The following is a 57671-nucleotide window of genomic DNA, read 5'->3' on the forward strand; positions in this document are numbered from 1 at the left end:
ATGCGATCGTACTTTTTACGGACTTTAATCATTATTTCAAAATTAAGATATTTTATTGTTCTTAACTTGATCTGCCGACTAAGTTAGCAACTCCAATTCTAGCACGTATAATTAAATCGTGGATTGCCAAGATAGCATCTCTTAACTTTTTCTCATCTAACATATTGCACTTTATTTAATTAAATTAGCTTTTTCGAGTGGGTATTTTTCGTTGTTGAGTTTCATCTTGTCCTCCACGATCTGCTTGACATCATGTCCATGCTTATCAGCAAGCAAAAGGGCACACATCGGTAAGTTCATTTTTCAATGGTTATCGGGATTGGCATCTTCCATTTTGATTTGTTAGCTTTTTATTTACACATTGCTTATTCATTAGTTTAAGCCCTTTTGTAAAGGCCTTAATTCATAAAATTCTACAATTTCCGATCCTTCATCTTGATTGGAAATAACTTCATCATTGAAGCTAACAAATTGATTTTCTGAAATTCTTATTGTAGTGGGATAATCTGCCAAATACATAGATAAAACAACATTACAGGTTGGACATAAAGTTGAACCAGCAATTTGTTTTACACTAAGATTTTCCGTTTCTGGATTTTCCCAATCAATTACGAACAACTCCCCACAATTTGTACAAGTAACCAAGCTATTATTACTCCAGCCGCTTTTTAATGGTAAAAAAACTTTATAATTGTAGACACCTAGCGCAACACTTTGATACTTTATTAAACATCTAATTTTTTTCTTTTGCATAGTGTCAGTTTCATAAGCGTTTGTTCCTCTTACTAATTTTCAAATTGTATAATGACTTTATATAAAATATCGGGCTCATCACCGTAACGAATTTTTATCTTCACCCAACTTTTGAGGTAAAGCTCATATACATCGAGTTCATTTGAAAAAATCTACATATTTTTTTCAAAAATTTGACCTCTTCTATTCATATTCTATCACAATTTTATTCGGAATACTTTAACGATTATAAAATATATAATTGACATTATAAAAAAACTAATAAAAAGTCGTGTTATAAGATCCAGCGAATGTGATAGAATTTCAGACTACTTAATTTTCCCACTAATAAGATCCATAAGTGTATAAAAAGAAACTATAAGCAAAGAAAACTTTGCAATAATCCATAGTGATGTGTTTTTTTTCATTCTAACTATTTATATACACTCATTTTCGTTGGCATATCTATCAACTCACAATAATACGAAAAAATAAAAGCCAAATCTCGCGACGTGGCCTTAAATAAACATATGATTCACTAGTGATCTGCCTTACACCGATCTTAGCAGATCACTAGTTAATTAGATACTATTTATACGAATTGATTGATTTGGAGACTTTCCAGTTGTTGCCTTCGCGCTCCAAGGTAACTAGGTCAGTCTTGGTGAAGCTCTCAAATTTCAAGGTCACTTTAGCCATCATATAGTCTGCGGTCTCTTCGATGATATCGGTGCTTACTGCACAATTCAAACGCTCACCTTTTTGTTTTTTCAGAGATTTAACCACTGCCTCACGGCTATGAGATTGTGCATTGGAAGTTTGGATCTTTTGGTTGAAATCAGCAGCGAACAACTGTTCCACACCTGCCGACTCGCCTTCGGTAGTTACCGCAACGTAATGTTCAAGAGCGAAGTCTGCTGTAGAAAGGTTAACGTTTACTTTTGCTGATTTGGAGCCTGGGCCTTCAGCGGCCATAACGAAAGTGGATACTGCAATTAACGCTGCTGCTGCGAATGTTTTTACTAATGAGTTCATAATGTCTTTATTTATTGTGTTAGTAGTATTGTTCTTATTTGTTGACTCAAAACTACGACACAATACGCCCTTGGCCTATGGACTTTAGACCAACAGACAGGAAAACTCGGTGAATGGCGGGAATGGGGAGGTGAATTTTATTTTAGCAATTTAAAAATAACCAAGTTCCTATTAAAAGAAAAAATAAACGCCAGTTTGCCTTTTCACAGCTTCTTCAAACAGGCAAATAATTTCTTCCATAAGCTCCTGAATACGATCATCTTTTAACCTTACATTTTTTAAATATTTTAACCCTTCCTCCAGCTGTTGCTTATTCGTAATAGCATCGTCTTCAAAATCATCTATTAAACAGCCTAGCATATTATTCAAATCTGAAAATACACCAAAAGCATCTAATTGATAAAATTGCGACTCTGAGAGAACTAACTGGATCAAATCATGATCTCCGGCTTCATTAAAATCCAATAACTCTTCTGCCCTTTTGTCTTTTGGCGTAACGATATAACGATTTTTAATATAAAAGTAATCCTACGGTTGAAATGCTATGTACTTTTAAAATACTTTATTGAGACAGCTGCCGTCATATCAAGTTATCAAAAAAATTACTCCAATAAAACTATTTCAAATTGACTGTTGTTCTTACAATACAAACCGGCTACAAGCTACCTTTCGAAAGAAAGGTTCAGCATAAAAATTGGCGTCGTACAGTGAAAATCCAATAGTCTTTAAAAGCATTGGATGACGAAACAAAAAAGAGGAAACGATAGGAAACATAAAAATTACTGTACAAATAAACGCTAACAGAAAGGGTCTGATGAGAATTAGGCCCTTTTGACGTAAAAAAGCCACATCTCTCCTATTCAGCTTGACTTTAAGGATATAGGACAGCTTCTAGATTTTTGTAAGCGGTCACGTGTTTATTCTCTGACATTTTATTTAAATTGATTAATCTCCATTTCACTGAAGGAAGTTCCGAGACTAAAGCTGCGTCCAATCCTAAGAGTGCCCAATCAGGTGTCTTATTTTTGACAGAGAGTAAAAATTTACGTTCACTATCAGTCATCTCCTTGTTGATATCTGCAATCAGTTTCTCCCGTACAGAAAGTAGCTCCTCTAAAGAAACTTCAATTTCTGCCATTTGCGCAAACTCCATTTCATATATACCTGAGATATCTTTTCGGTTTGGATTAAGCAGTTCTGCCATCGGTCGAAAATGACTTATTAAAAATACAAGAAATGTTTTTCGTAATTCTTCCGTTAATCCTTCATTTTCGTATAACTGTTTTACATCAAACAAATCACGGGGATGTTGACGATCTAGGGCAGCGCAAAGTTTACCAGCATACAGATCTGGGTGTGATGCAACTAGCATTTCAGCATAACCAAATTCTTTTTCAACCTGCGGTCGCACTTCCATTCTGACAGCTGGGAAAAGGCTTCCACGTATAACAGGAGATAGTTCTATTTTAACACGAACATCATTAAGTGAAACTATTATTCGTAATGAATTATCCTGTTGTAGTGTTGTATTTTGAACTTGGGCACCTGCAATCGATTTCTTTATGGAATCTGTTATTCTCGCTAATGCAGCTCTGATATTTTCAAGAGAGGCGTCGCGATCCTCCATTGGCAGATACAACAAATCGATGTCTACGGAAAGCCTTGGCAAATCTCTATAAAACAAATTAATAGCCGTACCGCCTTTAAGTGCAAAACAGTCTTCTTTATCGATTATAGGTAACAATCGGATCAATAAACGGACCTGCTCGGCATATTCTTCTTTCTTACTCATAAAAATCAGGAACAGTTATTTTATATTTCTTATTTAGTTTCCCACCTGTGACGATCACACGATTACCAGATCCAAAATCTATTTTCTCAGATTGAAGTTTTGTAAACCAGGTATGATTTTGACGCTCGGCAAGGTAAAAGAAAAGCCTGCGAACTTTGATATTTGTGCACAGTTCCAATAATCTTTGGAGTGTCCTAGGAGAAAGCGTATTTAATCCTTGCATTAATTCATCCGCATGTTCAAATGATATATTTTGGGGAACTTGATTCATCACTTCCAAAATAGCTCTTTCAGGAATGGATATACGTAAGCCTTCCTTTGTATTTTTCCAACTGAAAGCTCTAGTAAACTCAAGTAATGCTAGCGCCCTTTCATCTTCAAAACTATTACCAAATAAATAGCCAGAACTATGCTTAAGAAATTTGATCCCTGTTGTAAGGTTATTTATCCATATGGGAAGATTATCCCGGCCATATAAATGAATCAAGCGTTGATTAGACATCGGGAGATAATGGGTCAGTTTCTGAAGTTCTAAAGCCGATAGGCCTCCAATGGTTAGATCTGTATCTAGCTGTTTCTGCAGGAAATAGACAATATCCCCCCATTCCACTTCTGCCCCTTCACGTTTATATACTCCATTTTTCACAGTTTCCAATAGTCGACTCTTCAATAAATTATCGATCGCATGACCTGTGAGATCATTCTGCTGTAGCCAAGATCTGGTAACCAAAGCTCCCTCCGGCACTAATTTTAACACATCTTTCCTTCTCTGAGAATACATATTCATGTTTAAACTATTTAAATTTATCGGCGAAAAACGCCGATAAATCAAATATACATAAACTGATTTATTTAACAAAACTTATATTATCGGCGTTTTTCGCCGATAATAAAGAAATATATAAACAAGTAAGTCTTTTCGAAAAACAAGCATAATACCGTTATTCCTGATTTTAGAGAAATGGATGTAAAAAACTCATATTGATATCATGTTATCTGAATTGACTCGCCGAGATCCTCCGCTCTACAAAAAATACACCGATTGTTGCCAGTCACCTAAGACAACCGGAGCATCGCCAATGGCCAAAATCGATCTTTTGATGCCATCGATCTCTTGCTTATCCAATTTGTTTTTCAGCCTTTGCAAGCGGACCTGATTTCGCCCGCTGGGCTTAATCAGCACCAGATCGGACACATCAAACTGCAAAGTGCCTTTGATAGGATCGTAAAACTGCTCATTGGCAAAACTCAGTGTATTAAAAATACTGATCTTGGTTCGTAAAAGCCAGTCTCCAGAGGTCAGATAAAATGCAAAAGCATTCCTCATCTTGACATGTTCTTTAATACAGTAGCTAGCCACCTGGTGCACAGGCATAACTTTTACGGGAAGCCGTAATAATCTGTAATTTTTTATTCTTAAAATTGACAATATTGTAAAATGGATTGCAATAAAACTCAAAACACATTTTTCAATACTTTATTACATAGCTTTAATTAAATCATTAACCCAATCAAATACTGATATTATGGAATACAAAGTAGTACCTTTTGTAGCATCGATAAACCCAAGGACAGGCACATCGGATCAAGTAGCAGAACAATTAGAAACCTTGATTAATCAGGGTGCATCAGGAGGATGGAACTATGTGAGACTAGAAAGCGTGACAACTTATGTACATGCCGAAAATGGTTGCTTTAATAATAAACCTGGATATACGACGGCAAGACAGATGGTGGTATTTTCAAGGCCATGAAGTCTCTCCTATTGACCGCGATCCGGTTGTATTGGTTGATCATCCCACCGGAAAGAAGACGTAAGTGTATATTTAGGCATAGCTGCTCTAAATATGTATTTGACGTAACTAAACATGAAGGCTTTAGGGCAGGTAGGAAAGCATTGCTTTCACGCATGAGAACCTGTAATGGTCACTTTGACATAATCACGGATTATAAAAGTGGTGAGCGGATGATGTACCTGAAAGGCGGTGTAGTGGTTGGCGAGGCGGAGATCGCGGAGAGGTTGTTGTAAATAGTTTAGGGATGGAACTTAAAAAGCATACCTATCTGTATTTTTGCGAACTAAATCAATACAAAAAGCCGAAGATAACTGAGAAAGTCATATACACTGTAAACAATAATCTGTTAAACCTCTCCGAATGTAGGTAATTGGCTTTTTTTTAAAGGTTGTTCAATAAGGCTTTATTGAACAACCTTTATTCAGTCCTGAATCTTTATTTATGCTGCCAGCACCTTCCCCCACCTGACACTTTTCGCTGACACGGTCCTCCTTTTTGGGTTGGAGCACCACAGATGCTCGAAACAGGTTTAGTTGATCCCGAACTTTTTACGATGTGTCTAACAGTAACACTGGAATTGCCTGACTTCGAAACTAGCCGCTTACCGTCTTTTATAATATGAGCAGACACAGTATTCGAATTCGATTGTCGCGCAGTGACGGTCACTTTCATCTCTGTGAATACCGAGCGTGGAAAATCTTTCTTCCATGTTCCTTTATGACCATTCACATACACCGTAGCCCCTAGATCATCAACATAGTTAATGTCACATTCATCACATTCTGTTTCATAACCATATGTATCGTATTCCGATTCAGCTTTTTTACAGGCCATAGATAAAAATGAAATAAGAAATAACAATAGATACTTTTTCATAACACACCTGATTAATAGTTAATGACGGTTTCCACGATCTGCTCAGAGTATTTGTAGATATCATCCAGTGAGTCCAGATCATATTTAGCTTCCTTTTTATCTTTGTCAAACAAACCGATACGAAGTCTATTGGGCGTAAAATAAAAACGACAAATTGGTTTGCGATTGTTATCATCCAGCAGGATACCACAATAGGATTGATTATCACGCATAAATACACGTCCCACTTCGATCTCCTTGCGTAAAATAGATTTAATAATTAAGTAACCTTCAATCTCTTCTTCAGTTGTGACAATCAGTGCCTCAGGTTCTACTGGAGCTATAGTAGTATTCTTTTCTTCGGCTTCAGTTTCTTTTTTAAGTGCACTCTTAAGGCGCTCTGCAATTTGATCATTGACAATCTGTGTAAAAACGCGTTTGACCAAAGGTGTAAACTGTTCCAAAACCTTTGCTGTAACAACGCTTGGATAGGCTTGCTTCGCAAAAAAACGAACGAAATCGTCGCTTGGGTTTTGCATCTCGCCCATTGCTAAAATAGTCAACTCGTTAAAGTACTTTAATTCGCTCGCAACGCTGGAAATGCTTTCGAGATCAAATTCTGTTTTGTGGAATTTGCGTAATTCGGATACTTCATTGTCTTTGATATCCATAATCTTGAACTCGAAAAATGGTTTTTCATCCATCTTATTCGGTGTAACCAGATCGGTGTAAAAGCGGTATTCTACGCCGTTCGTCAGCAAACCAAATTTAGCTTCTGTGGTATGGAAATAACGGAACAATTGTGAATTGTGTGGATCAAGCCCGTCCGCATAATGTTTGCATTCGATTAAGATAACAGGTTTGTCTTCACGTAATATCGCATAGTCAACCTTCTCCCCTTTCTTGATACCGATATCGGCAATAAACTCTGGTTGCACCTCAAAGGGGTCAAACACATCGTATCCCAATATCTTCAAAAACGGCATCACTAAGGATGTCTTTGTGGCTTCCTCTGTTTTGATCTGTGGTAAAAGTCGGTCAACGCGCTTGGCAAATTGACGAATCTCATCTTTAAAATCCATAATAAAATAGTTTTGTTAGCAATAAGTGGTTTCTTTAATCTTCCCAACCGCAAAGGGTTTTACCTTCTTTTTGTGCTTGCTCCCGTGTTGTCTTGATGGTTTTGGCACTGCACGACTTTAATCCTCTACAGTTTTCATTGAGGTGATATCGCTTCCCTTTGCCACTACCACAAACGTATACTGTATTCTTATCTGAACTTTCTTTCACTAGCGAAGCTGTGGTACCATCAAACCGCAAGAGGATAATAAATAATAGGCTTATCAATTTCATAATACATCAAAAATAATCGGATCAGCGCATCTTATTTTACGGTTTCCCGTAGTGACACATTTTACTTTAATAAGCCCATACACCCTTCTTACTTTCTCTAGCCTCATGCTGAAGCTTCACAAAAAGGGCTGTATGTTTTACATTGGGAGGATAGGTATCTACAACTGCAAATCCGCCTTTCACTAAATCAGCATTCAGAAAAGTACCATCCAGCAAATAGATGTAGGCCAGCATCCGTCTATATCTGTCCTTTTTCTGAACATCAAGTTCGAGCTTCACCCACTTATTTTCGGTTAGTTTTTGCACATATTCTTTTGCTTCCTTCGCATAAGGTCCCTTTAATTTACCGCGGGAATTGCGCGTCTCTGGTGCATCAATTCCTATAAATCTGACCTTAAATTTTTCACTACCATTATTAACCCAAAAAGTGTCGCCATCAATGACCTTCGTAACATAAACTTCTTTTTGTTGCCACCGGTTGATCATTTCCTCCTGAAGTGGAGCAGTAGACTTCCCTTCCCTAGAGGCACTAATAAAATGTTGTTGAGTGACCTCAGTCGGCTGTTCACTTCCGCAATTAATAAATAAAGGTAATATGAAAAAGATGGCAACCAGTATTTGCCATCTTTTTCTGACTCTGGCTAGCTTTTTCATTATGCCGAGATCTTTTCATCTGCTTCCTTTTCAGGAAATAGTATGGATACCAAAACAGATAAAATAAGAATTCCCCCTACAATGCCCAAAGAAACTGGTGAAGGGATATGATACCAAGGCGAGATGATCATTTTGACACCAATGAACGTTAAGATTACCGAGAGCCCGTAAGGAAGTTTGCTGAACATATGGATAAAATTGGACAGTAGAAAATAGAGTGACCGAAGTCCAAGTATGGCAAAGATGTTGGATGTGTAAAGAATAAAAGGATCCTTCGAAATAGCAAAAATAGCAGGGATAGAGTCGACCGCAAATAACACGTCTGTAAATTCAATTACGGCAACAACAACCAAAAGCGGGGTTGCAAGTTTCGTCCCGTTCTGAACAGTAAAAAACTTTCCTTGATCATAATTATCAGATACCTTCCAGAATTTCTTCACCAATCGCGCACCTGCTGTTTCGCTAAAATCCTCATCTTCATCGTCATCTCCACTTCCCCAAGATTTGATCCCTGCAAAAATTAGAAACAAACCAAAGGCTGTCAACACAAGATTGATATTCCAAGGTAGAGCGGTCACACCAAAGAAATCCAGTATCGGATTAAGATATGTCAAATTAATTAGGCCTACGCCTGCAAAGATGAAGATCGCCCGAAAGAGTAACGCACCCAAAATACCCCAAAACAGTACTTTGTGATGTAATTCCCGTGGCACTTTGAAGTAAGAAAACACCAAGATAAACACAAATAAATTATCTACTGACAAAGCCTTTTCAATCCAGTAAGCTGCCTGAAACTGGGTAAACTTTTCTATTGCAGTGGCATGCCCTCCAGCATCCTGATTGAATACATAATAGACAACACCGGAGAAAATCATTGCCAACGAAATCCAAACCACTGTCCATATAGTCGCTTCTTTGGAAGAAACAATATGGCTCTTTTTGTTGAAAACACCCAAATCCAGTAACAACATAATAATGACTGTCAACCCAAATCCCCAGATTAGACCGGGATGTAATTGTAAAATACTTTGTTCCATTTTTATAAATTATTGATTAGTTAGCGTGATAAATAATGACCTTCCACACTCCTCATTGGACAGTAGAATCTTTTTGCCGTCAGTCAATTCAACCATTGAATTAATTGGTACATCTTTTTGCTCAGTCAGATCCTTCATCCCCTGCAGGTTTTGGTTGACTAGCATCCATTTATTTTGGTAATAGGTGAAATACCCAACTGGTTTCTTATCCTCAGCGGTAAGGCTTTCATTCCGTATTACTTTACGGGATACATGCCATTTGAAAAGATATTGATTGTGATAGACCATTAGCCGATGTCCTTCGGGTTTCCATACAGTATCTTTAAATTTAAAATAGAGATCGATGACGGGAAGGCTTCCTTTGTGCGCTGTACCGCAGAATGGACAGATAGGTTTGGTAGAATTGTCAAATACGTACCACTTCTCATCACATTGTGGATTATTGCACGGCTGAATAAGGTCTACTGTTTTCAATAATGCAGTCTCCCACTCGTTGGCAATGGGACGCAACATAGGGTTGTGCAGGCCATCGATAAAAGCCCGTTTAAACAGATCGGCCAGATAAGGTCCCGTTTTGGTGTAGGAAAGCTTATTAGGATTTCCCCAGAAGGATTCCCATTTTCTCAGCTGATCGGTCTTAACAGCATTCATTTGATCAGTAGGATGCTCAACAAACAGAGCTTTTTCTCCCATCGCCATTAGTTCATCTTTTTCGGCATCAAGATCCCAAATCTTACCACCCCGCAGTGGGTGCCGTCGCAACAGATACATATAAATCAGCACTGCCAGGGCATGGAGATCTGTCTTCTGATTAGGCAGTACCCGATCGGGATCATTAAGTTTAAGGTGTTTGGTCTTTAATACCTCTGGGGCAATAAAATCGGCTGTACCAATCACCTCAGGAGGGTACAATCCGGGGACAACCAAACCATCCAAATCAATGATATTGGCAGACTTACTAACAGGATCAATAAGCACATTATTATAGGATAGATCTGAATGAGCAAGACCCATTTGATGCATTTTCTTGACGCCCCGACAAATATTAATAGCAATTTGAAAATAACTTAGCCAATCGCCTAATTCGGACTTATCCAAGGCGAGCGGATATTGTTGATGACGAAAGGATGGTGCAGTAAACCACTTTCCAACTTTCTCCCCCCCTTTTATCATCGAATTGGCACCATAACCCTTTGCAAAGAAAAATTTGGTATCATAGATAGGTACAATGACGCCTGTCTTGCCATCCTGTTCTACCGCATCATAAGGCCAGCGGTAGATTTCCTGCAAGAAATAATCACCTGCACTACCATTCTTAATATTGTCTAAATATAAAGTGACAATACGCTTTATCCGATCCCGCTGATTGAAGTCAAGGGTGTTTCGAAAAAAAGCAACCACGTACTTTCTATTGGGTGCGAAATAGACATCCTTAACACCACCTTGTTTGGGACTGCCGTCATCTATATACTTGTAAGTCCGAGACGGATCAATAATGGATTTTATAGTTATCGTCTTCATCTGTTAATAGATTATGGCTAGTGTTCTATCGTCGTGGTTACCTTTACTCCAGAAGTCAAGCCAGGTCAATAACTGATCCTTAATATGTTCATCTGTCAGAAAATCTACTTTTGCACCGTCTTCATTTTGCCCACCAAGATCTTGTAGAAAGGTATTCCATCTTTCTTTATCTTCGAGTTTGTTTTCTGTAATAAATTTGGCATCATAGATCCCATCTGTCATCAACATCAATTTTGAAAAATCATCAAATCTATTGATCGCAAATCGTAATGGCATATCACTGTGACTGAAAATCTCTGGCATAGTAATAAAACGGGTTCCCCCACCAAACTCACCGATATCGAGCAGATTGAGTAAATGTACTTCCTGTAGATCGCCAATAACAACATTGATCGGGCAATCACCGACACCAAATGTCAGGACCACGTAGCCAAAATCAAATTTTTTGACAAGCGCAAAAATCAATGTGGTGTTGAGATCTTTCAATAGAATATCTTCCTGTTTAGCAAACTCCACTAGCTTTGCATGTACATCGCGAACAGATTTGTAAAGGATATTGATGATCGAAGATTTGACCTTGAGCAGGCATTCTTCAGCAGTTTCGGCTTTAACAACCTCTTCAATTGGCTCATTGACAATATTTGTTGTGGCCGCGGAAACAGGTTGATCATCTTTTGGTGCAGGCGGAACTGCTTCAGCGGGTGCGGTAGTATAGTAAGCCAAGCATAAATCGTTTAATTCGTGTAGAAGAACCTCGTTATCGAAAGTTTTAACAAGATATTCTGTAGCTATTTTAGATCCTTGCCGGGAAAATTTAGCCGAACCAGCTCCGTCCGCAACGGCCACGACGGCCCAAGCTTCAGGCAGTGCAGACACATAAAAATGATCATCACGAAAAGAACCTTCGTGTGCATGCGAGCGTCCTCTTTGTGAGGCAACAACTATCCGCTTGTCGAGAAAGGCTCCAGCATATTTATCACTGTCCACCTTGGCGTATAGATCATTTTGATTGCTCGGTTTATTCAGCCAAAGGTCCTTAGGATCAGCATTGACAATAAATGGGATGATCTTAATGTCTTCCGTTGGATTTTCTTCTAGAGTATTAATAAAAACCAAGTGCAAATCCATCGTAAGTGCCATGTTTGGCACTCCACAGATACTTGAAGTCTCCGGATCAAAGGTTAAACCAACTTTATCCAGATTTTTGATCTGTTGGATGCGAATATTGGGAAATTGAGCTAGGTCAAAACTATACGCATAGTGTTTTTTCGCATTAGCATTAGTAATGACCAGTTGCGCTTCTTTAAATTCTTCCTTCTCTCTATACATTTGAAATATCGCTATTATTTGCTGTTTTAATGAATTAATATCCCTTGCTAATGCATTGATCTTCGCATTGTGCATCAGTTTGGCCAGCGTATTATCAACGACCTTGTTCTGCTCTACGTTAAATTCGTCCAGCAGTTGTTTTAAAATTGTTTCCACGATTAACCTAAAGTTCTATTAATATCAAATCCGCCACCTGAGGCACCATAAAAGCCAATATTGCCACACCAAGGGCATGTATTTTCGCCATCACCTTTGATACAATGTATTCCACCACAGGAGCAGCTGGCGAGACCAAATTGGTTACCGCAACAAGGACAATTGGGATTACCATACAGCTCGTCGGTTGATACCTTCAAGTTAGAATTGTCAAGTCCAGAATAATCACGATAGGCGTTTTCATCTATTTTATAAGCTCCTTGTACACGATAAACTCGGGTAGATAAGTCCATGATACCTGAATCTTCTATATCACGCCTAAATTTGATCAGATATGACTTATCGGTATTTGAACATTTTGCATTAACCACGACAAAATTATCATCCACAATCTGACGCATTCTAACTGTATCAACTTTCTCAATCGCCTCAGGAGTGCTTTTCGCTAAATTTATTGTATCAGTATTACTATTGGTCACTTGCTCACTTGTCGCTTTGATGGAAGCTGTCACCCATTTAAAAAACTCTTTGTATGACTGCGCACCGCTATTATTAAAACGCAACACATGTGGGGTCAGTTGCTCCAGTAATCCATAGTTGGTATTATCTCCTATTGAGATCGCGATTAGATTTGCTTTGCGTTGGTATACTGTATTCCACTTTTTGATGGCTTCTTCTGTATCATCTGTCGGTACACCGTCCGTAAACAAAAATATAATGGGTTTCCAATCACCTTTTCGTTCATAGGTCGTCGGCATTAACTCGTTATCAATGGAGCGCATCAGTTCTGTCAATCCACTGGACAGCGAGGTTCCACTACCAATGGGCAATTTTGGCGGATAAAAAGTGATCACATCCTGTAAGGGTGTAATGACCTTGCTTTTACCGGCAAAGCCAATGATGGATATCCATACAGTTTCGAGTGCAAAAGGATCAGTTTTGAGTGTCTGAATGACGGTACCAATACCATCTTGTACTTGTTCTATAGGTTCGCCGACCATAGATTCAGATACATCTATCAAGAAATATACAGGTAACCTTCTCATGATTAATTCAAAGTTTTAAATGATAATATTCAATTCGTTCGGTGGAGGTGGAAGTGTCATAATTTCGCCAGTACCTTGAGATTTACTGCCCATTTCAATTGATGAACTCACCCATCGAAAGAAGGTTGTCAATGTATTACTATCGGTGGTATCCAATTTGACAACTTCATCCGTCAGCTCCTTTAAAAAAGAAACTTCGGCTTTAGGACCAGCTGCACAACCAACAATAATTCCAAAATCCATTGCTTTGATTTTGGGAATGCACATCCGATATTTCTGAATATCGGATGGCTTTCCATCGGTGAAAACAAAGAGCAAAGGCTTCCAGTCTCCCTTTCGTTCGGTCGATCCCTTGACCAGTTCATTGTCTATCATTTTAAGCAGCATTTCGAGTGCCTCTCCTGTATGAGTGGGGCCACTTTCGGGGCAATGTATTTCTACTGGCTGAAAGCTTGCCAAGTCGGTCAAAGGAACTAGATTATGAACTTCACGATCAAAGGTAATGACACTGATATGCAAGGAATCCATCGCCTGTGGATCCGTACGGAGCATATTAATGAGCCCATTAAAGCCATTATTCAATGCTTGTATGGGCTCACCACGCATAGATCCTGAGGTGTCGAGCAGAAAGTAGGCTAATAATCGTCTGTTCATAACTAAGCTACTATAACTAACTCCGATGGCGGTGGTGGTAGCTGATCCAATCCAGTTACCTCTTTGCCTGATTCCTCAACTTTGGTCGACGTAGTGGATATGGAAGCCGTTACCCATTGAAAGAATTTTGAGATGCTTTCTGAATCTGCACTGTCAAGACGTACTACAGAATTAGTAATTTGTCTTAAAATAGCATCATCAGCCCCCTGTCCTGCTGCACAACCGACAATCAACCCTTTATTAACAGCCTTTAGTTTGCTATACCCTTGCTGCCAATTATCCGTCGGGATACCGTCGGTCATAACGAAAATCAGTGGCTTCCAGTCACCTTTCTGTTCCAGTGTGGTCGTGGTTACCTCTGTTTCCAGTTTATCAGCAAGTAAGGCCAAGGCTGCTCCCAAGGAAGTCACACCAGAGGCTTTAATATCAACCATCTGGAAGGATGCCAAATCGGTCAAGGGTACAATCTGCCTAGCGTCAGAGTCAAAAGTGATAATACTGACAAAAGCGGTCTCGATCGCTTGAGGATTTTGACGTAGGGAATGCATCATCATCTGTACACCGTTTTTAACGGCTTCAATTGGTTCTCCGGTCATTGAGCCAGAAGTATCCAATAATAGATATACGGGAAGTCTTCTCATGGCTATAAAAATTTTTGCTGAACGGTTTTAATAGTCTCTTCCAACTTACGGTCTTTAGTTGGTTCTCCAATGGCATTAAATTTCCATTCACCATTGCGTTTATAAAATACGCCCAATACCATGGAGACGTGCCCAGAAAAGCCCTCACCTTTAGCAATATTGTAGGTCGCAAATACTTCATTGACCCGGGAAGGTGTACCCTCATAAATCCGGATAGAGGCAAAAGGAATAGTCCCGAAATCATGTCCACGATAACTGTTGAGCACAAACGCGACATGAGTTACTTGACTATTAAGCTTAGAAAAATCAACCGTAATGATTTCATTATCCAAGCCATCATCGCCATCCATGTCTCCCGTCAAATCGTCGCCACTGTGACTAATGGCTCCATCTCTAGATCGTAAACTCCCGAAGTACACAACATCAACATTATTTTTAGCTTCATCGAAAAGAATACAACTGGCGTCTAGATCTACCGCTTCTTTCTCTGTTCCGCCGAGCCAATTTTTCCTTTCAATAGCTCCCCAGTTCACACCTACACAAACATTTTGCAATACTGTACCATTACCCTTTTGAAGGTTGATACGTTGCCCTTTTTGAAGATTAATTCCCATTTCTTAATTGTATTTCTTTAAATAATCTTCCAACCCACCTTTCATGCCCATACCCACAGCTTCAAATTTCCACTCACCATTCCGTTTATAAATACGGCCAAACTCGACAGCAGTCTCTATGGAGAAATCCTCTTCCAATTCGTATTTCAATAGTTCCTCATTGGAAACAGTGTCGAGAATACGCATAAAGGAATTGCGTACTTGCCCAAAGTTCTGACCTCGCGATATTGCATCGTGAATGGTAATGACGATGCATATTTCTGTCGCTGTATCTTCGATCTTCGCTAGATCTACGATGATTTGTTCGTCGTCTCCATCCCCATCTCCCGTAAGATTGTCACCAGTATGAACTACTGCCTCATTTGGAGATTTTAGGTTGTTGTAAAAAATAAAATGTTGATCTGAAAGGATCTTTTTGTCTTCTCCAAGAATAAATACCGAAGCGTCCAAGTCAAAGGCGCTTCCTGTGGAAGAACTATTGGTGTCCCACCCTAGGCCGATTGTAAATTTGGGTGCATTGATGTTCTCTCTTTGCCCTTTTTGTAAATTGATTGCCATGATTTATGTTGTTTTAGTTTTATAATATTCTGTTGGTAATGCACTATAGTATGGTAGTTATTGCTAATTGCTAGATCGAACAATTCACAGCTTTTTTCTACCGGGATTTGATTGACGACCTGGAAAAAATCTACTTCATTTAACAAGAGTAAATATTTAACCAAGCGTGTATTGAAGTGAAAACTACTACTGTTAATAATCCGTACAAGGTCGCCCGGTGATTTGACATCAAAGTAATTGTACTTATTCTCAATATTGGGATGGATAGACTGGTTGACGAGCTCAGCATAATAGACAAAGAAAAAAGTCCCCTGCACGTTATGATCTTTTAGTATTTTTTCAACTGTCAGTTCGTGGCTTCCAGTGATTTTGATATCATCTAAAAAAATACAGAACCTATCTGCTATAAAATCCCGATCCAAATGATAGGTATCGTTTGCAATAAGTTTCAAGCGTTGTTCAGAGTCCATATTTCCATAGTCCTCCACATAAGTCTGTTTGCGATGGATCTTACTTTCTTTGCATGCGGCCTTGCCATGCTGAAACAAAAATCTATTTAACTCCCGTTTGAAATAGGAACATAAAAAATTGGATGCTGTCGGAATGGAGTTATATGGACTAGGCAGTAAAATAATCTCTTCTTGTTCGAGAATCAAATTCTTATGCTTTGCCAAAAAACCCATGCACAGTTCTTTTGCAAACTTCTCGGCATAAATCGTCTCTCCAAACTTAAAGCGACTGTATTCCATTTCTGAAAAAGGACATACATGCTGATGTTCAACATGATGTAAGCTATATCTGTACATCATAATTTATTGGATTAATATTGCGTTAAAACCATAATTGATAGCGCCATGATAATCTGCTTTTTGATTATCACCTATATGGACAATATCTTTTTTCTTGATCGTTCGCTGTTGTCTTATTTTTTGGAAAACAAGTTCAAAAGCTGTATTATTTGGCTTGGAAACCCCTATTTCATCTGAATAAAGTTGAAAAGAGAAGAAATCCGATAGCTCATAATATTCGAGTACCCGACGTAACACGGTACCGTCTAGAAATGCAGTATTGCTTAAAAGACTTAGGGTCTTCCCCTTGGAAACTATTGTTTCGAATACGCTTTTCTGATTATCATTCAAGAGAACAGGCTTATATTCCCAAAAAAGAATATCGACTTCCCTCGTGAATTCCGTCAAACGCTCTTTGAGATCTGTATCGAGATCAACCCCTAATTCACTTAAAATCAAACAGTAGATAAACTCACGATCTATATGTTTTCCTGTTATCTCACTGATCTGATTACTCAAAATATCGTAATGCCGGACGACTTTACCTATATCCCCGATCTTTTTATCGACGCAAAAGAAATCCCGTAGCAACATATTTCTCTTTTGTTTGAAATGAGGATTTGATTTGATGAGTGTAAGCCATAGATCAAAAGAATAGTGTTCAAATAATGACGTATCAATAACCATAATGATTTCCTATTTTGATCCGGCCGTCCATTGCATTCCCCATCGGTAAGCCTTGTCACAGTCTCCATGCGAATTATGGAAAGTCACCAGCTTTCTGACAGTGATTGAATTTTGAGAAAAGAGTATTTCAGCAATCGCACAGAATTTGCTGTGACTGGATTGTGCTCCCATCTGTACTTCTATTTCCGCATTACCAGGGACCTTTACAGTGACAACACCATTTGTTTCTTGCCAACGTGCTGCCCCTTCGTAAATGAAACAGTAGATAACCATCCGTTTCAGGTCCTTGAGTCCAGCCGGATTTACAATGATATTTTCGCCGGAACCAGAGCTGCTCCCTCTATCATCACCAGTATGCCATATCCAGGGTTCAGCCACATAACGTCCTTGCCGGGTCAAACGATCCTTGGTCCCTCCCTTGCCACCGGAAAACTGAAGACCATCGATAACAGTTTTCTCTCCGTTATTCAACTCATAGAAACATCCCAGATCCAGGTCGATATCCTTACTGAATAAACTTCCAAATATTCCCTTTTTTGTTCCTTTTGACCAATTCAAATTGATATTGATCTCCTGTGTAATTGGATTACCTTTTTTTGATAAGTCAATAAAATGCGAGTCACCTTTCTTTTCAAGGGTGATTTTCTCTAGGTTAATAGCCATAATTTATATTATTTTATAATTTGTCCTTTATAATATTTTGACAGGAAGAAGGCTAGATCTTCTTTATAGCCCATACCAGAAGCTTCAAATTTCCAGCTATCATTGCGACGATAAAGACGCCCGAACTCAACGGCAGTTTCAAGAGAAAAATCTTCTCCTAATTCGTATTTCGCAACTTCTTGTCCATTGCTATCATCTACGATTCGTATGTAGGAATTTCTTACCTGTCCATAGTTCTGTCTACGAGCAATCGCATCATGGATAGTAACGACAAAGGATATTTCCATAATGGCGGAATCGACCTTTGATAAATCAACTTGAATACTTTCATCATCTCCATCGGCACTATTTCCACCGGTTGGATCATCGCCTGTATGATGAAGTGCGCCATCTGGGGAATCTGTGTTTCCATAAAAAATAAAGAAAGGTTCAGCTGGTATCTGTTTGAATTGATCAATCATAAATGCGGATGCATCTAAGTCGAAATCACTCCCTGTTCCTTCATTAGGATCCCACCCCAATCCTATGGTAATCTTTGTAAGTCCAACTTCAATCCGTTGTCCTTTTTGTAGGTTAATAGCCATATTTATCAGTTAATAAAAAGCTTTATATATTGAGCCTAATACACCATTCAAGTTTTATTCAACTTTTGACAAGAATGTCTGCCAAACTCTACTTCTACCTTTCGACTTGTCAGGTTATCATCTCCTTGTGAACAAAACTAGTCTGTTTTAGAGAGCATATTTTACGGGAAACCGTAGACCTTAAAAAAATATGTGAGAAATAAAAATTTAGACAATACATGGGATGCAACCACTTAAAGAAGAAAAGGAAGTCTATTTTATGATTTCATTCAGTATATTTAATACCACATGACAACTGAAATTAGATTCTGATAAAATGAGTGCAAATGTTCCAATCGTTCGACAAGTATCCTGGCCAGCAGTCGCGATTATCATCTTCATATGGATAATATTCTTAGCCATCTTTGGATTTTTCATTCCAAAGCATGGGATTTTTATCGGTGCTGTTCTCTTTGCCCTGTTATCAATTGTATTGCAGCAGACAATACCGATAAGCCATAAAAAAGGGATGAAAGCGATAAAACAAAAAGATTTTAAAACGGCTACAGAACACTTTAAGCAAAGTGTTGATTTCTTTACAAAAAACAAGTGGATCGACAAATACCGTGCAGTGATATTATTAAGTGCTTCAAAAATGTGCTATCGGGAAATGGCACTCTGTAATATTGCATTTTGTTATTCACAGACAATGGAGGCCGAAAAAGCAAAGGCACTTTATGAACAGATTCTAAAAGAATATCCAGATAACGGGATTGCTTATTATGGCCTAAATTCAATCAATACATTTTCGAATAAGGCTGATTAAACATATTTAAGCGTTAGACTTGGATTCATCTGGAGTCTAAAACCTCAAACGACAATAAATAAGAAAGGCTATCCTCTGATAGCCTTTTCTCTTCATAAAACTTGTTAATATATAGCAATTAGTATCTTGAATGTATAAAATACTTTAGTCTACAAACCTGTAACTGCCTGTCTTCATAAAATTAATGTCTTAAAACGGTCCTTTCATACGGTTTCCCGTAAAAATAGATTTATATCAATTCCATCTCCTTGCAATAAGCGACCAACTGCTCATTTTTGGTGAAACCCAATATATCTTTCATCAGATTGAGCCGTTTCTCGATGCTACTTAGACTGGATGGTTTGATGTCTCTTTGCTGCAGATATTGGGGCATGTCTTTTTGAGCAATCCCCTCATATAATAGCTTAATGATGTGCAAATCCAATTGGGTAAACTCATGTGAATTTTGCTCCTGGATAATTTTTTTTGTATTCGGAGACTGATAGATCCTATTCTGATAAACGGCTTGGATCGCTTCGCGAAGATGCTGTCCACCACGGCGAGCTTTGATAACATGGCCATCGATCTGACTGGACTTAAACATTTCATTGATCGCAATTGATCTATCCTTACCAGTGAAGATAATGGTTTTGATATCTGGCTGTATATCTTTAACAGCTTTGATCAAAGCTAGACCGTCCTTGATCTCCTGGAAATTACCGTCATCCTCAAATTCGATATCCGTAATGAGCAAATCATAAGGTTCGCCATCACGGATGGCATTTTTGATCCAGGTGAGCGCATGGTCGCAATAATAAACATACTTTGGATTGTGCACACCAAGATCGCGAAGTGTTATTTGCACCGCAACATTTTCTGTATCATGGTCTTCGGCAATGAGTACTTTTTTAAACATACATATTATCTTTTATACTAGTGGGATATTGGTCGTAACGCTGAGTCCTTTTCCCAGTTCACTGACAAAGATAATTTCACCGCCGAGGCTTTCAATACGGGAAACCGTATTGGACAGACCTTTTCCTTGAGTTTTTTCCTGTGGCATGCCAATGCCGTTATCTTTATACACGATTTTCAGTTGCTGTCCTGATGTTTCGAACCGTATCACGACCTGATCGGCCTGGCTATGTTTTTTCATATTGACCATCAATTCCTGAAGCACATGCTTGATCTCGTCTTTGACTCGCTTGTTGACGTTAGTCCACAGCTTAGTCTCGTTTCCGGCAATGAATACACGACGGTGGTCAGCAGCGAATGATTTGAGCAATTCGGCAATCTGTTCACTATAGGGAATTTCGGTAATGGTCTTCTGTTCGACATCATGTGAAATATCACGTGACTGATTGTACATATGCTCCAGTTTATCGAGCATTCCTTCCCGATCGATATCCTCTTTATATTCGATTTCGGTCATCACGCGATAGATACCATTGGCCACAACATCATGTATCTTCTTAGAAAGGTGAAGTTGGGTTTCTTTGACCTTATTCTCTGCTTCTAGTTCAAGCCGTTGCTTGCGGCGCTTGTACCATAGGGTACCACCTCCCACTGCCAACAAGAGTAAAAAGATGCTTGCACCTGTAATGGCACGTTGACGGATAAGCCTATTTTGCTTTTCTGTATTTTCTTTTTCTAACCGTAGATTTTCGGCTTTGTTTTTTTCGACTTCATAGCGGATCAGGGCGAATTGATTTTTGGCCGCGGCGCGGGCAAGTTGGATGCTGTCAGAGAGATGCTGGTAAGTTTTAAAATAATTTTTTGCTAATCCTGACGGGGTCAGTTCAATAAGCCTTGCCATTGCATTCACCTCGTTATCGGCACGTTTAATTTTTTTCGAAACTTCATACATCTTGTTCGCATAGTGTAAAGCCAAAGCTGGGCTTTTGTCTTCATAATAATCGCTTAGATGTGCATAGCTCGCATTAAGACCAACCAGATCTTTTTCCCGATCTCTAATTGATAAAGCTTTTAACAACTCTCTTTCGGCATTATAGTTTTTATTTTCCAACCACTTTGTGCGAGCCAAGTTTGATAGTATAAGCGCAAAGCGTTTAGAACTAGAATTATTCTTTCTGAGAAGAGTTTCATATAGTTGAATTGCTTTGCTATAGTCCCGAAGGTTTTGATAGCAAATAGCTATATTATTTTGATAGATAAATGTATTAACAGAATCAGTGGAAAATTTGAGCGCTAGTTCGTAAAAAGATAACGCAGGTTTATACTGATTAAGAGCAGCACTGGCAACACCTAAATTATTGTAATTTGTACTGAGGTAAATATGATGCTTAGTGTCATGAGGGGTCATATATGAAACTGCCTGAAGAGCCGTCTCCTGGGCACCAAAATAATCGCTTTGATCTTTTAGTGTAATTGCCATATTAACAAGACATTTCGCTACCCCAAGACTGTCTTTATTATCCAAGAATACCTGTCTTGCTTTATCAAAAAAGAAAAAGGAGCTATCAGCTTTACCTTCATCAATGTACAAATAGGCTTTATCAAAGTCTGGATTGTTCACCTTACTTCCCTTAATCTTGTCGTGACCGGTGCAAGAAAGCATAAAAATGCTAATACAGTATAAATATAGATATTTCAAATCTGGCTAATTTCTTTCTAATATATTGACAATTTTGAGGTAATAAAATAATAAATAAAAAAAGGTAGCCGTTGGCTACCTTTTAATTATAAAATGCTATTTTTTTATCCTTTTGGAGGACGAGGTGTTTCAGTTTCTCCCGGAATGTCTCCATAAGGTGTCACTGTAGTTTGACCATTTTGATGACCTTGATTACCTTGTTGTCCATTGGATGGTTGACCGATTCCGAATAGAAAATATAATATTAAACTCCACATAACTCAAAAAATTTAAAAGTCAAAAACTTGGTAGGTCCGCGTGCTCCGTGCACGGGATTGCTACATTGTTTTCAGAAGGCCTTCTGAATTTTTTGGGAAGTAAGAGTGTCACTCGCGGGAGGCAGAAGCTGCTTCCCAAACCGGCTAATGACTACCGCGAGATCTTCTCATTGTGAAATCAGTTTAGTATCTTAGTCTTATAATTTTAATTGATCTATCATCTGACTTCGAGAACAAAGTTATGGCCGTTAAAAACCTTTTTATCAAACATTTCCAGCACTTCATGACATTTCATAATGTTTCAAAAGTCTACAACGGTTTTCCAATATTTTCCAAATGGTCAAGATGATTTTTAAGATGTTTTTGAATACGGTTTCCCGTATTTTCCATTAATGAATAGATGTTAATTTTGGAATCATGTTTGAGTATTTTCAAAAGGCTGTAAGAGACGGCTACCTAGATTTAAAGGAGAATAGAAAGCTTGATTTTTCCCGCGAATGGCCTTCGACGGGAGATCTTAAGAATTGGTCTATACAATGTTTCGAGAAAGGATTATCACCTGAGGATGAAGTCGTATTCACCGATTTTTTCAGAGAAAAAGATGAAAAGAAACAGCAAAAGTTACTTGGTAAGTCGTTAAAAGAAATAGTGAAAGTTTCGGAAACGGATAAATTCAGGGCATTAAGAAACTTTATAATTGGTGACACAAAACGCAGCCCTGAACGAGATGTCGTAAAGTTTCTCGCTATACTGATCAATTTTCAGCCTCGTCCTTATGACTTTAATTATTGGAATTCATTACAGTCGGATACAACGATTTCCTGCAAACATAGCTTACATCGAAACAAAGAATCAGATGATCATAATTGTAATAATGAAAATTGTTCGGATGACAACAAAGATGCTATTTCAAATGATCTAACGAATCCGGAAGAGGTTCCGAATGCTATAGTAGCTAAGAAAAATGATAGCAATCATTCCTCAGCTATATGTGAAGAGGAAAATAAAGTAGAAATAGAAGAAGTATTTCTAACGAAAAATAATCCCACAGCTGTTTCAGAAGTATTGGAGAAAGGAGAAAAGCTCAGGGTTCGAACAGAAAAAAAGCCTTTTATCCAAAAAAATAAATACACCCTAAGATTCGCCGGAATTGCTTCGCTGATAGTTGCCATTTTTTTTGCAGTGCACTATTTAACGCCAGAGGATTGCATGTGTTGGAACGGAGAAAGATATATCGAGGTTGACTGTCAAGATAAAACCCAACGCTATCGAGTGATCGGATTGGATCAAGAGAAACTCGAGCACTTCCGTAAAATCACCAGACCCGATACGCTAGGAATAAAAGATATGGGGACTATTTGGTACTCAAAAATTGACAACGAAATCGAATTTTTCACAGCTCCAGGCTACCACCCCATCCAAACAATGCGCTCACTGAAAGCAACCACAAAACATATTTTTGAAACCTATGCCGGCCAAAGGACAGAGAATAATCAAAATAAGCAATATGGGATTATGCAAAAACAGTAATACTCCACTAAAATATTCGAGCATAAAAAAAACCACATCTCCCGACGTGGCTTCACAACATTTATATATTTATTTGAGATGGCTCTTATTTGTATGAATTGATCGATTTGGAAACTTTCCAGTCATTGCCCACACGCTCCAAGGTCACTAGATCAGTTTTGGTGAAGTTTTCAAATTTCAAGGTTATTTTAGCTACCATATAGTCTGCCGATTCCTCGACGATATCGGTGCTTACTGTACAGTTCAACTTCTCTCCTTTTTGCTTTTTCAATAGTTCAACTACGGCACTACGGCTGTTAGACTGCGCATTGGTAGATTGGATCTTTTGGTTGAAATCTTTGGCAAACAATTGCTCTACTCCTGCTGATTCGCCTTCGGTAGTGACCGCAACGTAGTGATCCAGTGCCAAGTCTGCTGTAGAAAGGTTAACGTTTGCTTTTGCTGATTTGGAACCTGGTCCTTCTGCTGCCATAGCGAATGTGGATACTGCGATTAAGGCTGCTGCTGCGAATGTTTTTACTAGCGTTTTCATAATGTCTTTATTTTATTGTGTTAGTTCTGTTGTTCTTATTTGTTGACTCAAAACTACAACACAATAGGCCCCTAGCCTACGGGCTTTAGATCAACACATAGGAAAACTCGGTGAATGGCGGAAATGGGGAGGTAAAGTAAAATAAGAGCATTTTTTACACCTGAACAAAAAACAAGAGTAATTTTTTACTATTTTTACACTCGTAACACACACAGAAGTAAAATTTACACTCGAAGAAATGAATAAATTTGACCGAAAATATCCCTATAACGATTTACCATTATTGCCACCAACCAAGGATATCGAAACAAAAAAAATTCTGCGGAAAACTATTTCTGCTGGTCGTGTGCTGGCCCAATTAAATGGTACTTTATTAAATTTACCAAATCCGACGCTATTTCTTGATACAATTTACTTACAAGAAGCAAAAGCAAGTTCGGAAGTTGAAAATATCATTACAACAAATGATGAATTATACAGATCATTTGTTGCTGACAAGAAAATTGAAAATTTATCAACAAAAGAAGTTTTAAGTTATAAAAAAGCACTATGGCTAGGTCTTGAAGAACTCAAAGCTAAACCTTTGATTACTACAAACCTTTGCATTAAAATAGTTCAATGTATTAAACAAAATAATGCATCCATTCGAGTTACACCAGGAACAATGCTAAGCAACAATCGAGGTGAAATTATCTACACACCACCAAGTGGAGAAACAATTATTAGAGAGAAACTCGCTAATTTAGAAAAATTCATCAATGAAGAAAGCAACATTGATCCATTGATCAAAATGGCGTTATTACATTACCAGTTTGAAGCAATCCACCCTTTTGTAGATGGAAATGGTAGAACTGGAAGAATTCTACTTTTGCTCTACTTAAAACTTTCCGGACTATTAGAAGTTCCAGCAATTTATCTAAGCGAATACATCATTCAGAATAAAAATGATTATTATACCAAACTCAGGGGAGTAACAGAAAATGAAAATTGGGAAGATTACATCTTATATATGTTAGATATGATCGAACAAACAGCATCAAAAGGTCTCAAACGATTATATCTAATCACACAAGCGATAGAGGAAATGAGTACTAACATCAAAACGAAACTTCCTAAAATATATTCAAAAGATTTAGTTGAGATATTATTTAGACTACCTTATACAAAACGTCAAAATTTGATTGACGACAATTTAGGAAATGCGAAAACTGTTGGAAATTATCTAATCGCATTGGAGCAGAATGGAATTCTTGAATCCGTAAAAGTCGGAAAGGAAAAACTGTACTTAAATCAAAAACTGTTGAAAATTCTTGAAAATCAATAAACTGTAAAAGCCACATCTCCCGACATGGCCTTAATAAACATATGATTCACTAGTGATCTGACGTTATACTGATCTTGGCAGATCACTAGTTATTAAATACTACTTATACGAATTGATTGATTTGGATACTTTCCAGTCATTTCCCACACGTTCCAAGGTAACCAGATCAGTCTTGGTGAAGTTTTCAAATTTCAACGTCACTTTAGCGACCATATAGTCTGCCGACTCTTCGATGATATCGGTGGCCACTTTACAGTCCAGCTTCTCTCCTTTTTGCTTTTTAAAGAATTTAACAACCGCGCTACGTCCATTGGCAGCTTCATTAGCCTTCTGGCTGAAATCTTCAGCAAACAGCTGCTCCACGCCTGCCGATTCGCCTGCAGTTGTGACCGCAACATAGTGGTCAAGTGCAAAGTCTGCTGTGGAAAGGTTAACGTTTGCTTTTGCTGCTTTTGAACCTGGTCCTTCAGCGGCCATAGCGAATGTTGATACTGCGATTAAAGCTGTTGCTGCGAATGTTTTTACTAGAGTTTTCATAATGTCTTTATTTTATAGTGTTAGTTTATCTGTCTTATTTGTTGACTCAAAACTACGACACAATACTCCCCTAGCCTATGGGCTTTAGACTAACGGACAGGAAAACTCGGTGAATGGTGGGAATGAGGAGGTGAAAAGACACATAGCAATCATTATTTTTTTACTGTTATAATAAGCTTATGATCGGTCTTATTTGAATATTGGTCGCTGGCTGAAAAAGTCAGCTCAAAATTACCCTCGATAGTTGGTAGCCCAGATAATTTCATTTGCTCTCTATCAAAATAAAGCCAGTGAAATTGGTTTTGGTTAATACAGTATGTTAATTGATCATGGTCTATATCTTTAAAATAATCTTTAGGGACAGATATCTCGAATCTTTGCCTTATCCGAATTGTTGTGTCGGAAAGTGCATTGTAAACAAACGGCTTAAACAGTTTTGAAGTATTGACCCAATAGATATCTGATTCGTTTATTCCATTTTCCCCGATTTGCAGTCGCGTAAAAAACAGAAACTTATTATCAGCACTTACAAATGGTCGTCTGTCCCAATCTTTTGAGTTTATTGTCGAATCAATTCGCTGAGGTTCAACCCAGCGATTGTTGCTATCACGATAACTGATATATAAATCCACCCCGTTTTCATCGTCTGTATATCTACAAAAAATGATGTAGTCCTCCTTTGGCGAAATAAATACGCTTTCCTCATCATTCGAAGAGACAAATTCAGGAATAATATCCACTTGTGGATAGTCATTATCCCTTAACTTCGAATAGAATAAATCGGCAGTATGACAATTTTCCTTACCTGCACAGTTTCTGTTAGATGAAAAATAGATTGTACCGTCAGATGTCATACATGCGTTGGCTTCCCTACTTGTCGAATTTACCGGAGCTTCTATCATTTTTGGAGTCCCCCACTCATCACCTACCTTCTCAATTAACCAAATATCTGTATTAACGTTATCATTCGCCCCTTTACTTTGAGTAAAAATCAAGGATTTACCATTAGGTGAAAAATAGGGTAGATAAGCACATGTACTTTTTAATGGTTCAAAAGCCACCGGTTCAGTCCATTTTTTATTCATCTCTTTAGAATAAAATATTTTCCCACTGAAGTCATCCTTGTTGAGTATTCCAAATGCTAATTCCCTTGTATCGGGTGTAAATGAAATACCATGCTCTAACCGGCCCTTCACCGAAATGGTGCCCGGGGCAAAAACAACGGGGATAGAATCAGGATAGGTTTGTCCAAAATAATCAGTCGATTCAGTAGATTTACACCCAATCAATAAGAGAACGAGAATCAGCGAATGGATTATATTAGTTATTTGTTTCAATATATCAGTATCTTCTTTTATACTCATTTATTCGAAAATTTTTGATCTCGATAATTCATCGAGATTGTAATATCTCACTTCACGCATCTGCATTTTATCTTCGATTGCGCCGTGCTGAGTGGTATGTCTGTATTTCCGACATACCACTTCTTCCTCGAGTTTCCCTTCATCGAAGACATACTTAATATACTCGCTAACAGCAGATTTAACACTTCTTCAAGTGCCGCATCTTTTGTCGTTTACCGCAAAGAATCAATACAGCGTAATACCACAAAGAGCAAAATAATATCACGATACTTACCACGGACATATACGTCGCGAAGGCAATCATCGGCAATGAACCAAATAAAATTAATTTATTATGAGATTCGATGGACTTATGAGCGATACGTTGAGCAATGGCCGACGGTTCCGGTGTTTCAACATGATGGACAAACTGTTACCTGTTTGACATCCTGGATGAAGTTAGGGAAGTGACCTGACAATGGATGGATGACTATAAGCAAAATGTTTGTGTCCGAGTTGAATGCAGAATATACCTCCCTCTTTCATTCAGGTTTCTTATAGGTATTGGGCTATAAATACAAAATAAATCAACTCTTAATTAAAGCTTGCCCTAAATTCCAAAGGAGTTTGATTGGTTTTGGATTTGAATAATCTATTGAACGATTGCGCCTGTTCAAATCCCAACTGGTAGGCGATTTCAGAAACGGAAAGTACTGTGGAGCTGAGCATGGTTTTAGCAACCTCGATCAGCTTACTTTGGATATGGCTTTGGGCACTTTTACCTGTTGATGTTCTCAAAAGATCACTTAAATAATTGGGTGACATATGCACAGCCTCGGCAAAATATTTCACGTTGGGCAGACCCTTTTGCAAATGAAGCTCCTCATGAAAGTATGCATCCAATAATTCTTCAAACTGAACCACAATAGGTCGCTGATGGGTTTTTCGGGTAATGAATTGCCGGTCGTAAAAACGTTTGCCGTAAACCAGCAACAGATCCAGAAAACTCACGATGGCTTCCTGACTATAACTGTCTATTTTACTCTTGTATTCGGTTTCAATACCTTTGGCAATAGCGTTGCACTGGGCTTTTTCTTCGTCCGAGAGAAACAGGGCTTCATTGACTTTGTAATCAAAAAAATCATAGCGTTGTATCTTTTTGTCTAAAGGAAAAGTACGCAGAAAATCGGGATGAAAATTGATGGTAAAACCATCTTTCACTATAGCAGCATTAGGGTCTACCTTGATAGTTTGTCCGGGTTTGAAAAAGGACATTGCTCCCTGCGTAAAATCAAAATGATGCGGACCATATTGTAAAATACAATCTGCACCTGATTTGACGCTGATGTTGTACAAATTGGAATGGATGTAGCATGTCTCTTTTGGATGGGAATACGTAATTTTCGAAAAATCAATGATACTAAATAAAGGATGCATCGGTTTTTCAATGCCCATCATCTCGTGATAGGACGCTACGGAGTCGATATGTATATGTATTTCGTTGGATTGAGCCATTATTTTACGATAAAATATATTATATAAATTTAGTGATTTATATAACAAAAGAGCTTCCCGGTTGTGAAGAAGCTCTTTTGCAACCTGCTTATTTACTCAGGAAAATCAAACGAACGATTACCTGTGTCTGCATGAGCAGGAAGTATTTCTTCAATTTTTTGCAATTCAACTTCCGTAAATCGAATGTTTGTAGCCTCTATATTCTGCTCTACATATTTCACTCGTTTCGTTCCAGGAATAGGCGTAATGCCTTTTTGAATGAGCCAGGCAATCGCTAACTGTGAAGTACTGTATCCTTTTTCATCTGCCATTTTTTCCAATTCTTTTACTAATTCAATGTTTTTGTAAAATTGTTCTCCTTGAAAACGCGGTATTTGTCTACGGAAATCATCTGCTGCCATATCCTCCGGAGATTTCAATTCACCCGTTAAAAAACCTCTGCCTAATGGTGAATAGGCTACTAATCCGATGCCTAATTCGTTAACTGTGTCCAATACGCCATTGGTTTCCACATCACGACTGAATAGCGAAACTTCATTTTGAACTGCCGTGATAGGAGCCTCAGCATGTGCACGTCTGATCAAATCTGCATCGATCTCAGAGACACCAATATATTTGATTTTTCCTGCTTGCACCAATTCTGCCATTGCTCCAATTGTTTCTTCGATCGGCACCTTCGGATCTGGACGGTGCAGATAATACAAATCAATAACATCTGTGTTCAGATTTTTGAGCGAACGATCAATGGATTTTCTAATGTAGTCCGGACTGGCATTTAATTTCCAGGTCATCTGCCCATTATCATCTATCTCATACCCGAATTTTGTGGCAACGATGTATCGATCTCGGTTTCCGGAAATAGCTTTTGCGATCAGTTGTTCATTAAAATGTGGGCCGTACAGATCGGCCGTGTCGAGAAAATTTCCGCCCAATTCGAGCGAACGATGGATTGTTGCAATGGATTCTTTTTCATCTGCTTTTCCGTACACATCGGCACCTGCTAAGCTGGTCATACCCATACAGCCTAATCCTACTAAAGGTATTTCAAGTCCTAGACTGCCTAATTTTTTTGTTTGCATAACTTATAAATTTTTATAGTTCAAAGGTAGAAACCAAGGAATCAAGCCGATGATCCGAATTACGGATATGTGTAGCTGAATTGAAGGTGTATTACGATCTGGCTTCTAAACTAAACTTAAACACATAATTTATTAGTGGCTTGACTTTTATTACTGGCAAACCACCAGATGTAAAATCCTATTTATACGAATTGATCGATTTGGATACTCTCCATTCATTTCCCACACGCTCCAAGGTAACTAAATCTGTTTTGGTAAAGTCGGCACCAAGACGTTATTGATAAAAAATCAGGGTGATATATTCGGCCAAAGTAAGGGAGATATTCGTATAGGGTACACTAGGCTATACGCGCAAAACCGACCATTTACTATTGACCATTTCACCCCCTTTTTTTGCTGTAAATCCCCTCGAATTATCCAATTCATTGTAACGATAATTGTATTCAACATAACTCAATTTATAACCAAAATTCTTATTAATGAAAAGATGGAAGAAGATTAAATCTCGTCTAGGAATTTTTATATTTCTAATGACGGCAACTTGTTGTGCAGCTATGGCGCAACAGGTTCGTGTACAAGGAAAAGTCTCCTCGGAAAATGACGGTACAGCGGTATCGGGCGTCACAGTAAGTGTCTTGGGGGGCACTACGCGCGTATCGACGGATGGAAATGGAAAATATGTACTCAATACCAACAAAACCGCAACTTTAGTATTTAGTAGTGTCGGCTATGCACGTCAGGAAATTTCCCTGACCGGAAAAAAACCAGATGCCGACAATACCATTACCTTAGACATCCAAATTAAACTCAACGAAAATGTTATCGAAGATGTCGTTGTTACGGGGTTTGGTCAACGCGAAAAAAGAGCTTCTGTGGTGGGCTCCGTAACCACGATTAATCCGAAAGAATTAAAAGGACCGACGAGCAACCTAACCACTATGCTTGCTGGAAGGGTTGCCGGTATGATTGCCTTTCAACGCAGTGGTGAACCTGGATCTGATAATGCAAATTTCTTTATTCGTGGACTTGGAAGTTTTGGTACCGGAAAACAGGACCCATTGATTCTCATCGATAACATCGAATCTTCACCGACCGATATGGCCCGCTTACAGCCCGATGATATTGCGAGCTTTTCGGTCCTTCGTGATGCCAATGCGGCCGCCATGTATGGTGCCCGGGGTGCAAACGGCGTCGTCCTGATCACCACAAAACTGGGGAAAGAAGGTGCTACAAAATTTGAATTCCGTACGGAAAGTAATGTCTCTACCAATACCCGCAATTTTAAATTTGCAGACAACATCCGCTACATGGAAATGGCCAACGAGGCGTACCTGACAAGGCCCGCTGATGCGGCCAGTGGACAGGGGCTCCCGTATTGGCAGACCAAAATTGACCATACAAGAGCCGGAGACAATCCGCTGCTCTACCCGAATAATAATTGGATTGACCAGCTTATAAAAGACTATACCATAAACCAGCGCAATAACCTAAATATCAGCGGCGGTGGAGCAAAAGCAAAGTACTACCTATCCGGCACATATAACATCGACAATGGTATTTTGAAGATGAACGGAATCAACAATTTCAATAACAATATCAAGTTAAAAAATTACTCCGTCCGTTCAAATGTTGATATCAACTTTACCCCTACAACGACGGGTATCGTACGTGTATATGCCCAGTTTGACGATTACAATGGACCGATCGGCAGCACAGACGAAAATGGAAGCCGTATCAATGGTGGAGCTGCAACCTTCAGACGCGCCATCTGGTCGAATCCTGTCATGTTCCCGGCGATCTATCCGTCTTCGTATATGCCTTACATGAATCACCCTTTATTTGGTAATGCACTAAATAGGAATGGTGGTTTATTTGTAAACCCTTACGCCGAAATGGTACGTGGCTATCAAGAATTTAATACCTCGACGATCATGCCTCAGATTCAGATTAACCAAAATCTGAATGCATTGATCCCAGGGCTGAGCCTTACGGCAATGACTTATCTTAAACGTTATGCTTACTTTGAAGTAAGCCGCAAATATAATCCTTTCTATTACACGGCATCGGCTGATGCTTCCGGCGATCTAAGCCTCCGGGTCATGAACGACGGCTCACTGGGATCGATTGGAACTGTTGGTACCGAATACCTCGATTATTCAGAGTCTGCAAAAGAAGTGAATTCGATGTTTTATGCGCATGCGATTGCCAGCTATAATCATGCTTTTGGTAAGCATAATGTAGGGGCCACAGTGATCGGTTTAGTTCAGAATTCATTGAGTGGGAATGCCGGAAACTTGCAATTGTCGCTGCCTTCACGCAATATCGGTCTTTCTGGTCGCTTTTCGTACAATTTTGATGACCGTTATATTGCCGAGTTCAACTTTGGTTACAATGGTTCGGAACGCTTTGCCAAAAATCGCCGCTTAGGTTTTTTCCCTTCTTTTGGACTTAGCTACAATATATCCAATGAATTATTTTTCGAACCTGTCAAAGATGTCATTTCAAAACTAAAAATCCGTGCTACACATGGTTTTGCTGGGAACGATCAAATCGGCCGTTCGCAAGATCGCTTTTTCTATTTATCTGATGTCGACATGAATGCCTTTCAGATTGGATTTGGTGAGCTTTCGGGATATACCAGACCAACCATCGCCATACGTCGTTATGCCAATGAGGATATCACATGGGAGCGATCGCGCCAGACAAACTTAGGACTCGAACTCGGTCTTTTTAAAGACCTCGAGCTAAATGTAGATGTATACAAACAGGTCCGGAGCAATATTCTTACCGGCCGATCATATATACCGAGTACAATGGGACTTCGCGCCGCTATTGTCGCCAATACGAATAAAGCCGAAAGTAAAGGGGTAGATGTGACGCTAAATTATAACAAAAACTTTGGCGACAGCTGGTACATTCAGGGACGTGGAACGATGACTTATGCCGTGAGCAAGAAACTGATTGTGGATGAACCCGCTTACAAAGAAGCCAGTCGCTATACAGTAGGTACTTCGGCGTCCCAAGAGTTTGGTTACATCGCTGAACGACTTTTTGTGGACGATCAGGAGGTACTGAATTCTCCGGTTCAATTCGGAAAACCGGGCTTAGATTATCTGGGTGGTGACATCAAATACCGTGACGTAAATGGCGATGGACAGATCACAGATTTAGACCGCGTCGCGATCGGATACCCTACCACGCCAGAAATGATCTATGGCTTTGGCGGTACAGTGGGTGGAAAAGGTTTAGACTTCAGCTTTTACTTTCAGGGATCTGCACGCTCTTCCTTTTTCATTAATCCCGAAAATATTTCGCCCTTCTATTTAAATGGTGGTTCGCAAAACGGCCTTCTACAGGTCATTGCCGATAGTTATTGGAGTGAAGAAAATCGAAATCTGTACGCCTTTTGGCCTCGTCTAAGTGAAAATATTATTGCGAATAATAACCAAAGAAGTACCTGGTGGATGCGTAGTGGCGCCTTCCTCCGATTGAAAACAGTGGAAGTAGGCTACACGTTTAAGGAAAGTTTGATGAAACGCCTCAAAGCAAAAAACCTTCGGATATACGCCAATGGAATGAATTTATTTGCCTTAAGCTCCTTTAAAATGTGGGATGTCGAGATGGGTGGAAAAGGAATAGGCTATCCGATTCAGGCCGTATATAACATGGGCTTACAACTGAGCTTTTAATGTGAACTACAATTAAGAAATCATGAAAAATAAAAATATGAAAAAGACAGCAACCTATATCGCATGCCTTTTGTTTAGTGCTTTTGGAGTTTCTGCCTGTAAAGATTATATAGATGTCGTTCCGGACAACGTGGCAACAATTGACAACGCCTTTTCCTTACGAAATGAAGCTGAGAAATTTCTCTTCACCTGCTACTCGTGGTTACCAAATAATTCGGATGCACAAAGCAATATTGGATTTCTTGCCGGCGATGAGGTATGGCTACCTGTTGCCCAGCGGGAAATCTATCCGGCAAATAACTGGCGTATCGCCCGCGGCGGACAAAATGTCAATCAACCACTTGTAGACTCCTGGAGAAGCGGTTTATGGATCGCTATCCGAGACTGCAATATCTTTTTAGAAAATGTTTCTGATCTGTCCAAGGTACCTGATCTCTCAATCGATGATCGCTCGCGATGGATTGGAGAAGTATTGTTTCTAAAAGCTTATTACCACTATTTGTTATTCCGCCAATATGGACCAATCCCCGTTGTCGAAAAAAATATATCTCTTGACGCAGATCAGTCTGCTGTACGGGTAGAACAGCGTCCCGTCGATGAGGTGGTCAATTATATCGTTTCTTTGCTGGATTCTGCTGCACAGAAATCTGTTCCTTTAATTATCCCCAATAAGGCTGCGGAACTTGGACGGGTGACCAAACCCATCATCCAGGCTGTAAAGGCTGAGGTATTGCTGACTGCTGCAAGTCCCCTATTCAACGGAAATACAGATTATCAGTCCATGCGCAATAGCAAAGGCGAACAGCTCTTCAATCCAACTTATGAGGCCGCAAAATGGACAAAGGCCGCGGAGGCTGCAAAAGCGGCAATTGAATCTGCCGATGCTGCGGGCATCCGCTTCTTCCCTTTCAATAAGGCCGAATATGGACAGTTTAAAATGAGCGATGCAACCGCACAGGTGCTGGGCATCAACCTGGGCTTCAATGAGCGTTGGTCTGCTGAACACATCTGGGCAAATCCCAATTACCAGGCATGGAATATACAGCGGGATGCGATGCCCCTCTTAACCCCGGAAGCGGTGGTCGGTACGGCAAGACAACATCTCAGCGCACCGCTGAAAATTGCAGAAATGTTTTACACAAAAAATGGTGTCCCCATCAATGAGGATAAAACCCTCGATTTTAATGACAAGTCGAGCCTACGCACGGCTACCGCTGCAGATCGGTATTATATCAAAGAAGGATATACTACAGCGCGTCTAAACTTTGACCGCGAGCCACGCTTTTATGCTGACTTGGGTTTTGACGGTGGCATCTGGTTCAAATTTGATACCAAAAGCCTATCGGATGAGGATACGTATTATGTGCAGGCGAAGCTAAATCAGCCTGCTGGTGCCAATAATCATGGGTGGATCAATGAAACTGGATACTTCCTTAAAAAATTAGTGAATTGGGAGCAGGCTTTCAGTAGCAATGGTGTCAGTTATAAATCCTACCCTTGGCCAGATATGCGCCTAAGCGATATTTATCTGATGTATGCTGAGGCGTTGAATGAAGCCAATGGTCCTTCTGCTGATGTTTACGCGTATTTAGACCGCATACGCGAACGTGCTGGAATCCCCGGTGTCCTAACGTCTTGGAACCAGTATTCGTCAAACCCAGACAAGCCTACGACCAAAGAAGGTCTTCGCGAAATTATCCAACATGAACGAATGATCGAATTGGCCTTTGAAGGAAAACGCTATTGGGATCTAAGACGCTGGAAACTGGCCGTTAAATATTTCAATCAGAACATTACCGGATGGAGCGTGAATCAGGAAATCAGTGCTGATTATTACCAGATAAGAACATTGTTTCAGCAGACATTTGTGGCGCCTAGAGATTATTTCTGGCCAATTGCCCAAGGTGAATTAACCGTAAATCCTTCGTTGACACAAAATTTAGGCTGGTAGTCCTTTCAATTTTATCCTTAAAGTCATAAAGAAATGAACATAAACAGAAAATTGATACAGACCATATTTTTGTTCTGCATCTTATTCCAAAACTGTAAAGAAGAAATTCAAGTCGCTCCTGTTGTCAACAGTACTGCGCCGGGGCAGGTCAGTAATGTGAAAGTAGAAAACCTGGCCGGGGCGGCACGTATTACCTATACCTTACCAAAAGATCAGGATCTATTGTATGTCAAAGCCGTCTATCAATTAAGGTCAGGTAAAGAGATGGAGGTGAAATCCTCCTACTATAACAACACGCTTCTCGTGGAAGGTTTTGCTGATACAAATCCGCATTCGATCAAGCTCTATGCCGTAAATAGAAGTGAAATCAGTTCGGCGCCTATCGAAGTCTCCGTAACACCTTTAGAAAATCCCATCTGGAATACCTTTCGGAGTCTGGAGGCCATTCCAGCTTTTGGGGGCATTCGGATCACTGCCGAAAACGAGACGGAAAAAAATCTCACCGTGATGGTGATGGTCGATTCGTTGGGTGAATGGGTACCTTCTGTAGACAACATCTATACTTCCGCTAAACAGATTTCACGTACAATCCGTGGATTTGCACCAAATCCCAAACAGTTTGCCATCACGGTCAGAGACAAGTACATGAATTTTACCGATACGCTTGTGACGACTTTGACCCCGCTGTTTGAACAGGCACTTCCAAAATCGAGGTATACTGCAGTTACATTACCCACGGATTCTAAACAACAATATTCTTCTACGGGACTATCCAAGATGTGGGACGGAGACAATTGGAACTGGCCCAATATATCATTGACTGACGTCACTGTAAATGGCCCACAATGGGTAACATTTGATACAGGTGTACTGGCCAAAATGAGTCGGATAGTAATCTGGGACTATCCCGAATATACAAACGATGGGCGTATGTATTATTACGGCGGTAATGTGCGATTTTTTGAAGTATGGGGTTCCGATAACCCGCCTTCGGACGGGAGCTGGAACAACTGGACGCGCTTAGGTACCTTCGAAAGCAAAAAGCCTTCTGGACTACCCATGGGGCAACAAACGGATGAGGATTATCAACTTGCCAATTCGGGTTTAAGCTTTGACTTTGATATCAGTGCACCAAAGGTCCGCTATCTACGCATCAAAACCATTAAAAATTGGCAGGGATCGTCCTTTATGTCCATCGCCGAATTACAGGTTTATGGCGATCCACGTTAATACAACTTGTTTATTATCAATTAGACTATTATGAAAGTAGCACATATTAAAACATTCTTTATCATGTCTTTGCTTAGCATGGCCATGCTTTCTTTCCTTTGCTGTTCAAAAAGTGATGATTATAAAAAGTACCTGGAAGGCGGCGAAATTTCCTACACCGGAAAAATTGATTCCGTAAAGGTCTTCTCGGGTAAAGAGCGCGTCTATATCACTGGATTATTTATGGCCGACCCCAAGGTAGATCGTCTCAAAATATACTGGGATAATCGACAAGATTCGACTGAGGTAAAAATCAATCGTACGGCTGGCGTAGATACCTTAAAAATTTCACTGAAAATAAGTGAAGGAGTACATAATTTTGAACTTATTACCTACGACGCCCAAGGCAATAAGTCGCTAAGCGTTTTTAAAACTGGCGTATCTTATGGCGAACGGTTCAGCTCGGGACTTATCAACAGACCAATGTATGCTGTTGACTATTTTGCTGGCGATCAAAAAACCACCGTCAATTGGGGGGGAATTGATCTGACAAGTGGTGCTCAGTTTACAGAAGTGGAGTACACCAATACATCAGGGAAATTGATTATTCAAAGAGACTCCATTAAACTTGGCAAAAGCATTTTAGCAGACTTTATGCCTGGCAAACCACTGCGCTACCGTACATTATTTGTTCCGGATTCCTTAAGTATAGATACATTCTACACGAACTATTCAGCAAATATATCGCCCAAGGAGGTTTACCTAAAAAATATGAACTTTCCTTTCGAGACTTCTGCCATGGGCGGCGATCGCTGGGGTACTCCGGCGGTGTGGCTTGTCAATGATGCGGCAAAGAACTTCAAGACAGCAGACGGAAAATATTATGGCGGAATTGAGATTCGGGATAAAAAAGCCTGTTTATCTTTGGAAGCAGGTTGGTGGCAATGGGCCTCACCTTCCCCCAACTTAGCGCCAATTGTAAATGGTAAGATTTATCAAACGACCAACCTACAGCCCGGAAAATATCGTTTTACAGTCTCAAAGATTGACAAAGGCAGCGCCGGTGTCGTTCACCTCATCGCCGCCAAAGGCAATGCCTTGCCCGATCAATCAGCCTTGAATACAGCCTTAGGCTTTCAAACCCTATCTGGAAGCAGTGCAATATTCGAATTTACCGTAACAGAAGCGGGACCTGTAACCTTGGGTTTTCTCGGAAACATGAATGGAACCGCTTCAGACGGCTCTTATTTTAAAGTCTCTGGCAATATGATCTTTGAAAAATTATAACCAAAATAGATGAATAGATTAGTTTATTACGCCTTTTTTACAGCCTGCACTTTAGCAGGCTGTAAAAAGGCTACTTCCGAAAGCAGTATGGTAACGCCTACAGAAAAAACAGATGACATCGCACTTGCTGAGCTGGGTAAATTAGCCTTTTCCAATATCACGACTACAGGTGCTATGATAACAGGAAAAGTGCTAAACAAAGGTGGTGCCCTTGTTACCAGTCGTGGCATCTGCTGGAACAAAGACCCGAATCCGACAATCGACAATAATCCGATGGAAGCAACTTCCAGTAAAGGTTCTGGTGAATTTACTGTGGCACTAACAGCCCTTGCCCCCTCACAAACATACTACATTAGACCTTACGCCAAAAATAAGGGCGGAATTGCTTATGGCGAACAACAGGTATTGACCACTGCCGATATACAATCGGTTACCTTTGGCTCTAATCCGATCTTTATTGTGGGATCATCAATTGCTTATTATGACGTCAATATTATCAGCAGTGGTGGTGGCGCTGTGACTGAACGAGGGATATGCTGGGGCCTACAGGAAAAACCGACGGTCACTGATCATAAGGTTATGAATGGCGCAACAGGCACAGGCAAATTTCGAATCGGCATGCTCAATCTTACCCCAAGTACAAATTATCATTTACGTGCTTATGCGATCAATGAAACAGGTGTAAGCTACGGACCCGACATTTCCTTCCATACAATCGCCAAGGGCAAAGTAACCTATACATTCAATAAAGTCGACAATCCAACAGCGCAACAACTTGCTGCATACCAACGATTGCAAGTGGCCCTGGACAGTGCCGTCTGGTATGCCAATAATTATACTTCGGCCACCAAACATGTTTACCTCAACTACGACCCCGGGGTTCCGACAGCCGACGCGAATAACGAGGGCTGGATGCGATTTGGTGCCAGCGAGGGCTACCAAAATATCCGTACCATGTTGCATGAGATGAACCATACCCTCGGTACCGGGACGACAAGCTGGTGGTCACAAGCGATTATCAATGGCAAATATAGTCTGGCAAATGCCAACAATATGTTAAAAATGATCAACTCAGACGAATCAGCGGTTATAAATGGCGATAGCATGCACTGGTGGCCCTATGGTTTAAATCAAAATTCAGAAGTCAGTTCAAGCTGGGATTACGTATACAATTGCCTGATCATAGAAGCTATGCGGAAAGACGGCATGACCAGTCACAGTGGCGCCTACTAGTACCTAACTAGCCTTCAAAAAAGAGAAGAGAAACTGGAGTATGTTAAATAGCTGCCGTTTTTCTTCTCTTTTGCATTTTAAATATCTCAGGTGATTAACCGATACTAGTAGGTACGCTTCCCAGATGACTGTAGCGCTTGCGGTATTCTGAGGGCGAACAACCAAAAATTTTGGAAAAATGCTGTCTAAAATGTTTGATATCTTTGAAACCAACTTGATAAGCGGTTTCATTAATATTAGTCTTGTTTTCTATAAGTAATTGCGCAGCCCGTCGCATCCGAATAGATCGGATAAATTCATTGGCAGATTTGCCTGAGATAGATTTTATCCGCCTATACATATTGGAATGACTCATCCCGAGCTCTTCGGCAAGCATCTTTACCGTAAAATTTTCATTCAACAAGTGCTTTTCAACCACGGCTATTGCCCGTTGCAAAAAATCTTTAAAAGCTGCCGGAACTTTATGGTCTTTGGACTGCAAGGTAATTTCACTATAAAAATAGGTATGTAATCTATTTTTATTTTCAATTAGACTTTCTACACGTGCCACGAGTAGCTCCCTGTCAAAAGGTTTGACGATATAGTCATCTGCACCAACTTCTATACCGTTTAATTTAACATCAAAAGACGAACTTGCTGTTAACAAGATAATAGGTACATGACTTCGCTTTATACTGCTCTTCATCTGTTTGCAGAGATCAATTCCGGAAGTTCCACTCATCATTACATCACTAATAACAATACTTGGTTCTAATTTCTCTAAAATGGCTGATGCCGTTTCGGCACTATTTGCTTTGACAACCTGATATTTGTCGGAAAAAATACGAGCAATATAATTTAGCATATCTTCACTGTCGTCGACGATCAATATTTTCTCCTGCAAATCATTTTCATACAATTCATCAAGTGCCTGACTTTGCACGGAATAAGTTGAAGCTGAAGGTTCGGGCTGCTCTCCTGCTACAGCACTACGATATCCAGTCGCCATTTGTTGTAATTCGACGCTGCCCACAATAGCTGATGAACTGACCTGGGTAATGGGTAATGAAATTGAAAAAGTTGCTCCAGCATGCGGATTCGCAAAATATTCCAAACTACCTTGATGCAGACTAATGAATTTTTTCACAAAAAACAGTCCGATGCCAAAACCATCAGCACCGTGATTAAATAAGCTAAAATTGCGTTTAAAAGGTTTAAATATTTCTTCCGTTAGCTGAGTTGGATAGCCCTGTCCCGAATCAATGATAGCACACCTTAGTTCCTGGTCTATACGACTCACTTTAATACAGACAGATCCGCCATTGGCCGTATATTTAAGTGCATTTTGAAGTAGATTGATAAAACAAATTTCCAATTTTTCATAATCTGCATTTAGGATTAATCTTTCAATATCAGTCTCAAATGTGTAACTGATATTTCGAGAATCGGCCAATTGCCTAAAAGAATCAAACGTCCCCCGTAAAACCTGTATGATATCAAATACTGTATAAGCAAGCTCATCAAAATTTCCATCGGATTTTCTAAACAAAAGAAGTTTATCCGCAAGGTTTAACAATCGCTTGGAATGATTGTAAACAGACAGTAGTTCCTCTGACTCGCCCATATTTTTTTTTGATTTGTTGACAATGTCTTTGATGGGATTTACAATGAGCGTCAATGGAGTCCTAATTTCATGGACGATATGGGTAAAAAATGCCAGCTTATCTTCGAGTAACTCGTGCTCTTTCTCCCGTTCAAATTCGGCCGTCTTTAATTTAAAAAGCAATAGATCCTTATTCTCCCGATACCTATTGTAAAGATAGAGGACCGCCACGAGCAGCAAAAGATACCCTATATATGCCCATATACTTCGATACCAAGGGGGCAAAACTTCCACGTCAATAATACGTTCTGCTTGATTCCATTGGCCATTCGCGTTACTCGACCGGATATGCAATTTATACTTGCCTTCCCTGAGATTCGAATAATAAGCAGTCCGCTGTTTATTGACGTAATTCCAATCTTTGTCCCAACCTTCCAAATAATAGGCGTAGTCGATCCTATCCGAAAAACTATAATCCAATGCTGCAAAAGAAAAGGATAAAATGGCCTTTTCATATGGTATTTTTAAGCTTTGAACAGCGTTCAAAGAGATTTGCTTATACGCTTCACTTTGCCCGTATGGCACATTCCCAATGCTCAATCGGGTCAATTTCAACGCGGGAAACCTGGCCTTAAAAAATATATCCTGCGGCCTGAATAAATTGAACCCACGGATACCACCAAAAACCAACAGATCGTCCCGTAATTTAATGGCAGCGTTGTAATTAAATTGATTGCTCTGGAGACCGTCTGACTGATAGAAGTTTTGAAATGTTTTTTTTTGTACATCCATTTTGGAGAGTCCATCAAGTGAAGACATCCAGATATTACCCTGTGCATCCTGTAAGCCATTCAACAAGGTATTGCTAACAAGGCCATCCTTTTCCGTATAGCGTCTATAGTTCATCGAGCTTAGATTCAGATGTAAAAGTCCTCCACCCTCTGTGCCTAGCCAAAGAAAACCACTTTCTGTTTGTTGGATAAAACGAATTGGGCTTCCAATGTGATAGCTATTGTATTTCATCGTACGCAAGTCTAGTCGGAATAAGGCGCTCCAAGATCCCATCCACAAAACAGCATCCTTGTCTTCAAAAAAAGTTAACACATCATTTATCGGCAAATTGAGGTGTTTAAACTGATCTGCGATGGTATCCAAGCAATAGACATTTCCACTGGCGAGTGTTGATGCCCAAAGCGTCCCCCTACTGTCTTTAAATAAACGCCATACAGCATTATTGACATATTGAGTGTTAGGATAATAACAGGGGTAATGTTTTGCCTGGCCAGTTTTGGTATTTAATTTGACAATTCCCGTATCATAACTACCAATCCACAACTGGTCATTTTGATATTGGATTAACGAGGTTATAAAAGCGGGTTTAAGATCCTTATGCGCTGAATAGGGATAATTGACCAAGCTACCTTTCGATATACTCCATTTGTATAATCCATCCCCATCGGTTCCGATCCATATATGATTTTGATCGGCTTGCTCGAACGATAAAATAAAGTCGGCAGTATTTACCTGTTGGCTACTGGGATTAATTTTAAATGTTTGGAACCTTCTTTTTGCAGGATCCACAATATTAACCCCACCTCTCAATGTACCAATCCAAAGCCGATCTTCCGCATCTTCCAATAAGGCAAAAACAGATCGACTGGTTAATTGCTGTTGATCAAATCCGATATCATACTCAAACGTTCGCGTAATGCTATTAAATTTCTGTATACCGCTGCCGTCTGTACATATCCAGAGCTTTTTGTCTTTTCCAAAATAAAGGTTAACGACAGCTTTTCTATAGGTATCGTAATTATAGTTCGTAAACGTGCCTGTTTTTATATGATAACAAATAATTTTTTGGTTGCTGGCAAACCAAATATCTCCTGTTGGTGCTACCGCCATCGTTGTCGACTGGAAATCAACTTTTTTTACGATTGAAAAAAGGTGTTTTTTACTATCGTAATAAGCCAAACCAACATGGTCTATGAATGCCCAAACTCCCGCATCAACTGCTTTGCAAATAGCAGAAACGCGATAATAGGGCAGCTGTTGGCCAGCGTATTGTAAGGGTATCTTCTGGGCGACACTTCCCGCTCTTGTTTCTTCAATTTTAAATAGTCCTTCAGATCCACCCTGTACAAACAATTGGCCGAGAATATCTTTCTCTATCTGATGGATCGGAAAATTTAGTGGCCTATTTCCTTTAGGTGAGTTCACCAAAACTTGCTCACACTGTGTGCGGTTGGGATCTATCACTGCTAGCCCACCTTTGGTTGCAACATATAGCTGTGCCGAAGAACTTTCGGCGACAGCTGTCACACGGTTGTCAGGGAGTGTATTTTTAGACAATGGATCGTTTTTAAAAACTTTAAATTCGTATCCATCGTAACGGTTCAAACCATTTGATGTGCCAAACCACATAAATCCCTCACTATCCTGAAAGATCGCAGTAACAAAATCATTTGAAAGCCCCTTATCAAGGCCCAAATAGACGATAGACGACTGACACCATACGACATGAAAAGGCCAAAATAATCCCAAAAGAATCAAGTAGAGATTTTTCATAAAAAGTTTATAATTGTGTTTATGACACTTAAATTACGAAAAGCCTCTCGATCAACAAACTGAAATGCAATATTTATTATCCAACGAAAGTATCCCCATTATGATCATTACGGCTATTCCATTTTAAAGTGCCTTTACATAACTTAAAAATACGTAAGCCAAAAGAAAGAAAAGTGTACATCAAGTCATATACGAACCATCGACCCACCACCAATAGTCCTGTTTATTGGAATGGATCTGATAAGTCCTACAAACAATAGACATAAGATAAAATTGATCCGCATATATTTAGATGTATCGTATTTTTTGATAAACTAGCACAAAAGCTACTTTAAGTTGGTTTGTACACTATTTTAATAGAGGCACTTATTATTTCATCCTGTTCTCTTTTTGCTTTATGAAGCAAAATTTTAGTCGTAAAGCAGCTCGCCTTAAATAAACGTACAATATACACTTATTTTAAAAAACAATCGTATCTTTAACCATATAATCTTCAAATTGACTTTTTCTGATCACAAAAGTCGTTTTCAAGATAATAACCTATGATAAGGAAGAATCGATAAATTATCTGATATCGGAAATACTATACTAACATAGCTGCTAACATGCCTAGTTTGAACAGTCTCCTATATTTTCGTCAGGCCTTGATCCTGATATTCGTTCTCATTCTTGTTCACACAAGCATGCTGACCAGTGCGCAATTTCCCAAGGAGATGAATAAAGGTTTATCGAATAGTTCGGTGAAATCTATATTTCAGGATAGTCAGGGCTATATGTGGTTTGGTACCTTCGACGGACTAAACAGATTCGACGGTTATGATATAAAAACCTATAGAAACCAGCTAAATAATGAAAATAGCATTCCGCATAATTATATCTATTGTATAGCAGAAGACCACAATAAAAAATTATGGATAGGAACTGGGCAAGGGATTGGAATCTACGACCGAAACTTTGACACCTTCACCCGTTTAAATTATATAGACCAAAAATCAAAACAGTCATATCATCTCAATGCTGACACGAAATCCATTCAAATTGATAGTGACAATAATATTTATATAGGCACAAACGGCTGGGGGCTATTTTACAAAAGTCATCAAGAAGCATATGCCATACAAATTGCTTTTAAAGATTATAAATCGAACCTATCCAACTTATACTACCATGTATCGGCCACGCATATTGACGCGACCGGCCGGGTATGGGTTTTTATAGAGGGAAGCGGTTTATATGCTTTCGATAAAAAAACACAGCAGTTGAATCTTGTATCAAAGGCTATTACGAGTGCAACCTGTATGGCTAGCACAAACAGCGGTGAACTCTTTATTGGTAATTACGAGGGATTATTTGTTTGGAAAATCAAAGAGCATATGCTTTCGTCCTTGTATCCACAGGAGCTTAAGTCAAGTCAGATCAACATGCTGACGCTGGAGGGGCAAAACAAACTTTGGTTAGCCACGCAAAACAATGGTATTTTTATTCTTAACCTATCTCATGGAAAAGCAGTAAACAAAAGTGATCTACAACCCGCACAATTTTTACTAAATAGCAAGACCATTTATATGGTTTACATAGACTCCCAACGTAAAATATGGATCGGCACTGGAAAGGGCGGTATTGAGACCATTGATAACAATGGCTATAAATTTAATTATTTACAGCAGAAACATTATGCGGGATTTAACTTAGCGCACAAATTTGTACGTTCTTTCGTAGAATATGATAACAAGATCTGGATTGGTACCGAAGGCAATGGCCTTTATGTATGGGATGACAAGACCAATCAGGTTCAATCTTTCCAAAAAGGGCCACAGCAATTGCCGGACAATACGGTAAACCATCTTTTGACCGGAAATCATGGAGACCTATGGATCGCAACTGAAAGGGGAATTGCGCGTTACGCAAAAGGTTCGGGGTTTAAATATTATGCTTGCAGGACAGCAAATGGGGTGCTAAATAACAGTGTACAGTTACTTTTTAAGGATCAGGATGCGAAGATCTGGGCAGCGACATTTTCTGAGGGAAGAGTATATACATATAATCCAACACGCGACCAATTTGAAGTATTCAGCGAAGACATCTATGATATCAATTGTATGATTGATGATCAGAGAGGTAATATATGGATGGGGAATTACAATGAGATCATACAGCTAAACAAGCAGACGCAAAAAAGCTCCAGGTATTTAATAGGAAAACCTGTTCGTGCCATTCAGCTCGGAAAAAATAACAGACTTTGGCTGGGAACAGAAGGAAAAGGGCTCTTGGCATTTGATAGCAAATCAAAAAAGATTGTCGAAAATTATTCCACAAATGAAGGTTTGAGTAACAATGCCGTACTTAATATTTTGGAAGATAAAACCGGAAAATTGTGGCTGAGTACCTTTAATGGGCTTTCGAAGTTCGACCCTTCTACTAAAAAATTTGTACGGTACGAAGAAACCGACGGACTTCAAAGCAACGAATTTTCCTATGGGGCCGCTCTTAAGCTCAAAAACGGCCATCTTCTTTTCGGAGGAAACAACGGTTTTAACATCTTTGACGCCGATAGCATTAAACTGAAAATTTATGAACCAGCCTTAGCTATCACAAGCCTTAAAATTAACAATAAAAAGATTGCCGACCTGAGCGACCGGGTCGATATTGGAAAAGATCATAGCATTCACAAATTGACGCTTCCCTACAATCAATCCACTTTTTCGTTGGAGTTCGCAGCCCTGGAGTTTGATTCCCCACAAAAGATAAAATACAGGTATCTATTGGAAGGACTAGACAAGGGATGGAACGATGCAGGGTCTACCCGATCAATAAATTACAACGGTCTGCATGAAGGAAATTATACCCTGCTTATTCAATCGACCGACTCGGAAGGCAATTGGACGAATAAACAGATTAAGCTCGATATTCAAATTCTTCCGCCTTGGTATAGAAGCTGGTGGGCCTACCTGCTTTACACGCTGGCTATTGTCTATATCGGACTATGGTATCTGCGCTATCGGAGAAGGCAAATCGCTTTAAATTACGAAATACAGCTTTCAAAATTTACCATTCAGAAAGAAAGAGAACTCAATGAGAAGAGGCACGCATTTTTCACGAATATTTCGCATGAATTTAGAACACCACTGACCTTAATTATTAATCCGATTAAAGATCTGCTAAAGACCAATAAAGAGTCCAAGGACAACGCTTCCCTTCAGGTTGTACATAGAAATGCCAAAAGACTGTTAAGTTTGGTAGACCAGCTGCTTATATTTAGAAAAACAGAGGACGGCGCCGAACAGCTCAAAACAAGTATTTTTGACTGCCAAAGCTTTATGAAAGAAATATTTCTATATTTCGCTGCTCAGGCAAAATTGCAAAATATAGATTATCAGTTTCTGGAAAATTCCGATCCGATTTATGTCAATGCCGACAAAGAAAAAATTGAGATCATCTTATGCAATCTCATATCAAATGCCTTTAAATTTACGCCCTCCAATGGTGCTATCCATATTGCCTTATCGCAACAGGGGCGGGAATTAACCATTCAGATCAAAGACTCGGGAAAAGGTATCCCCGAACATCTTGGCGATAGGATATTTGACAAATATTTTTCGGATCCACTTAATGGCCCCAAAAAACAAACAGGATTCGGGATTGGGATGTACCTTGTCAAAACTTTTGTTGAAATGCACGCCGGAACAATAAGTTACACGAGTTCAGCAACAGCGGGAACAACATTCGACCTCGTTTTGCCTATCTTAGCACAACAAACCCCAGCCGAAGAACCATTGGCAGATGTAGCGCTCCACAATGAGTCGGGGATTCAAATGCTATACGATTCACAAGTGGTGACGGAAACCGTTCCCTTATTCCCGACAGCTATAGCAAGCAAAAAATTCAGTGTCTTATTGGTCGACGACGATGCTGCTATCCGCAGCTATCTTACCGACATTTTTAAGGAAGAATACACGGTCTATAATGCCCATAATGGTGTTCAGGCACTCGATATGATCAAGGAAAAACAACCTGATCTGGTCATAAGTGATATTATCATGGAAGAGATGGATGGATTGTCACTTTGCAAAGCCGTAAAATCTAATGCTACGCTCAACCATATTCAAATCATCCTACTTACCTCAAGTACCTCTGATAGCACTAAATTGGCCGGAATTCAATATGGTGCCGATGATTATATCCATAAGCCATTTGATTCGGAAATATTGTTACTCCGGGTCAAAACATTACTGCAGAACAAGAAGAACCTTCAGGACTTTTTCTTTAATGCGATTACGCTACAGTCCAATGAGCTAAAGATACCGATCACAGACAAGCTGTTGATAGAACGGTGCATTGAGATTATTGAAGAGAACCTGTTGGAAGAACTGACTGTAATAAGTCTTGCCGAAAAAACAGGCATGAGTCATTCTTCACTCTATAAAAAAATTAAAACCATTTCAGGCAAATCGATCAATGAATTTATCAGGTCGGTACGACTCAAAAAAGCAGCAGAAATGCTCATACTGACAGATTCTAAAATTAATGAAGTAGCTAATTTAACAGGTTTCTACGATCAACGCTACTTTAGACAGCAGTTCAGCAAATTGTTTGGCCATACACCATCCGACTATGTCAAAAAGTACCGAAAAGCATTTCAGAATGAATTCCATGTCGATCGGCCTTAGTCTATGTCAAAAAATAAAATAAGCCCTGTACAGCAATTAAGAACGCTTTTTGCTGTACAGGACGCTATAATTATTCGACTGGTTTTATGATAAAGGAGAATGAATAATCTTTGTAAGGCAATGTATATTCATTCAGCGGCCATGCTCCCCAACTATTAATTCCACCCACGCCCATTTGTCTGAGGTCAATATTAAGTTGCGTTTGCTTTCTTTTAACAAGGTCAGCTGCATGACGTTGTTGTCGCTTGGCACCATCGTCCAAATCTTTGTCAAAATAATGCAAAGCGCTCATACTAAATGTTGAATCTGCCGTAAAGAACAAACCCCTACCTTGTTTATTTTTTATTTCCATCCATCTGATATCGGTCTTATTTCCTGTCTCCTGTGGCATTACATAGGGGAAATACTGTTGATCGACGGTCTGTTTATAAATTCCGACATGTGACGCAAAATTACGGTCGGTGTAGTTCTCCTGTGGTCCCCTACCGTAGTAATTAATCGCCTCAAAGCCAGATGGCATAATCCATTGCATACCAAAACGTGGCAGGACCGCAACTTTTTTTGTAGTGTCAGCAATGAAGGATTGGGAAATGCGCATTTCCCCCCGTTGATTAATGCAGTATTTCATTTCTAATTGCCCATATACCTGAGGCATCTGGTAAGTCGCATATACATAGGCCAGGCTATCGATTAATTCGGATCTAATTTCAAGCAGTTCAATCGAATCCGTAACCTGTTTCCAAGGTTTAAGTTTTTCCGGCGTATTTGCACCGAAATCGTTATCATTCGGCGCGCGCCAGAAATTAGTCTTAAATAGTGCTTGTTCATCCAAAAAATCCTGTCCTTTATAATGATATTTTACTAACCATCCTGATTTAAGGTCAAACTCCATCAGCAGCTGTTTTGCCGAGACAATCAGATTTCCATCTTTTCGCTCTGTCTTGATTTTACCCTGTGCCAAAATGGCTGTTTTAGGCTGAAAAGAGCCCCCCAGAGGTAACTGTTCAGTTGCAATAATATGCCCCATGGGAAGTAGGGCCTCGGCCTTTTTCAATCGGTAAGTCAGATTCAGAAATTTTTCCCCCGGTATATCTACTTTATACGGAATCGACAGTACAGCAGATTGTTGAGGCAACACATTCAAATGCTTGATGAAACCAGATTGCGTTCTTTTTCCGTCTACAATAAGCTCCCATTGAAGTTCAACATTTTCAAGTCCTGTAAAAAAACGTTCGTTGTAAACCTGTATCTTTTTCTCGTTCAATAAACTGCTATGGATATCTTGATATACTTTTTTCATTTCCCAGACATGCGGATAGGGTGTTCTATTGGCATAAAAAATTCCTTTGGAAGCATAATTCCAGTCCGTTATCGCTTCTTTAGGTTCATAATCTCCACCATAGGTATATACTGTATCGCCTTTAGCATTGGTTTTAACAAAACACTGGTCCACAAAGTCCCAGATATATCCGCCTTGAAATATTCCTTTGTTTGCCCGAATGATGTCCCAATAATCCTTAAAGTTTCCCAATGAATTCCCCATGGCATGTGCATACTCACATTGAATAAAGGGTCTTTGAGGCTTAGGGTTACGCGCTGCATAATTCTTCATTGCAGATGGACTTGCATACATCGGTACAATCAGATCCGTATTCCAGTCAAATCTTAATTCACCATAATTATTCACAGCCCTTTCGTATTGTACAGGGCGACTTTGGTCGAGCTCTTTCATCCGGAGGTAGGCCCGATAGAAATTATAACCATTTCCGGCTTCGTTGCCCATACTCCAAATAATTACGCTAGGATGATTCCGATCGCGCTGAATAAGGCGTTCAACACGGGCAACATGTGCTTTCTCCCAGGTCGGCCTATTGGCCATCGTATAGGACAGGTCATAACCCATGCCATGTGATTCGATATTAGCCTCATCAATTACATACAATCCATATTGGTCACAGAGCTGCAACCAATATTCGGCATTGGGATAGTGGCTGGTGCGGACAGCATTGATATTGAATTTTTTCATGAGCTGTACATCGCGCAACATACTTTCTTTCGAGATCACATGCCCAGTAACGGGATCTGTTTCGTGCCTGTTTATTCCCTTGATAAGTATGGGCTGTCCATTAACGAGCAACTGACCTTCTTTGATCTCAACCCTACGGAAGCCCACTCGCTGGGGAACGATCTCGCTGAGTTTGCCTTCAGGGTCTGTAAGTTTAACAGTCACCTGGTATAAATTTGGTATTTCGGCCGACCATAGTTCAGGATGGTCTATGGTCTGTTCAATATCCATTTCCTGTCCGTCGACTTTAACAGTTTCAATTGACACAAGCCGACCGTTTCTATGAAGTGTAACCTCTGCCATTAGATCCCCACGACTGGCCTGGTTAAAGATCAGCTTAGTTTTTAACTGTCCTTTATCAAAGGCATCATTGAGAGTTGGCGACAATTGAATATCACGTAGATGTACTGGTTGCCGAACCAGCAGATAACAGTCTCGCGTGATTCCACTAAGACGCCACATATCCTGATCCTCCAAATAATTTGCGATTCCCCATCGCATGACGCGCATTGTAATAAGATTTTTCCCTTTTCTCAAATATGCTGTTATGTCAAACTCGGATGGTAATTTGCTATCCTCCCCATACCCGACATATTGACCGTTTACCCAAACAGATAGATTCGATTTGGCTGCCCCAATATGCAGAATTACGGGTTTTCCCTGCCAATCCTCGGGAATGACTACCTCACGGCGATACACAGCCGTAGGGTTGAAATCCATCGGCACAATTGGTGGATTTGGTTTCCCGATTAAATAGGTAAATTCAAAACCTGAGGTAGTATACATCGGGAAACCGTATCCATTGAGTTCCCAGTTTGCAGGCACCTGAAAATAATCCCAATGACGATCGTCATAATTTAATGATTCAAAGTTAGCTGGTAGTTTTGAAGGGCTATTTACCCATTTAAATTTCCAGGAACCATTCAAACTTAAATACGCAGAGGATTCACGCCAATCGCTGTTGATGATCTGAGACGTATGCGGAAAGGTCACAAAATCTGTATGCATGGGCAGCCGATTTTCTTCGGTAATCGTTTCATCCAACCAAGGGATCCCTTTTCGGACAACAGTATCTTGCTGTTGCATTTTATTCCGCTCATAAGTCAAGGTAACACTGGATTGTGCATACCCGAAGGAGAAGACAAAACTATAGAGTAGAATAGGCAATAATTTATTCAGAGATTGCATTTTTTATTATTTATCGTTTAATAAATCATTTCAAAAAAGATTGATTTGTTTAGCTGAATCTAGGTTGAGTCCGGACTATATGGTCGAATTAGTGAAATACACTTAAGTCCCACTGATCCTTCCAATTTATCTGTACTTTTTCATTCTGGAGATCAACCGGAAGCCAGATATATCTGCTATCCATGAGATCTTTGGGATTCCAGCGGTCGGCCATAAAGATAAAAGCATCCTTTTTTCCTGCGACAGGCAGGATAAATGTCGATTGGCCACCATAAGTCAAAGCCGAATTTGGTCCTTGCATTGGATCCCCTAGGGATTTCCAAGGGCCAAAAAGATCTGTAGCAACATGAAGCTCTGCACGATTTGGAGCCCAGCCAGTGCATCCGCTGGTGATCAGATAATACTTATCTTTGTACTTGAATAAAGCTGGGGCTTCCCGATGATTCCGGAAGAGCAAGGAATCTTTCGCTGTCACATGCAGGTAATCATCGGTTAATTGAACCATACGTAAAGCATAATTTTCATCCGATGAATAAATTTGGTAAGCCTTGCCATCGGTGTCAACAAAAAGCCCCATATCGCGTGACATATTGTTATTAGGCCTGAAGCTATGAACAAAGTGAAAAGGCCCAAGCGGAGAGTCACTGATAGCGACAGCGGCTCTGGCTGCTGCATAGCCCTGCCCCTTCAACTCAAGATGGAACCACATGACATATTTCTTCAGCTGCTCGTGATAGATAACCTTTGGCCGCTCCATAATACAGCCCCAGGCAATATCGCTTGTAGAATCTGCACTAGGTGTGAGAGCCAATCCTTCAAACTTCCAGTTATACAAATCATTGGATGAGTACACATTGACTCCCTGAGATGTCGTTCCGCCACGTTTCTCACCGTACCAATAATATTTTCCATTTTGATGAAGTACGCCGCCGCCATGGGCATTGATTACATGACCGGATTGGTCTTTCCATATTTCCCCTGGCGTAAAACTATGCATCTCAGCATGTTCCTTTTTTTGATAAACCCGTACATAATCAATTTCATATTTTGCAGGAAGTAATTTATCAGTTATCTTGCCGCCATTTATTCCGCCGAGGGCCAAATTTAACAGGAGATAATGCGGTTGGGTAAATGGATTGAATCCGGTACCATCCCGGTTGGCCAATTGATCCATAGGAACGTGAAGCATTTCCATATCGTCCACATAAAGCGTAATAGCTTCTTCATCCCAAATCATTCGCCAGATATGGAACTGATCTGCCCAAGCCTTTCCGCCAAGATCTTTGACTGCTTTCGTCTTACCGAACCAATGTGCTTTCCACCGTTGGTCAGTGCCAGTTGCGATATTGGCTAATATATTGCCGCGGTAATATTCCATGATATCTATTTCACCATTGGATGGCCATTCTTTAGTGGTGCCTAATGTCCAGAATGCAGGCCAAAGGCCCTCACCAACTGGGATACGTGCCCGGATTTCAAAAATCCCGTATTTCCAGTGCTGCTTTCCTAAAGTATTTATCGAAGCCGAAGTATAGGTTATCTTTTTACGGCTGGCAATCCAATCAGAGCTGCCCTGAATAAAACCCGGATGATTACGTTGTTCTTTTTTTGCTTCAATAACCAACAGGCCATTACGACAGGAAGCGTTTTCCTTTTGATACCACTGCTCTTCCCGGTTACGTTTGAAACCTTCTTCGTAACTCCATTTAGTCGTGTCGGGTGCACCATTATAATCAAACTCATCCGACCATACCAATTTATACTGTGGTGGGACGGGCTGTTGACTATATGCGGCAAAACAACTTGACAGCAAACTAAGACAGACAGATAAAAGTTTTTTCATGATTTAGTTTAAGTTTCTTTGAGTTAACTGCTCGTGATGATCAGTAAACAAAAATATCCCCCTTTTCCTACGTAGTCAAGGGGGATATTGAGTCAAAAAGAGGGATATATTCGTATTTGTGTAATAATGAGATGACACATATCCCTTTTTATATTTCTACAAGCCGGTTGGAGCAGTTCCACTGATCAGTGACCATCCTGGATTTTGATAAATAACAGAGTTTTCTGCTGTTCCATCATCCGAAGCCAACTGGAAATGCTCTGTGGCAATGGGTGCGAGGTAATGCGCCATGGCAAATTTTACACCGGTATAAGACAGGGCATTGCTTCGGATCTCCAATGGTCTGAGGTATTCACTCCGCGCAGGATCTGAAACGACAGATTTATCATCGGTAGCACCATAAATCAGCTGTTCGGGTTTATACCAATCTTTCATCGGTCCCCAAAGTTTAAAACCTTCAAAATGGTCTGCTGTTGTAATCAGCTGGTCCATTGCCCGCCAACGCTTAAGATCCATCCAACGCAGACCTTCCGCCATAAGTTCGCTTCTGCGTTCGCGACGTATATTGTACAATGTTGGTGATACAAACTGTCCTGCAGAATACGCGCCCCAGTCTTTCTTTTCTTTATCCATTTGCGTTGCCGCAATGGTCGCATTGAAATCTGGATCGACCTTAGCCCGCGTACGCAGTGCGCGCCAATAGGCCTGTGCCTTCGTATCTAAATTTTGATTCTTTTCATAACAGGCCTCCATGTAATTGAGGTAAGCCTCGGTGGCTCGGAAGGTAATGCTACCCGTAAATCCCTGACCGTTGAGCGTTTGTAAACCGTCGTATGAAATGCCTTTACGTATGGTATACCCCGTTGTATAACGTCGTTCCCAATCGGTATCGTAAACAGTCGGGGTGGGCTCTATGAGTGTGTAGTGAGTACCTTGTCCAATATTGACCAATACATTCTTTTGGCCAGGTTCTTTTAAAAACAATTGTAAACGACCATCGCGATTCTTCCGAACATCTGCAATGTAATCGTCGCCCGCATAACCGCTGCCCGTGGCGTAAATAGGCAGTCCATTGGACATCAGGAAGCTTTCGACAAGGCCACGTGTCAAACCAACCGCATAATTTCCGCGTTGAGCATAAACAGGCACATTATGTGTCACCAGGTAATAGCAGTAATATGAATATTCTTAAAAAGTATGCTATCATTTTGTTATTGTTTCATTAGCGATCCAGCCGATCAAGTAATAGCATAGTATTCCATAAAGCATTCATAACTTGGGCATTCATTACCCAAACACTTGCATTTTCGTTAATTTTGATAAACTCATAAGTTGCCATTTTTCCATTCGTCATTGTAGTTGCCTGTAAAATACACAAGAAGTCTTTAACGGAAAGTTTTTCTTGTACCATTAAAGAAGTCATGTAATAGATCGTTTCTGTGCCAATTAAAGTATAAATGCCGTCCTCCCGTTCTATCCCAACCAAAATATCTGCACCTATATTATTTAGATATTGAATTATTTCACTATGCTCATCTCTATAGTTCTCCCCGGATAACGTATCCAACATATTCCGTTTGATTCTCGCTTTTAGATTGATACGTTTCATTTTATTCCTTCATTGAACTCAGCTAAAAGTATAAAAAAATTAGCTATTAAAACTATTTCAAACCGACTATTGTTCTTACTATACAAAACGGCTACTAGCTTCCTTTCGAAAGAAAGGTTCAACATAAAAATTGGCGTCGTACAGTGAAAATAAAATAGTCTTTAAAAACATTGGATGACGAAACAAAAAAGAGGAAACGATAGGAAACATAAAAATTACTGTACAAGAAAACGCTAAGAGAAAGGGTCTGATGAGAATCAGGCCCTTTTGACGTTAAAAAGCCACATCCCATGACGTGGCTCTACAACATTTATATATTTGTAAGGGATGGCTCTTATTTATACGAATTAATCGATTTGGAGACTTTCCAGTAATTGCCTTCACGTACCAAAGTCACAAGGTCTACTTTGCTGAAATTTTCAAATTTTAGAGTCACTTTAGCAACCGTATAGTCTGCGGATTCCTCGATAATATCAGTGCTTACTGTACAGTTCAGCTTTTCGCCTTTTTGTTTTTTTAAGGATTTAATTACTTCGCTTCGACTGTTACTGTGTGCATTGGTAGTTTGGATTTTTTGATTAAAATCTTCGGCAAATAACTGCTCTACGCCAACCGATTCACCTTCGGTAGTGACCGCAACATAGTGATCAAGTGCCAAGTCGGCTGTGGAAAGGTTAACGTTTGCTTTTGATGATTTGGAACCTGGTCCTTCAGCCGCCATAGCGAAAGCGGATACTGCTATTAAGGCTGCTGCTGCGAATGTTTTTACTAGAGTTTTCATAATGTCTTTTTTTATTGCGTTAGTTATATTGTTCTAATTTGTTGACTCAAAACTACGACACAATACCCCCCTAGCCTATGGGCTTTAGACTAACGAACAGGAAAACTCGGTGAATGACGGGAATGGGGAGGTGAATAAAAATTTTCAACTATAGCTTTTTCACTTATAAAAATTCCTCCATGTATAAGGTTGAGGATGGCTTAGTTGATATATCCTTTGTTCTCTTTCAGACAGATAATCATAATAACCACCGAATTCTATCAAATACTCCTCTCCCACCCCCATCCTCCAAAACATATCCATATTATCCTTATCAGGAAACTTAGACCAAGGCGGTTGCTTGGCATTTTGAAGTGTGTGAAATTGTCCAAATTGGCGTAGAAAATCTCGTACTTCCATCAATGCAAAACCTAATAAATTTTGACCTCGCCAGCAATATATGTTTTCGATATCAAAGTCATCTTGTGACAGTCCGATACCCCATATGGTGTCAACAGGGCTTGCTTCAACGAGAATTCTATTTTCTGTCTTTAACAGATATTCTGCTAGGCCAGGATGTTGATTAAACTTGTGTATGTTGCCGTTCTTAACGATCTCAAATTTTTGTTCATTCCAAATCTGATCATCATAGCCTATAACTTTCCTTCCCAGCTCTTTGGCTTCGCCTGGCTTATTACAGTTTATAATTTTCTCAAAGCTCTTTTTATCCTCAAAAAGTAATGCCTTTTGGGCCATCATCCAATGTTCCGCAGTTTTATAAGTTATATTATCAACTATAAATGGACTTTCATGCCATTGGCTAAAAACAAATTTTCCGACCTCTTGATTTTGTTTATTTGTATGTCCCCAAAAGAAAAGAAATTTGACTGTACCTCCACTTTCAAACATATCGGTTAACCATTTAATATCATATTGTTCCATATTGCTCAACTATAAATCTATTAATTTGAAGCCATCGTATCCTTTTTCATTTTAAGGAAAGCTCAATTTATCAAAAAAACAGGAATGATAAAACTATTTTAAACCGACTATTGTTCTTACAATACAAAACGGCAACAACCTTCCTTTCGAAATAAAGGTTCAACATAAAAATTGGCTTCGTACAGTGAAAATCCAATTGTCTTAAAAAACATTGGATGACGAAACAAAAAAGAGGAAACGATAGGAAACATAAAAATTACTGTACAAAAAACGCGAAGAGAAAGGGTCTGATGAGAATCAGGCCCTTTTGACGTTAAAACAATGCTTCACAACAAAAGCCGCATCTCACGACGTGGCCTTAAATAAACATATGATTCACTGGCAGAGTGCTATCGAAATTATGTGTTTTCAGTTGATTCGCGACTCGACTATAGCTGTCCATCTTAATCGCATTGAGCAATAAATCCCGAGACCAGCCTTTTACTACCGCTTCATTGGCGTAAAACATAACCTCCTCTATAGTTTTTATTTTATCTAATAATAGTAGATTATGTCCCCATGGCAAAACTGCTACGCTCTGTAGCAGTTTTGTATTTTGCCGATAATAACGTTCATAAAAACGCTTCATGTTCCATAAGTTGCGCGGCGACAGTCCCATATCAGGAAACTCACTTTTCAGGTCAACAGACAATTGTTTGACTACACCACTACCGTATCCTTCCTCCAGTTTTTTCTCTGAAAGCAGTCTTCATAAATTCCAATACATGGAATTCGCTGCGCTGTTGATCTGCTTCGCAATCAATGTTCGGTTGCTACGGATTTCTGCGACAGCTTGTTGCAATATTTCGTTATAGTCTAAATCGCTTATTTTAACACCGCCGCTCGTATCACGTTCTGAATATGCTTACTCATATACTGCTAATCCTAATTTTTCTTGTCCCTGTGTCATTTTTTTATGAAGCCAAATCCTCCATCAATGCCAGTTCTTTAAAAAAACGTTCTTCCTAACTTAACTCCCAAAATTCGTCGTCGTTAAAGATCATCCCAATCAAAGTCTCTTCAACAAAAGAA

At 39.6% G+C, this 57671-nt stretch carries 51 protein-coding genes; 11 read left to right on the forward strand and 40 right to left on the reverse strand.

What is annotated here, in order from left to right; translation table 11 throughout:
* Nucleotides 1-171: 171 nt before the first annotated feature.
* The 7 genes from D7322_RS29160 to D7322_RS26580 all read right to left on the reverse strand — a co-directional run bounded on the left by D7322_RS29160 (nucleotide 172) and on the right by D7322_RS26580 (nucleotide 4886).
* Nucleotides 172-300: a hypothetical protein gene (locus D7322_RS29160; protein WP_262707671.1), complete on the reverse strand. Its 129-nt coding sequence runs from the start codon at nucleotides 298-300 to the stop codon at nucleotides 172-174.
* Nucleotides 301-372: 72 nt separating this feature from the next.
* Entirely contained in the window at nucleotides 373-753 is a 381-nt protein-coding gene (locus D7322_RS26555) for a hypothetical protein (protein ID WP_121127203.1), read from the reverse strand.
* Between the two features lie 567 nt (nucleotides 754-1320).
* Nucleotides 1321-1767 carry a nuclear transport factor 2 family protein gene (locus D7322_RS26560; RefSeq protein WP_121127204.1) on the reverse strand — a complete coding sequence of 149 codons (447 nt, stop codon included), beginning with the start codon at nucleotides 1765-1767 and terminating at the stop codon, nucleotides 1321-1323.
* 171 nt (nucleotides 1768-1938) lie between these two features.
* A complete protein-coding gene (locus D7322_RS26565; RefSeq protein WP_121127205.1) occupies nucleotides 1939-2232 on the reverse strand; it encodes a hypothetical protein in 294 nt (97 codons plus the stop codon).
* Nucleotides 2233-2638: 406 nt separating this feature from the next.
* The gene (locus D7322_RS26570; RefSeq protein WP_121127206.1) at nucleotides 2639-3559 is read right to left on the reverse strand and encodes a nucleotidyl transferase AbiEii/AbiGii toxin family protein; all 921 of its coding nucleotides are present in this window, start codon (nucleotides 3557-3559) and stop codon (nucleotides 2639-2641) included.
* Nucleotides 3552-4346 (reverse strand): type IV toxin-antitoxin system AbiEi family antitoxin, encoded by a 795-nt coding sequence (locus D7322_RS26575; RefSeq protein ID WP_121127207.1) that lies wholly within the window; start codon nucleotides 4344-4346, stop codon nucleotides 3552-3554. Before D7322_RS26575 ends, D7322_RS26570 begins: the two co-directional genes overlap by 8 nt.
* Before the next feature lie 237 nt (nucleotides 4347-4583).
* Complete coding sequence (locus D7322_RS26580) at nucleotides 4584-4886, reverse strand: hypothetical protein (protein WP_147430552.1); 303 nt, start codon at nucleotides 4884-4886, stop codon at nucleotides 4584-4586.
* Nucleotides 4887-5085: 199 nt separating this feature from the next.
* Here D7322_RS26580 and D7322_RS26585 point away from each other — a divergent pair, with 199 nt between their 5' ends.
* Nucleotides 5086-5313 carry a hypothetical protein gene (locus tag D7322_RS26585; protein ID WP_120335547.1) on the forward strand — a complete coding sequence of 76 codons (228 nt, stop codon included), beginning with the start codon at nucleotides 5086-5088 and terminating at the stop codon, nucleotides 5311-5313.
* A complete protein-coding gene (gene yidD, locus D7322_RS26590) occupies nucleotides 5310-5588 on the forward strand; it encodes a membrane protein insertion efficiency factor YidD (RefSeq protein ID WP_120335546.1) in 279 nt (92 codons plus the stop codon). The genes D7322_RS26585 and yidD overlap by 4 nt, the downstream gene beginning before the upstream one ends.
* 202 nt (nucleotides 5589-5790) lie before the next feature.
* Here the strand turns inward: yidD and D7322_RS26595 are convergent, their stop codons facing one another.
* The 16 genes from D7322_RS26595 to D7322_RS26670 all read right to left on the reverse strand — a co-directional run bounded on the left by D7322_RS26595 (nucleotide 5791) and on the right by D7322_RS26670 (nucleotide 18495).
* Nucleotides 5791-6231, reverse strand: a complete 441-nt coding sequence (locus tag D7322_RS26595) for a hypothetical protein (RefSeq protein WP_147430553.1) — start codon at nucleotides 6229-6231, stop codon at nucleotides 5791-5793.
* 11 nt (nucleotides 6232-6242) lie between these two features.
* The gene (locus tag D7322_RS26600) at nucleotides 6243-7292 is read right to left on the reverse strand and encodes a type I restriction endonuclease (protein WP_121127210.1); all 1050 of its coding nucleotides are present in this window, start codon (nucleotides 7290-7292) and stop codon (nucleotides 6243-6245) included.
* 34 nt (nucleotides 7293-7326) lie between these two features.
* Complete coding sequence (locus D7322_RS26605) at nucleotides 7327-7563, reverse strand: hypothetical protein (RefSeq protein WP_121127211.1); 237 nt, start codon at nucleotides 7561-7563, stop codon at nucleotides 7327-7329.
* Nucleotides 7564-7629: 66 nt separating this feature from the next.
* Complete coding sequence (locus D7322_RS26610) at nucleotides 7630-8217, reverse strand: thermonuclease family protein (protein WP_220700184.1); 588 nt, start codon at nucleotides 8215-8217, stop codon at nucleotides 7630-7632.
* Nucleotides 8217-9254, reverse strand: coding sequence for a TerC/Alx family metal homeostasis membrane protein (locus tag D7322_RS26615; protein ID WP_075991490.1), 1038 nt, complete (start codon nucleotides 9252-9254; stop codon nucleotides 8217-8219). Before D7322_RS26615 ends, D7322_RS26610 begins: the two co-directional genes overlap by 1 nt.
* Nucleotides 9255-9263: 9 nt before the next feature.
* Nucleotides 9264-10775, reverse strand: coding sequence for a helix-hairpin-helix domain-containing protein (locus tag D7322_RS26620; RefSeq protein WP_121127212.1), 1512 nt, complete (start codon nucleotides 10773-10775; stop codon nucleotides 9264-9266).
* A 3-nt stretch (nucleotides 10776-10778) separates the two neighbouring features.
* Nucleotides 10779-12260 (reverse strand): PP2C family serine/threonine-protein phosphatase, encoded by a 1482-nt coding sequence (locus D7322_RS26625; protein ID WP_220700185.1) that lies wholly within the window; start codon nucleotides 12258-12260, stop codon nucleotides 10779-10781.
* 2 nt (nucleotides 12261-12262) lie between these two features.
* On the reverse strand, nucleotides 12263-13306 hold the full coding sequence (locus tag D7322_RS26630; RefSeq protein ID WP_121127213.1) for a TerY-C metal binding domain-containing protein: 1044 nt from the start codon (nucleotides 13304-13306) through the stop codon (nucleotides 12263-12265).
* 15 nt (nucleotides 13307-13321) lie between these two features.
* Nucleotides 13322-13960 carry a vWA domain-containing protein gene (locus D7322_RS26635; protein WP_121127214.1) on the reverse strand — a complete coding sequence of 213 codons (639 nt, stop codon included), beginning with the start codon at nucleotides 13958-13960 and terminating at the stop codon, nucleotides 13322-13324.
* A 2-nt stretch (nucleotides 13961-13962) separates the two neighbouring features.
* The gene (locus tag D7322_RS26640; protein WP_075991485.1) at nucleotides 13963-14601 is read right to left on the reverse strand and encodes a vWA domain-containing protein; all 639 of its coding nucleotides are present in this window, start codon (nucleotides 14599-14601) and stop codon (nucleotides 13963-13965) included.
* 2 nt (nucleotides 14602-14603) lie between these two features.
* Nucleotides 14604-15215: a TerD family protein gene (locus D7322_RS26645; RefSeq protein WP_075991484.1), complete on the reverse strand. Its 612-nt coding sequence runs from the start codon at nucleotides 15213-15215 to the stop codon at nucleotides 14604-14606.
* Nucleotides 15216-15218: 3 nt separating this feature from the next.
* Complete coding sequence (locus D7322_RS26650) at nucleotides 15219-15773, reverse strand: TerD family protein (RefSeq protein ID WP_121127215.1); 555 nt, start codon at nucleotides 15771-15773, stop codon at nucleotides 15219-15221.
* Complete coding sequence (locus D7322_RS26655) at nucleotides 15707-16582, reverse strand: phosphoribosyltransferase family protein (protein WP_121127216.1); 876 nt, start codon at nucleotides 16580-16582, stop codon at nucleotides 15707-15709. Before D7322_RS26655 ends, D7322_RS26650 begins: the two co-directional genes overlap by 67 nt.
* Before the next feature lie 3 nt (nucleotides 16583-16585).
* Entirely contained in the window at nucleotides 16586-17248 is a 663-nt protein-coding gene (locus D7322_RS26660) for an HAD family hydrolase (RefSeq protein WP_121127217.1), read from the reverse strand.
* Nucleotides 17249-17257: 9 nt separating this feature from the next.
* Nucleotides 17258-17911 (reverse strand): stress protein, encoded by a 654-nt coding sequence (locus D7322_RS26665; protein WP_121127218.1) that lies wholly within the window; start codon nucleotides 17909-17911, stop codon nucleotides 17258-17260.
* Nucleotides 17912-17919: 8 nt separating this feature from the next.
* Nucleotides 17920-18495 (reverse strand): TerD family protein, encoded by a 576-nt coding sequence (locus D7322_RS26670; RefSeq protein WP_121127219.1) that lies wholly within the window; start codon nucleotides 18493-18495, stop codon nucleotides 17920-17922.
* 316 nt (nucleotides 18496-18811) lie between these two features.
* Here D7322_RS26670 and D7322_RS26675 point away from each other — a divergent pair, with 316 nt between their 5' ends.
* Nucleotides 18812-19300 carry a tetratricopeptide repeat protein gene (locus D7322_RS26675; RefSeq protein WP_121127220.1) on the forward strand — a complete coding sequence of 163 codons (489 nt, stop codon included), beginning with the start codon at nucleotides 18812-18814 and terminating at the stop codon, nucleotides 19298-19300.
* A 229-nt stretch (nucleotides 19301-19529) separates the two neighbouring features.
* Here the strand turns inward: D7322_RS26675 and D7322_RS26680 are convergent, their stop codons facing one another.
* The 3 genes from D7322_RS26680 to D7322_RS28660 form a co-directional block, all read right to left on the reverse strand.
* Nucleotides 19530-20195 carry a response regulator gene (locus D7322_RS26680; protein ID WP_121127221.1) on the reverse strand — a complete coding sequence of 222 codons (666 nt, stop codon included), beginning with the start codon at nucleotides 20193-20195 and terminating at the stop codon, nucleotides 19530-19532.
* Between the two features lie 12 nt (nucleotides 20196-20207).
* Complete coding sequence (locus D7322_RS26685) at nucleotides 20208-21857, reverse strand: tetratricopeptide repeat-containing sensor histidine kinase (protein ID WP_121127222.1); 1650 nt, start codon at nucleotides 21855-21857, stop codon at nucleotides 20208-20210.
* 140 nt (nucleotides 21858-21997) lie between these two features.
* Nucleotides 21998-22150: a hypothetical protein gene (locus tag D7322_RS28660; RefSeq protein ID WP_183078860.1), complete on the reverse strand. Its 153-nt coding sequence runs from the start codon at nucleotides 22148-22150 to the stop codon at nucleotides 21998-22000.
* 417 nt (nucleotides 22151-22567) lie between these two features.
* On the opposite strand from D7322_RS28660, the gene D7322_RS26690 reads away from it, so the two are divergent.
* A complete protein-coding gene (locus tag D7322_RS26690; protein WP_121127223.1) occupies nucleotides 22568-23680 on the forward strand; it encodes a hypothetical protein in 1113 nt (370 codons plus the stop codon).
* A gap of 85 nt (nucleotides 23681-23765) precedes the next feature.
* Here the strand turns inward: D7322_RS26690 and D7322_RS26695 are convergent, their stop codons facing one another.
* A complete protein-coding gene (locus tag D7322_RS26695; RefSeq protein WP_121127224.1) occupies nucleotides 23766-24212 on the reverse strand; it encodes a nuclear transport factor 2 family protein in 447 nt (148 codons plus the stop codon).
* A gap of 238 nt (nucleotides 24213-24450) precedes the next feature.
* Between D7322_RS26695 and D7322_RS26700 the strand changes: the two genes are divergently transcribed.
* Nucleotides 24451-25536 (forward strand): Fic family protein, encoded by a 1086-nt coding sequence (locus tag D7322_RS26700; RefSeq protein WP_121127225.1) that lies wholly within the window; start codon nucleotides 24451-24453, stop codon nucleotides 25534-25536.
* Nucleotides 25537-25635: 99 nt separating this feature from the next.
* Here D7322_RS26700 and D7322_RS26705 read toward each other — a convergent pair whose 3' ends face one another.
* The 5 genes from D7322_RS26705 to D7322_RS26725 all read right to left on the reverse strand — a co-directional run bounded on the left by D7322_RS26705 (nucleotide 25636) and on the right by D7322_RS26725 (nucleotide 30010).
* Entirely contained in the window at nucleotides 25636-26073 is a 438-nt protein-coding gene (locus tag D7322_RS26705) for a hypothetical protein (RefSeq protein WP_147430554.1), read from the reverse strand.
* A gap of 152 nt (nucleotides 26074-26225) precedes the next feature.
* Nucleotides 26226-27437, reverse strand: a complete 1212-nt coding sequence (locus D7322_RS26710) for a putative Ig domain-containing protein (RefSeq protein WP_121127227.1) — start codon at nucleotides 27435-27437, stop codon at nucleotides 26226-26228.
* A gap of 212 nt (nucleotides 27438-27649) precedes the next feature.
* On the reverse strand, nucleotides 27650-27766 hold the full coding sequence (locus D7322_RS29335) for a type I restriction-modification system subunit M N-terminal domain-containing protein (RefSeq protein ID WP_121127253.1): 117 nt from the start codon (nucleotides 27764-27766) through the stop codon (nucleotides 27650-27652).
* Between the two features lie 244 nt (nucleotides 27767-28010).
* Nucleotides 28011-28931 carry a helix-turn-helix domain-containing protein gene (locus tag D7322_RS26720; protein WP_121127228.1) on the reverse strand — a complete coding sequence of 307 codons (921 nt, stop codon included), beginning with the start codon at nucleotides 28929-28931 and terminating at the stop codon, nucleotides 28011-28013.
* A 92-nt stretch (nucleotides 28932-29023) separates the two neighbouring features.
* Nucleotides 29024-30010, reverse strand: a complete 987-nt coding sequence (locus tag D7322_RS26725) for an aldo/keto reductase (protein WP_121127229.1) — start codon at nucleotides 30008-30010, stop codon at nucleotides 29024-29026.
* 479 nt (nucleotides 30011-30489) lie between these two features.
* Between D7322_RS26725 and D7322_RS26730 the strand changes: the two genes are divergently transcribed.
* From D7322_RS26730 to D7322_RS26750, 5 genes are read left to right on the forward strand one after another with little or no spacing between them, the layout of a single operon-like run.
* Nucleotides 30490-33699, forward strand: coding sequence for a SusC/RagA family TonB-linked outer membrane protein (locus D7322_RS26730; protein WP_121127230.1), 3210 nt, complete (start codon nucleotides 30490-30492; stop codon nucleotides 33697-33699).
* Between the two features lie 37 nt (nucleotides 33700-33736).
* Complete coding sequence (locus tag D7322_RS26735; RefSeq protein WP_121127254.1) at nucleotides 33737-35650, forward strand: RagB/SusD family nutrient uptake outer membrane protein; 1914 nt, start codon at nucleotides 33737-33739, stop codon at nucleotides 35648-35650.
* Nucleotides 35651-35683: 33 nt separating this feature from the next.
* Entirely contained in the window at nucleotides 35684-36880 is a 1197-nt protein-coding gene (locus tag D7322_RS26740) for a DUF5000 domain-containing lipoprotein (protein WP_121127231.1), read from the forward strand.
* 30 nt (nucleotides 36881-36910) lie between these two features.
* Nucleotides 36911-38146 carry a DUF4998 domain-containing protein gene (locus tag D7322_RS26745; protein ID WP_121127232.1) on the forward strand — a complete coding sequence of 412 codons (1236 nt, stop codon included), beginning with the start codon at nucleotides 36911-36913 and terminating at the stop codon, nucleotides 38144-38146.
* A 9-nt stretch (nucleotides 38147-38155) separates the two neighbouring features.
* Nucleotides 38156-39379, forward strand: a complete 1224-nt coding sequence (locus D7322_RS26750) for a hypothetical protein (protein WP_121127233.1) — start codon at nucleotides 38156-38158, stop codon at nucleotides 39377-39379.
* Nucleotides 39380-39473: 94 nt separating this feature from the next.
* Here the strand turns inward: D7322_RS26750 and D7322_RS26755 are convergent, their stop codons facing one another.
* Complete coding sequence (locus tag D7322_RS26755; RefSeq protein ID WP_121127234.1) at nucleotides 39474-43526, reverse strand: hybrid sensor histidine kinase/response regulator transcription factor; 4053 nt, start codon at nucleotides 43524-43526, stop codon at nucleotides 39474-39476.
* A 605-nt stretch (nucleotides 43527-44131) separates the two neighbouring features.
* Here D7322_RS26755 and D7322_RS26760 point away from each other — a divergent pair.
* On the forward strand, nucleotides 44132-48193 hold the full coding sequence (locus D7322_RS26760) for a hybrid sensor histidine kinase/response regulator transcription factor (RefSeq protein WP_121127235.1): 4062 nt from the start codon (nucleotides 44132-44134) through the stop codon (nucleotides 48191-48193).
* 70 nt (nucleotides 48194-48263) lie between these two features.
* On the opposite strand, the gene D7322_RS26765 is transcribed toward D7322_RS26760, so the two are convergent.
* The 7 genes from D7322_RS26765 to D7322_RS26795 all read right to left on the reverse strand — a co-directional run bounded on the left by D7322_RS26765 (nucleotide 48264) and on the right by D7322_RS26795 (nucleotide 57345).
* Nucleotides 48264-51446, reverse strand: coding sequence for a glycoside hydrolase family 2 TIM barrel-domain containing protein (locus D7322_RS26765; RefSeq protein WP_245971485.1), 3183 nt, complete (start codon nucleotides 51444-51446; stop codon nucleotides 48264-48266).
* A gap of 88 nt (nucleotides 51447-51534) precedes the next feature.
* Nucleotides 51535-53289 carry a family 43 glycosylhydrolase gene (locus D7322_RS26770; RefSeq protein ID WP_121127236.1) on the reverse strand — a complete coding sequence of 585 codons (1755 nt, stop codon included), beginning with the start codon at nucleotides 53287-53289 and terminating at the stop codon, nucleotides 51535-51537.
* A gap of 156 nt (nucleotides 53290-53445) precedes the next feature.
* Nucleotides 53446-54450 carry a RagB/SusD family nutrient uptake outer membrane protein gene (locus tag D7322_RS26775; RefSeq protein WP_220700186.1) on the reverse strand — a complete coding sequence of 335 codons (1005 nt, stop codon included), beginning with the start codon at nucleotides 54448-54450 and terminating at the stop codon, nucleotides 53446-53448.
* A gap of 61 nt (nucleotides 54451-54511) precedes the next feature.
* Entirely contained in the window at nucleotides 54512-54898 is a 387-nt protein-coding gene (locus D7322_RS26780; RefSeq protein ID WP_121127238.1) for a hypothetical protein, read from the reverse strand.
* Between the two features lie 334 nt (nucleotides 54899-55232).
* On the reverse strand, nucleotides 55233-55679 hold the full coding sequence (locus tag D7322_RS26785; protein ID WP_121127239.1) for a nuclear transport factor 2 family protein: 447 nt from the start codon (nucleotides 55677-55679) through the stop codon (nucleotides 55233-55235).
* A 159-nt stretch (nucleotides 55680-55838) separates the two neighbouring features.
* Nucleotides 55839-56600, reverse strand: a complete 762-nt coding sequence (locus D7322_RS26790; RefSeq protein ID WP_121127240.1) for an NADAR family protein — start codon at nucleotides 56598-56600, stop codon at nucleotides 55839-55841.
* A gap of 358 nt (nucleotides 56601-56958) precedes the next feature.
* A complete protein-coding gene (locus D7322_RS26795) occupies nucleotides 56959-57345 on the reverse strand; it encodes a DUF1016 N-terminal domain-containing protein (protein ID WP_220700189.1) in 387 nt (128 codons plus the stop codon).
* Nucleotides 57346-57671: the final 326 nt, after the last annotated feature.

The sequence above is a fragment of the Sphingobacterium puteale genome, assembly GCF_003627955.1.
Taxonomy (GTDB): domain Bacteria; phylum Bacteroidota; class Bacteroidia; order Sphingobacteriales; family Sphingobacteriaceae; genus Sphingobacterium; species Sphingobacterium puteale.

Coding starts and splice junctions, on each gene's coding strand:
- D7322_RS29160 (WP_262707671.1), bottom strand. CDS start 300: ATGAACTTACCGATGTGTGCCCTTTTGCTTGCTGATAAGCATGGACAT.
- D7322_RS26555 (WP_121127203.1), bottom strand. CDS start 753: ATGCAAAAGAAAAAAATTAGATGTTTAATAAAGTATCAAAGTGTTGCG.
- D7322_RS26560 (WP_121127204.1), bottom strand. CDS start 1,767: ATGAACTCATTAGTAAAAACATTCGCAGCAGCAGCGTTAATTGCAGTA.
- D7322_RS26570 (WP_121127206.1), bottom strand. CDS start 3,559: ATGAGTAAGAAAGAAGAATATGCCGAGCAGGTCCGTTTATTGATCCGA.
- D7322_RS26575 (WP_121127207.1), bottom strand. CDS start 4,346: ATGAATATGTATTCTCAGAGAAGGAAAGATGTGTTAAAATTAGTGCCG.
- D7322_RS26580 (WP_147430552.1), bottom strand. CDS start 4,886: ATGAGGAATGCTTTTGCATTTTATCTGACCTCTGGAGACTGGCTTTTA.
- D7322_RS26585 (WP_120335547.1), top strand. CDS start 5,086: ATGGAATACAAAGTAGTACCTTTTGTAGCATCGATAAACCCAAGGACA.
- yidD (WP_120335546.1), top strand. CDS start 5,310: ATGAAGTCTCTCCTATTGACCGCGATCCGGTTGTATTGGTTGATCATC.
- D7322_RS26595 (WP_147430553.1), bottom strand. CDS start 6,231: ATGAAAAAGTATCTATTGTTATTTCTTATTTCATTTTTATCTATGGCC.
- D7322_RS26600 (WP_121127210.1), bottom strand. CDS start 7,292: ATGGATTTTAAAGATGAGATTCGTCAATTTGCCAAGCGCGTTGACCGA.
- D7322_RS26605 (WP_121127211.1), bottom strand. CDS start 7,563: ATGAAATTGATAAGCCTATTATTTATTATCCTCTTGCGGTTTGATGGT.
- D7322_RS26610 (WP_220700184.1), bottom strand. CDS start 8,217: ATGAAAAAGCTAGCCAGAGTCAGAAAAAGATGGCAAATACTGGTTGCC.
- D7322_RS26615 (WP_075991490.1), bottom strand. CDS start 9,254: ATGGAACAAAGTATTTTACAATTACATCCCGGTCTAATCTGGGGATTT.
- D7322_RS26620 (WP_121127212.1), bottom strand. CDS start 10,775: ATGAAGACGATAACTATAAAATCCATTATTGATCCGTCTCGGACTTAC.
- D7322_RS26630 (WP_121127213.1), bottom strand. CDS start 13,306: ATGAGAAGGTTACCTGTATATTTCTTGATAGATGTATCTGAATCTATG.
- D7322_RS26635 (WP_121127214.1), bottom strand. CDS start 13,960: ATGAACAGACGATTATTAGCCTACTTTCTGCTCGACACCTCAGGATCT.
- D7322_RS26640 (WP_075991485.1), bottom strand. CDS start 14,601: ATGAGAAGACTTCCCGTATATCTATTATTGGATACTTCTGGCTCAATG.
- D7322_RS26645 (WP_075991484.1), bottom strand. CDS start 15,215: ATGGGAATTAATCTTCAAAAAGGGCAACGTATCAACCTTCAAAAGGGT.
- D7322_RS26650 (WP_121127215.1), bottom strand. CDS start 15,773: ATGGCAATCAATTTACAAAAAGGGCAAAGAGAGAACATCAATGCACCC.
- D7322_RS26655 (WP_121127216.1), bottom strand. CDS start 16,582: ATGATGTACAGATATAGCTTACATCATGTTGAACATCAGCATGTATGT.
- D7322_RS26660 (WP_121127217.1), bottom strand. CDS start 17,248: ATGGTTATTGATACGTCATTATTTGAACACTATTCTTTTGATCTATGG.
- D7322_RS26665 (WP_121127218.1), bottom strand. CDS start 17,911: ATGGCTATTAACCTAGAGAAAATCACCCTTGAAAAGAAAGGTGACTCG.
- D7322_RS26670 (WP_121127219.1), bottom strand. CDS start 18,495: ATGGCTATTAACCTACAAAAAGGACAACGGATTGAAGTTGGACTTACA.
- D7322_RS26675 (WP_121127220.1), top strand. CDS start 18,812: ATGAGTGCAAATGTTCCAATCGTTCGACAAGTATCCTGGCCAGCAGTC.
- D7322_RS26680 (WP_121127221.1), bottom strand. CDS start 20,195: ATGTTTAAAAAAGTACTCATTGCCGAAGACCATGATACAGAAAATGTT.
- D7322_RS26685 (WP_121127222.1), bottom strand. CDS start 21,857: ATGCTTTCTTGCACCGGTCACGACAAGATTAAGGGAAGTAAGGTGAAC.
- D7322_RS28660 (WP_183078860.1), bottom strand. CDS start 22,150: ATGTGGAGTTTAATATTATATTTTCTATTCGGAATCGGTCAACCATCC.
- D7322_RS26690 (WP_121127223.1), top strand. CDS start 22,568: ATGTTTGAGTATTTTCAAAAGGCTGTAAGAGACGGCTACCTAGATTTA.
- D7322_RS26695 (WP_121127224.1), bottom strand. CDS start 24,212: ATGAAAACGCTAGTAAAAACATTCGCAGCAGCAGCCTTAATCGCAGTA.
- D7322_RS26700 (WP_121127225.1), top strand. CDS start 24,451: ATGAATAAATTTGACCGAAAATATCCCTATAACGATTTACCATTATTG.
- D7322_RS26705 (WP_147430554.1), bottom strand. CDS start 26,073: ATGAAAACTCTAGTAAAAACATTCGCAGCAACAGCTTTAATCGCAGTA.
- D7322_RS26710 (WP_121127227.1), bottom strand. CDS start 27,437: ATGAGTATAAAAGAAGATACTGATATATTGAAACAAATAACTAATATA.
- D7322_RS26720 (WP_121127228.1), bottom strand. CDS start 28,931: ATGGCTCAATCCAACGAAATACATATACATATCGACTCCGTAGCGTCC.
- D7322_RS26725 (WP_121127229.1), bottom strand. CDS start 30,010: ATGCAAACAAAAAAATTAGGCAGTCTAGGACTTGAAATACCTTTAGTA.
- D7322_RS26730 (WP_121127230.1), top strand. CDS start 30,490: ATGAAAAGATGGAAGAAGATTAAATCTCGTCTAGGAATTTTTATATTT.
- D7322_RS26735 (WP_121127254.1), top strand. CDS start 33,737: ATGAAAAAGACAGCAACCTATATCGCATGCCTTTTGTTTAGTGCTTTT.
- D7322_RS26740 (WP_121127231.1), top strand. CDS start 35,684: ATGAACATAAACAGAAAATTGATACAGACCATATTTTTGTTCTGCATC.
- D7322_RS26745 (WP_121127232.1), top strand. CDS start 36,911: ATGAAAGTAGCACATATTAAAACATTCTTTATCATGTCTTTGCTTAGC.
- D7322_RS26750 (WP_121127233.1), top strand. CDS start 38,156: ATGAATAGATTAGTTTATTACGCCTTTTTTACAGCCTGCACTTTAGCA.
- D7322_RS26755 (WP_121127234.1), bottom strand. CDS start 43,526: ATGAAAAATCTCTACTTGATTCTTTTGGGATTATTTTGGCCTTTTCAT.
- D7322_RS26760 (WP_121127235.1), top strand. CDS start 44,132: ATGCCTAGTTTGAACAGTCTCCTATATTTTCGTCAGGCCTTGATCCTG.
- D7322_RS26765 (WP_245971485.1), bottom strand. CDS start 51,446: ATGCAATCTCTGAATAAATTATTGCCTATTCTACTCTATAGTTTTGTC.
- D7322_RS26770 (WP_121127236.1), bottom strand. CDS start 53,289: ATGAAAAAACTTTTATCTGTCTGTCTTAGTTTGCTGTCAAGTTGTTTT.
- D7322_RS26780 (WP_121127238.1), bottom strand. CDS start 54,898: ATGAAACGTATCAATCTAAAAGCGAGAATCAAACGGAATATGTTGGAT.
- D7322_RS26785 (WP_121127239.1), bottom strand. CDS start 55,679: ATGAAAACTCTAGTAAAAACATTCGCAGCAGCAGCCTTAATAGCAGTA.
- D7322_RS26790 (WP_121127240.1), bottom strand. CDS start 56,600: ATGGAACAATATGATATTAAATGGTTAACCGATATGTTTGAAAGTGGA.